General features: G+C 70.5%; 52 protein-coding genes (2 of these 52 running past the window's edge). 26 read left to right on the top strand and 26 right to left on the bottom strand.

Translation table 11 applies throughout. The features are described from left to right. The 12 genes from araD to AQJ27_RS09060 form a co-directional block, all read left to right on the top strand. A protein-coding gene (araD, locus tag AQJ27_RS09005; RefSeq protein ID WP_067364347.1) for an L-arabinonate dehydratase crosses the window boundary here: on the top strand, window positions 1-18 show its final stretch. 1734 nt of this gene lie to the left of the window's left edge; the window shows 18 of its 1752 coding nt (coding positions 1735-1752); its start codon lies off the left edge, out of view; the stop codon is at window positions 16-18. A 182-nt stretch (window positions 19-200) separates the two neighbouring features. Further along, on the top strand, window positions 201-1136 hold the full coding sequence (locus tag AQJ27_RS09010) for a carbohydrate ABC transporter permease (protein ID WP_067364350.1): 936 nt from the start codon (window positions 201-203) through the stop codon (window positions 1134-1136). Next, on the top strand, window positions 1133-2035 hold the full coding sequence (locus tag AQJ27_RS09015; protein ID WP_067364353.1) for a carbohydrate ABC transporter permease: 903 nt from the start codon (window positions 1133-1135) through the stop codon (window positions 2033-2035). Before AQJ27_RS09010 ends, AQJ27_RS09015 begins: the two co-directional genes overlap by 4 nt. Beyond that, window positions 2032-3342, top strand: coding sequence for a Gfo/Idh/MocA family protein (locus tag AQJ27_RS09020; protein WP_079064869.1), 1311 nt, complete (start codon window positions 2032-2034; stop codon window positions 3340-3342). The genes AQJ27_RS09015 and AQJ27_RS09020 overlap by 4 nt, the downstream gene beginning before the upstream one ends. Then, window positions 3339-4193 carry a DUF6807 domain-containing protein gene (locus tag AQJ27_RS09025; protein WP_067364356.1) on the top strand — a complete coding sequence of 285 codons (855 nt, stop codon included), beginning with the start codon at window positions 3339-3341 and terminating at the stop codon, window positions 4191-4193. Before AQJ27_RS09020 ends, AQJ27_RS09025 begins: the two co-directional genes overlap by 4 nt. Next, window positions 4193-5800 carry a glycoside hydrolase family 43 protein gene (locus AQJ27_RS09030; protein WP_067364359.1) on the top strand — a complete coding sequence of 536 codons (1608 nt, stop codon included), beginning with the start codon at window positions 4193-4195 and terminating at the stop codon, window positions 5798-5800. Before AQJ27_RS09025 ends, AQJ27_RS09030 begins: the two co-directional genes overlap by 1 nt. A 45-nt stretch (window positions 5801-5845) precedes the next feature. Next, window positions 5846-7183: an ABC transporter substrate-binding protein gene (locus AQJ27_RS09035; RefSeq protein ID WP_067364362.1), complete on the top strand. Its 1338-nt coding sequence runs from the start codon at window positions 5846-5848 to the stop codon at window positions 7181-7183. Between the two features lie 142 nt (window positions 7184-7325). Continuing rightward, window positions 7326-8120: a rhamnogalacturonan acetylesterase gene (locus AQJ27_RS09040; protein ID WP_067364369.1), complete on the top strand. Its 795-nt coding sequence runs from the start codon at window positions 7326-7328 to the stop codon at window positions 8118-8120. Between the two features lie 40 nt (window positions 8121-8160). Continuing rightward, window positions 8161-9495 (top strand): pectate lyase family protein, encoded by a 1335-nt coding sequence (locus tag AQJ27_RS09045; RefSeq protein WP_067364372.1) that lies wholly within the window; start codon window positions 8161-8163, stop codon window positions 9493-9495. Window positions 9496-9667: 172 nt separating this feature from the next. Then, on the top strand, window positions 9668-10780 hold the full coding sequence (locus tag AQJ27_RS09050) for a pectinesterase family protein (protein WP_067364375.1): 1113 nt from the start codon (window positions 9668-9670) through the stop codon (window positions 10778-10780). Window position 10781: 1 nt separating this feature from the next. Then, window positions 10782-11798: a pectinesterase family protein gene (locus tag AQJ27_RS09055; RefSeq protein ID WP_067364378.1), complete on the top strand. Its 1017-nt coding sequence runs from the start codon at window positions 10782-10784 to the stop codon at window positions 11796-11798. Window positions 11799-11917: 119 nt separating this feature from the next. Continuing rightward, window positions 11918-13030 (top strand): right-handed parallel beta-helix repeat-containing protein, encoded by a 1113-nt coding sequence (locus AQJ27_RS09060; protein ID WP_067364380.1) that lies wholly within the window; start codon window positions 11918-11920, stop codon window positions 13028-13030. Between the two features lie 68 nt (window positions 13031-13098). Here AQJ27_RS09060 and AQJ27_RS09065 read toward each other — a convergent pair whose 3' ends face one another. From AQJ27_RS09065 to AQJ27_RS09080, 4 genes are all read right to left on the bottom strand, one after another. Further along, complete coding sequence (locus AQJ27_RS09065; protein WP_067364383.1) at window positions 13099-13410, bottom strand: hypothetical protein; 312 nt, start codon at window positions 13408-13410, stop codon at window positions 13099-13101. Window positions 13411-13494: 84 nt separating this feature from the next. Then, entirely contained in the window at window positions 13495-14301 is an 807-nt protein-coding gene (locus tag AQJ27_RS09070; RefSeq protein ID WP_079064871.1) for a colicin immunity domain-containing protein, read from the bottom strand. A 7-nt stretch (window positions 14302-14308) separates the two neighbouring features. Further along, entirely contained in the window at window positions 14309-18604 is a 4296-nt protein-coding gene (locus AQJ27_RS09075) for a DUF6531 domain-containing protein (RefSeq protein ID WP_079064872.1), read from the bottom strand. Then, a complete protein-coding gene (locus tag AQJ27_RS09080) occupies window positions 18594-18971 on the bottom strand; it encodes a hypothetical protein (protein ID WP_067364386.1) in 378 nt (125 codons plus the stop codon). The genes AQJ27_RS09075 and AQJ27_RS09080 overlap by 11 nt, the downstream gene beginning before the upstream one ends. Before the next feature lie 232 nt (window positions 18972-19203). Here AQJ27_RS09080 and AQJ27_RS09085 point away from each other — a divergent pair, with 232 nt between their 5' ends. Continuing rightward, window positions 19204-19998: an HAD family acid phosphatase gene (locus AQJ27_RS09085; RefSeq protein WP_067364389.1), complete on the top strand. Its 795-nt coding sequence runs from the start codon at window positions 19204-19206 to the stop codon at window positions 19996-19998. 3 nt (window positions 19999-20001) lie between these two features. On the opposite strand, the gene AQJ27_RS09090 is transcribed toward AQJ27_RS09085, so the two are convergent. After that, window positions 20002-22254, bottom strand: a complete 2253-nt coding sequence (locus AQJ27_RS09090) for a glycoside hydrolase family 43 protein (RefSeq protein WP_067364392.1) — start codon at window positions 22252-22254, stop codon at window positions 20002-20004. A gap of 234 nt (window positions 22255-22488) precedes the next feature. On the opposite strand from AQJ27_RS09090, the gene AQJ27_RS09095 reads away from it, so the two are divergent. Next, window positions 22489-23646 carry a right-handed parallel beta-helix repeat-containing protein gene (locus AQJ27_RS09095; RefSeq protein WP_067364396.1) on the top strand — a complete coding sequence of 386 codons (1158 nt, stop codon included), beginning with the start codon at window positions 22489-22491 and terminating at the stop codon, window positions 23644-23646. Window positions 23647-23753: 107 nt separating this feature from the next. On the opposite strand, the gene AQJ27_RS09100 is transcribed toward AQJ27_RS09095, so the two are convergent. From AQJ27_RS09100 to AQJ27_RS09110, 3 genes are all read right to left on the bottom strand, one after another. Continuing rightward, a complete protein-coding gene (locus AQJ27_RS09100) occupies window positions 23754-24584 on the bottom strand; it encodes a pectate lyase (protein WP_067364400.1) in 831 nt (276 codons plus the stop codon). A 100-nt stretch (window positions 24585-24684) separates the two neighbouring features. Next, window positions 24685-25548, bottom strand: a complete 864-nt coding sequence (locus tag AQJ27_RS09105) for a hypothetical protein (protein ID WP_067364403.1) — start codon at window positions 25546-25548, stop codon at window positions 24685-24687. Then, window positions 25545-26111 (bottom strand): SigE family RNA polymerase sigma factor, encoded by a 567-nt coding sequence (locus AQJ27_RS09110; RefSeq protein WP_067364406.1) that lies wholly within the window; start codon window positions 26109-26111, stop codon window positions 25545-25547. The genes AQJ27_RS09105 and AQJ27_RS09110 overlap by 4 nt, the downstream gene beginning before the upstream one ends. A gap of 260 nt (window positions 26112-26371) precedes the next feature. Between AQJ27_RS09110 and AQJ27_RS09115 the strand changes: the two genes are divergently transcribed. Beyond that, the gene (locus AQJ27_RS09115) at window positions 26372-27823 is read left to right on the top strand and encodes an NCS2 family permease (protein WP_067364409.1); all 1452 of its coding nucleotides are present in this window, start codon (window positions 26372-26374) and stop codon (window positions 27821-27823) included. A 79-nt stretch (window positions 27824-27902) separates the two neighbouring features. On the opposite strand, the gene AQJ27_RS09120 is transcribed toward AQJ27_RS09115, so the two are convergent. From AQJ27_RS09120 to AQJ27_RS09130, 3 genes are all read right to left on the bottom strand, one after another. Further along, on the bottom strand, window positions 27903-29354 hold the full coding sequence (locus AQJ27_RS09120) for a peptidoglycan D,D-transpeptidase FtsI family protein (RefSeq protein ID WP_067364412.1): 1452 nt from the start codon (window positions 29352-29354) through the stop codon (window positions 27903-27905). 96 nt (window positions 29355-29450) lie between these two features. Beyond that, window positions 29451-29921 carry a GNAT family N-acetyltransferase gene (locus AQJ27_RS09125; RefSeq protein ID WP_067364415.1) on the bottom strand — a complete coding sequence of 157 codons (471 nt, stop codon included), beginning with the start codon at window positions 29919-29921 and terminating at the stop codon, window positions 29451-29453. Window positions 29922-29924: 3 nt separating this feature from the next. Then, window positions 29925-30698 (bottom strand): IclR family transcriptional regulator, encoded by a 774-nt coding sequence (locus tag AQJ27_RS09130; RefSeq protein ID WP_028803360.1) that lies wholly within the window; start codon window positions 30696-30698, stop codon window positions 29925-29927. A 131-nt stretch (window positions 30699-30829) separates the two neighbouring features. Here AQJ27_RS09130 and AQJ27_RS09135 point away from each other — a divergent pair, with 131 nt between their 5' ends. From AQJ27_RS09135 to AQJ27_RS09155, 5 genes are all read left to right on the top strand, one after another. Further along, window positions 30830-32359 (top strand): aldehyde dehydrogenase (NADP(+)), encoded by a 1530-nt coding sequence (locus AQJ27_RS09135; RefSeq protein WP_079064874.1) that lies wholly within the window; start codon window positions 30830-30832, stop codon window positions 32357-32359. 121 nt (window positions 32360-32480) lie between these two features. Beyond that, window positions 32481-33089 carry a DUF1349 domain-containing protein gene (locus tag AQJ27_RS09140; protein ID WP_067364422.1) on the top strand — a complete coding sequence of 203 codons (609 nt, stop codon included), beginning with the start codon at window positions 32481-32483 and terminating at the stop codon, window positions 33087-33089. Window positions 33090-33152: 63 nt separating this feature from the next. After that, window positions 33153-33659 carry a GNAT family N-acetyltransferase gene (locus AQJ27_RS09145; RefSeq protein WP_067364425.1) on the top strand — a complete coding sequence of 169 codons (507 nt, stop codon included), beginning with the start codon at window positions 33153-33155 and terminating at the stop codon, window positions 33657-33659. Between the two features lie 60 nt (window positions 33660-33719). Continuing rightward, window positions 33720-34439 carry a DsbA family oxidoreductase gene (locus AQJ27_RS09150; RefSeq protein ID WP_067364428.1) on the top strand — a complete coding sequence of 240 codons (720 nt, stop codon included), beginning with the start codon at window positions 33720-33722 and terminating at the stop codon, window positions 34437-34439. A gap of 125 nt (window positions 34440-34564) precedes the next feature. Further along, window positions 34565-35614, top strand: a complete 1050-nt coding sequence (locus AQJ27_RS09155) for an aminotransferase class V-fold PLP-dependent enzyme (RefSeq protein ID WP_067364431.1) — start codon at window positions 34565-34567, stop codon at window positions 35612-35614. Window positions 35615-35693: 79 nt separating this feature from the next. Here AQJ27_RS09155 and thpD read toward each other — a convergent pair whose 3' ends face one another. The 5 genes from thpD to AQJ27_RS09180 all read right to left on the bottom strand — a co-directional run bounded on the left by thpD (window position 35694) and on the right by AQJ27_RS09180 (window position 40641). Further along, complete coding sequence (gene thpD / locus AQJ27_RS09160; protein ID WP_067364434.1) at window positions 35694-36596, bottom strand: ectoine hydroxylase; 903 nt, start codon at window positions 36594-36596, stop codon at window positions 35694-35696. A 6-nt stretch (window positions 36597-36602) separates the two neighbouring features. After that, window positions 36603-37007 carry an ectoine synthase gene (locus tag AQJ27_RS09165; RefSeq protein ID WP_054232284.1) on the bottom strand — a complete coding sequence of 135 codons (405 nt, stop codon included), beginning with the start codon at window positions 37005-37007 and terminating at the stop codon, window positions 36603-36605. Between the two features lie 20 nt (window positions 37008-37027). Next, window positions 37028-38299, bottom strand: coding sequence for a diaminobutyrate--2-oxoglutarate transaminase (ectB, locus tag AQJ27_RS09170; RefSeq protein ID WP_067364436.1), 1272 nt, complete (start codon window positions 38297-38299; stop codon window positions 37028-37030). A 103-nt stretch (window positions 38300-38402) separates the two neighbouring features. Then, entirely contained in the window at window positions 38403-38942 is a 540-nt protein-coding gene (gene ectA, locus AQJ27_RS09175; protein WP_067364438.1) for a diaminobutyrate acetyltransferase, read from the bottom strand. Window positions 38943-39540: 598 nt separating this feature from the next. After that, the gene (locus AQJ27_RS09180) at window positions 39541-40641 is read right to left on the bottom strand and encodes a pyridoxal-phosphate-dependent aminotransferase family protein (protein WP_067364854.1); all 1101 of its coding nucleotides are present in this window, start codon (window positions 40639-40641) and stop codon (window positions 39541-39543) included. A gap of 236 nt (window positions 40642-40877) precedes the next feature. Between AQJ27_RS09180 and AQJ27_RS09185 the strand changes: the two genes are divergently transcribed. From AQJ27_RS09185 to AQJ27_RS09205, 5 genes are all read left to right on the top strand, one after another. Further along, entirely contained in the window at window positions 40878-41726 is an 849-nt protein-coding gene (locus AQJ27_RS09185) for a transporter substrate-binding domain-containing protein (RefSeq protein ID WP_067364439.1), read from the top strand. Beyond that, a complete protein-coding gene (locus AQJ27_RS09190; RefSeq protein ID WP_067364855.1) occupies window positions 41723-42556 on the top strand; it encodes an amino acid ABC transporter permease in 834 nt (277 codons plus the stop codon). Before AQJ27_RS09185 ends, AQJ27_RS09190 begins: the two co-directional genes overlap by 4 nt. Continuing rightward, window positions 42553-43368: an amino acid ABC transporter ATP-binding protein gene (locus AQJ27_RS09195; protein ID WP_067364442.1), complete on the top strand. Its 816-nt coding sequence runs from the start codon at window positions 42553-42555 to the stop codon at window positions 43366-43368. The genes AQJ27_RS09190 and AQJ27_RS09195 overlap by 4 nt, the downstream gene beginning before the upstream one ends. Before the next feature lie 35 nt (window positions 43369-43403). After that, the gene (locus tag AQJ27_RS09200; RefSeq protein WP_067364445.1) at window positions 43404-44495 is read left to right on the top strand and encodes an amidohydrolase family protein; all 1092 of its coding nucleotides are present in this window, start codon (window positions 43404-43406) and stop codon (window positions 44493-44495) included. A gap of 277 nt (window positions 44496-44772) precedes the next feature. After that, a complete protein-coding gene (locus AQJ27_RS09205; RefSeq protein WP_067364448.1) occupies window positions 44773-45681 on the top strand; it encodes an SCO1860 family LAETG-anchored protein in 909 nt (302 codons plus the stop codon). Between the two features lie 296 nt (window positions 45682-45977). On the opposite strand, the gene cobC is transcribed toward AQJ27_RS09205, so the two are convergent. The 6 genes from cobC to cobM are packed head-to-tail and all read right to left on the bottom strand — an operon-like array spanning window position 45978 to window position 52355. Then, window positions 45978-47072, bottom strand: coding sequence for an Rv2231c family histidinol phosphate aminotransferase CobC (gene cobC / locus AQJ27_RS09210; RefSeq protein WP_425275192.1), 1095 nt, complete (start codon window positions 47070-47072; stop codon window positions 45978-45980). After that, a complete protein-coding gene (locus AQJ27_RS09215) occupies window positions 47047-47967 on the bottom strand; it encodes a sirohydrochlorin chelatase (protein WP_067364451.1) in 921 nt (306 codons plus the stop codon). Before AQJ27_RS09215 ends, cobC begins: the two co-directional genes overlap by 26 nt. After that, a complete protein-coding gene (locus AQJ27_RS09220) occupies window positions 47964-48566 on the bottom strand; it encodes a precorrin-8X methylmutase (protein WP_201264291.1) in 603 nt (200 codons plus the stop codon). Before AQJ27_RS09220 ends, AQJ27_RS09215 begins: the two co-directional genes overlap by 4 nt. A gap of 5 nt (window positions 48567-48571) precedes the next feature. Further along, window positions 48572-50287, bottom strand: a complete 1716-nt coding sequence (gene cobJ / locus AQJ27_RS09225) for a precorrin-3B C(17)-methyltransferase (RefSeq protein WP_067364454.1) — start codon at window positions 50285-50287, stop codon at window positions 48572-48574. Next, on the bottom strand, window positions 50284-51534 hold the full coding sequence (locus AQJ27_RS09230) for a bifunctional cobalt-precorrin-7 (C(5))-methyltransferase/cobalt-precorrin-6B (C(15))-methyltransferase (RefSeq protein WP_067364457.1): 1251 nt from the start codon (window positions 51532-51534) through the stop codon (window positions 50284-50286). Before AQJ27_RS09230 ends, cobJ begins: the two co-directional genes overlap by 4 nt. Then, window positions 51531-52355 (bottom strand): precorrin-4 C(11)-methyltransferase, encoded by an 825-nt coding sequence (cobM, locus tag AQJ27_RS09235; protein WP_067364460.1) that lies wholly within the window; start codon window positions 52353-52355, stop codon window positions 51531-51533. The genes AQJ27_RS09230 and cobM overlap by 4 nt, the downstream gene beginning before the upstream one ends. Window positions 52356-52475: 120 nt before the next feature. Here cobM and AQJ27_RS09240 point away from each other — a divergent pair, with 120 nt between their 5' ends. After that, window positions 52476-53210, top strand: coding sequence for a ZIP family metal transporter (locus tag AQJ27_RS09240; protein ID WP_067364860.1), 735 nt, complete (start codon window positions 52476-52478; stop codon window positions 53208-53210). A gap of 11 nt (window positions 53211-53221) precedes the next feature. Here the strand turns inward: AQJ27_RS09240 and cobI are convergent, their stop codons facing one another. The 4 genes in view from cobI to AQJ27_RS09260 are tightly spaced (each overlapping or abutting the next) and all read right to left on the bottom strand, a layout consistent with a single transcriptional unit that may run on beyond the window. After that, window positions 53222-53971 (bottom strand): precorrin-2 C(20)-methyltransferase, encoded by a 750-nt coding sequence (cobI, locus tag AQJ27_RS09245; protein WP_067364862.1) that lies wholly within the window; start codon window positions 53969-53971, stop codon window positions 53222-53224. After that, window positions 53968-55410: a cobyrinic acid a,c-diamide synthase CobB gene (locus tag AQJ27_RS09250; protein ID WP_067364463.1), complete on the bottom strand. Its 1443-nt coding sequence runs from the start codon at window positions 55408-55410 to the stop codon at window positions 53968-53970. Before AQJ27_RS09250 ends, cobI begins: the two co-directional genes overlap by 4 nt. Next, a complete protein-coding gene (cobO, locus tag AQJ27_RS09255; RefSeq protein WP_067364466.1) occupies window positions 55404-56003 on the bottom strand; it encodes a cob(I)yrinic acid a,c-diamide adenosyltransferase in 600 nt (199 codons plus the stop codon). Before cobO ends, AQJ27_RS09250 begins: the two co-directional genes overlap by 7 nt. Continuing rightward, window positions 56003-57412, bottom strand: the 3' portion of a protein-coding gene (locus AQJ27_RS09260; protein WP_067364469.1) for a putative cobaltochelatase. 630 nt of this gene lie beyond the right edge of the window; the window shows 1410 of its 2040 coding nt (coding positions 631-2040); the start codon falls outside the window, past its right edge; the stop codon is at window positions 56003-56005. Before AQJ27_RS09260 ends, cobO begins: the two co-directional genes overlap by 1 nt.

Below are 57412 nucleotides of genomic sequence, written 5' to 3' on the forward strand. Positions count from 1 at the left end.
GACCCGTACGCGGGCTGAGCGTGCCCGCGAGGGCCACTCTCCCCCGAGCACCAACGACCGACATCCGGACAGCATCTGATCGACCATCTGATCGGCATCTCGAACGGTGGACGGCAAGCGCTTCACCCATGTGTACGTAGCAAGCGCTTCCTGCCAGTACGGCAAGCGTTCCACGGCACCCGCCAGAACGGAGAACAGTCATGGCCCAAGCCGCAGTCGTGGCGAAACAGCCCGCGCCACCCCGGCGGCGCCGTGGCTCGGCGACGCCCCGCAGGCTCCCCTATCTGCTGATCGCCCCGGCGGGTCTGCTGATGCTGGGCTTCATCGCCTACCCGGTCATCAGCGTCTTCTACTACAGCCTGCAGAACTACAACCCCACCAAACCGTGGCGCAACGGCTTCGCGGGCTTCGACAACTTCACCCACGCCTTCACCAGCGACCCCCAGTTCTGGGACACGCTGACCTTCAGCGCCAAGTGGGTCTTCGTCGAGGTCGGCCTGCAACTGCTCTTCGGGCTCGCGCTCGCGCTGATCGTCAACCAGACCTTCGTGGGACGGGCCGTCGGCCGTGCGCTGGTCTTCTCGCCCTGGGCCGTCTCCGGTGTGCTGACCTCCGCGATCTGGGTGCTGCTCTACAACTCCCAGACCGGCATCACCCGTTACCTGGCCGACGCGGGCATCGGCCAGTACGGCACCAGCTGGCTGTCGGACACCTCCACCGTCTTCCCGGCGGCCGTGGTCGCCGACCTGTGGCGCGGTGTTCCCTTCTTCGCGATCCTGATCCTCGCCGACCTCCAGTCCGTCTCCAAGGACCTGTACGAGGCCGCCGAGGTCGACGGCGCCAGCCGCTTCAAGCAGTTCCTGCACATCACGCTGCCGCACCTGAAGGACGCCATCATCCTGTCCACGCTGCTGCGCGCGGTGTGGGAGTTCAACAACGTCGACCTGCTCTACACGCTGACGGGCGGTGGTCCCGCGGGCGAGACGACGACCCTCCCGCTCTACATCGCCAACACCAGCGTCGACGCCCACAACTTCGGCTACGCGTCCGCCCTCACCACGGTCGCGTTCGTGATTCTGCTGTTCTGTTCGGTCGTCTATCTGCGACTGAGCAAGTTCGGAGGCGGGGACAAGTGATCACCAAGGACGCCACGATCAGCGCCCCCGCGGCGCCCGCCCCGCCCGCCGAGGAGCCCCGGCAGCGCCCGGGAAACAAGCGCCGCGCCTGGGACGAGGTCCCGCGCTGGCACATCTACCTCCCGCTCTCCCTCTACCTCCTCTTCACCCTGATCCCCTTCTACTGGATCCTGCTCTTCGCGCTCCGCCCGGCCGGCTCGACCTCGCTCGTGCCGTGGCCCATGACCTTCGACCACTTCGACAAGGTGTGGAACGACCGCAGCTTCGGGACGTACTTCCAGAACAGCGTGCTCATCGCCGTCGCCACGCTGGTGATGACGACCCTCGTCGCCCTCGCCGGCGGCTACGCCCTGGCCCGCTTCGACTTCAGGATCAAGCGCGGCTTCATGCTGGCGCTGCTCTGCTCCCAGTTCGTGCCGGGCGCGCTGCTCCTGGTCCCGCTCTTCCAGATCTTCGCCAAGCTCCAGATGATCAACTCGCTGGGCAGCGTCATCATCGCCGAGACGGTCTTCCAGCTGCCGCTGTCGATGATCCTCATCAGCGGGTTCATCAGGAACGTCCCGTACTCGCTCGAAGAGGCCGCCTGGGTCGACGGCTGCGACCGCTTCACCGCCTTCCGGATCGTCGTCCTGCCCCTGCTGCGGCCCGGGCTGATCGCCGTCGGCTCCTTCGCCTTCGTACACGCCTGGAACCACTTCCTGTTCGCCCTGATGTTCCTCAGCGACCAGAGCAAGCAGACCATCCCCGTCGGGCTCAACACGCTGATGAGCTCCGACAGCGTCGACCTGGGCGCGCTCGCCGCGGGCGGCATCATCGCGGCCGTCCCCGTCGTCATCGTCTTCGCCTTCATCCAGAAGTGGCTGATCACCGGGTTCAGCGCAGGGGCGGTGAAGGGATGAGCACGCCCGCCGAGGAATTCCCGTCGCGCACGCCCGCCGAGTTGCGCACGCCCGCCGGGGAACTGCCGCTGCCCGTCGTTCTCGCGGGTGCGCGCGGCCACGGCCGTTGGCACCTGGAGAACATCCGCCGGCTCCAGGACAAGGGACTCGTACGGCTGGTGGGCGTCTGCGAGCTGACCCCGCTCGACGCGGAGGAACTGAACGGGCAGACCGTCGAGCAGTCGCCCGACTTCGGCGCCCTCCTCGACTCCACCGGCGCCGCGATCGCCGTGATCTGCACGCCCATCCCCACCCACACCGACCTGGCGCTGATCGCCGCGGACAAGGGCGTACACCTGCTCCTGGAGAAGCCGCCCGCGCCGTCGTACGCGGAGTTCCGCCGGATGGCCGACGGCGTCGCCGCGGCCGGGGTCGTCTGCCAGATCGGCTTCCAGTCGCTCGGCTCGCACGCCGTGCCCGCGATCCGGAAGCTGATCGCGCAGGGTGTGATCGGCCAGGTGGCCGGCGTCGGCGGGGCGGGCGCCTGGGCACGCGACGAGGCGTACTACCGGCGGGCACCGTGGGCGGGCAGGCGCCGGCTGAACGGCGTGGACGTGATCGACGGGGCGCTCACCAACCCCCTCGCGCACGCCGTCGCCACCGCCCTCGCGCTCCACGGGTCCACCCGCGCCGAGGACGTCACCGCGATCGAGACCGAGCTGCTGCACGCCAACGACATCGAGTCGGACGACACGTCCTGCGTACGGATCACCACCCCGCGGGGCCGGGTCACCGTCGCCGCCACGCTCTGTGCCGAGCGGCCCGGCGAACCGTACGTCCTGGTGCACGGCGGCAGCGGCCGGATCACCTTCTGGTACAAGCAGGACCGCGTGCTGGTGCAGCGGTCGGGGCACGGCCCCGAGGAGATCGAGTACGGCCGCACGGACCTGCTGGAGAACCTGGTCGCGCATCTGACGGAGGGCGCCGAACTGCTGGTCGTGCCGGAGGCGACGGGTGCCTTCATGAAGGTGGTGGAAGCGATCCGGCAGGCGCCGGACCCGCTCGCGCTGCCCGCCGACGCCTGGGAGCTGCTCCCCGAGGAGAACCGCAGGGTCGTGCCCGGCATCGACGGACTCGTCGCGGCCGCCGCCGACACCCTCGCCCTTTACTCCGAGCTCGGCGCTCCCTGGGCCCGGCCGCACCAGGCCCCGAACGACGTTCGAAGCGACGTCCCGAACAAGTCCGCGAACAAGTCCGCGAACAAGTCCGCGAACCAGGCCGTGAACGAGGCCGCGAACAAGGTGGGAAGCGAGGTGAGCACCCCATGAACCACGCGCAGAGCACCGACTCGCTCGTCCTGCGGGTCGCGGGCCGCCCGGTCGGCCGATACGTCACCCGGCCCGAACTCGCGCCCCGCTTCTCGCCGCGCCCCTACCTCCACCCGGTCACCACCCTGGCCGGCACGGCTGTCACCGAGCTCAGCCCCGTCGACCACACCCACCACCTCGGCGTCGGTGTCGCCGTTCCCGACGTCGAGGGGCACAACTTCTGGGGCGGCCGCACCTACGTACGCGACCAGGGACCCACCGAGCTGGCCAACCACGGCGCCCAGCGGCACGCCGGATTCCAGCTGCGCGACCCCGACGGCTTCGTGGAGGAGCTGCGCTGGGTGGCCGCGGGCGGCGAGCTGCTGCGCGAGCGCCGCACGGTCGCCGTCACCGAACTCACGGACTCCGCCTGGGCGTTGGACTTCACCTTCTCCCTCACCAACACGACCACGCACTCCCTCTCGATCGGCAGCCCGGCCACCAACGGGCGGCCCGGAGCGGCCTACGGCGGCTTCTTCTGGCGGGCCCGCAAGGAAGCGCAGGCGCCGCGCGTCTTCACCGCCGACACCGAGGGCGAGGAGGCGGTCCACGGGGCCCCCGCCGACTGGCTCGCCCTCGTGGGTGCGGGCTGGACCCTCGTCTTCGCCGGGGCCACCGGCACGACCCGCCGCGACCCGTGGTTCGTGCGCACCGCCGAGTACCCGGGCGTCGGCTCCTCCCTCGCGCACACCGAACGGCTGCCGATCCCGCCCGCGGAGACGGTCGTTCGCCGACTCGTCACCGTCGTCGCGGACGGCACCCTCGGCAGAAGCGAGGCCGCGGCGCTGGTACGGAAGGCGGTGAGCCCCTGATGGCGCTGACCTCCGCCGACCTCGGCGACGGCACCTACCGCAACCCCGTCCTCGACGCCGACTGGTCCGACCCCGACCTCCTGTGCGTGGGCGACGACTTCTACCTCACCGCCTCCAGCTTCGGTCGCGTGCCCGGCCTGCCGCTCCTGCACTCCCGCGACCTGGTCAACTGGACGCTCGTCGGACACGCCCTCCAACTCCTCGAGCCCGCCAGGGATTTCAGGAAGCCCAGGCACGACTGCGGGGTGTGGGCGCCGTCCCTGCGGCACCACGACGACCGCTTCTGGATCTTCTGGGGCGACCCCGACCACGGCATCTTCCAGGTCAACGCCCCGGAGATCCGCGGTCCCTGGACCCGGCCGCACCTGGTCAAGGAGGGCAAGGGACTCATCGACGCCTGCCCGCTGTGGGACGAGGAGACCGGCGAGGCGTATCTCGTGCACGCCTGGGCCAAGTCCCGCGCGGGCGTGAAGAACCGGCTCACCGGCCACCGTATGCGCCCCGACGGCACCGGACTGCTCGACGAGGGCAAGGTGATCATCGACGCGGACCGGATCCCGGGCTGGTTCACCCTCGAAGGGCCCAAGGCCTACCGGCACGACGGCTGGTTCTGGATCTTCGCACCCGCTGGAGGAGTGGAGACCGGCTGGCAGGGCGCCTTCCGCTCGCGCGGCTTCTTCGGCCCGTACGAGGAGCGGGTGGTGCTGGAACAGGGGGACACCGAGGTCAACGGCCCCCACCAGGGCGGCTGGGTGCGCACGAGGGCCGGCGAGGACTGGTTCGCGCACTTCCAGCAGCGCGGACCCTACGGGCGGGTCGTCCACCTCCAGCCGATGCGCTGGGGCGATGGGGGTACCTCCCGCTCATGGGGGTCCCCCCGCTCGAGCGAAGCCGAGAGTGGGGGAGAAGCCGAGAGTGGGGAAGGCTGGCCGGTGATCGGTGACGAGGGTGTCCCCGTCGCCGTACACCGGAAGCCGCGACTGCCGCCGCAACCGCCCTCCGTACCCGCCACCGACGACGACTTCCCCGGCGGCCGCTTCGGACGGCAGTGGCAGTGGACCGCGAACCCCCATGACGGCTGGGCCACCCAGCACTCGGGGGACGGGCTGCGGCTGAGCTGCGTACGGACGGTGGACGCGCACGACCTGCGCAGACTGCCGAACGTCCTCACCCAGCGGTTACCCGGCACCCCCGCCACCGTCGAGGTGGAGCTGCGCCTCGACAGCGAGGAGCCGGGGGCGCGGGCGGGGCTCGCGGTGCTCGGGGACGCCTTCAGCTGGATCGGGCTCCAGCGGGAGGCGGACGGGTCGGTGCGGCTCGTGCACCGGTTCGCCGAGTCGGTCGCCGAGCACGAACGCGACGCCGCACATCCGCGAGAGGCGCCCGAGGGGCGGGCCCGGCTGTGGATCGAGAGCGGGGCGGGGGCGCGCTGCCGGTTCTCCTACGACGTCGGGGGCGGCCGGCAGCCCTCCGGCCAGGTCTTCGCCGCCACCCCCTGGCGCTGGGTCGGCGCCCTGCTCGGACTTTTCGCACTCGCGCCCGTCGGCGGGGGACACGCCGGCGCGGCCTCGTTCACGCAGTTCCGCATCACCAGTTCCTTCCGCTGACAAGACCCCACAACCCCGTTGGATCCAGAAGAAGAGAGCCGATCAATGAAGATCAACATCCACAGAACCGGGCGGGCCGCGACGGTCGTCGCCCTGGGCTCCGTGCTCGCGCTCACCGTCACCGCCTGCGGCGACAACGGCAGCGGAGCGGCGGGCGACAAGGGCACCGAGGGCTCCGGCAAGGGCGAGATCACCTTCTGGGACAACAACGGCGGTGTCCGCACCGACATCTGGAAGCAGATCATCGCGGACTTCGAGAAGAAGTACCCGGACATCAAGGTCAAGTACGTCGGCATCCCGGCGGCGAGCGCCCAGTCGAAGTACGACACCGCCATCCAGGGCGGCGGCCTGCCCGACGTCGGCGGCGTGGGCACCGCGATGCTCGCCGAGGTCGCCGTCCAGGGAGCGCTGGAGCCGCTGGACAGCCGGCTCAAGGGGAGCTCGCTGGACGGCAAGCTGAGCCAGAACCTGCTCGACGTCAGCCGGTCCGCGGGCGGCGGTGACGCCCTGTACCAGGTGCCGACCTCCGCCAACAACGGCACGCTGTGGTACCGGACGGACCTGTTCAAGGCGGCGGGACTGGACGCCCCGACCACCTGGTCGAAGTTCTACGACGCCGCCGACAAGCTCACCGACGAGGGCAAGAACAAGTTCGGCTTCACCATCCGGGGTGGCGAGGGCGCCATCGCGCCGGCCCTCGACGCGGTGTACGGCCAGACCGGCATCACCTCGTTCTGGAACGGCGACAAGACCACCGTCAACGACCCGAAGAACGTCGCCGCCCTCGAGAAGTACATCGCCTTGTACAAGAAGGACACCCCGTCCGCCGACGTCAACAACGACTTCACCAAGATGGTCGCCCAGTGGGACAGCGGCACCATCGGCATGCTCAGCCACAACCTCGGCTCCTACCAGGACCACGTGAAGGCGCTGGGCGCGGAGAAGTTCCGCGGCATCCCGAACCCGACGCAGGACGACGGCACACGCGTGCAGGTGTCCAACCCGGTCGACGGGATGAGCCTGTTCAAGTCCAGCAAGAACAAGGCGGCCGCCTGGAAGTTCATCGAGTTCGCCCTCTCGGCCGCGGAGAACTCCAAGTTCAACGAGTCGGCGGGGCAGGTCCCGGCGAACACCGACGCCGCGAAGGACGCGTGGATCCAGAAGGCCGAGCCCACCAAGCTGGCCGCGGAGGCGCTGAACGGGGCCGGCACCAAGATCGTGCAGCTGCCGTACTACCTGCCGGACTGGAACACGATCTCCAAGTCCGACAACGAGCCGAACTTCCAGAAGCTGCTGCTCGGGAAGATGAGCGCGAAGCAGTTCCTGGACACGTTGGCCGATCAGTTGAACAAGGCGCAGGCGGACTGGAAGGCGAATCACTGAGAACTCGGGTGGTTCGGTCGGTTCTTGGCTGCGGGGCCGTTGTGGCTGGTCGCGCCCACGCGGCGGAGCCGCACATTGATACAGCCCCGCGCCCCTGAAAGACGGGGCGCGGGTCCCCCCTCTGCTTGAAAGGCACACGTTCGTGTCCCTTACGCGTAGACAGGTCACCTCGGCGGCTCTTGCCGCCGTTCCCCTCGCCCTGGTGGCGACCGGTACCGCACAGGCCACCCAGCGTCGCCGCACCCTCTACATCGCGGGTGACTCCACCGCTGCCCAGAAGTACGCCGACGCCGCGCCGGAGACCGGCTGGGGCATGGCGCTTCCGTTCTTCCTGCGGGAGCGCCTGGAAGTCGCCAACCATGCCGTGAACGGGCGGAGTTCGAAGAGTTTCGTCGACGAGGGGCGGCTCGAGGTCATTCTCGAGGCGATCCGGCCCGGCGACCTCCTGCTCATCCAGTTCGGGCACAACGACGAGAAGAGCGCCGACCCGACGCGCTACACCGAGCCCTGGACGACGTACCAGGACTACCTGCGGCAGTACGTCGACGGGGCGCGGGCCCGTGGCGCGCGGCCGGTGCTCGCCACCTCCGTGGAGCGCAGAAAGTTCGACGCGGACGGCAACGCCGTGCCGACCCACGGCGACTACCCGGCGGCGATGCGCGCCCTCGCCGAGGAGGAGCGCGTGGCGCTGCTCGACATCCAGGCCCTGTCGATCGCCCTGTGGCAGCGGCTCGGTGTCGAGGAGACCAAGAAGTACTTCAACTGGACCGCGACCGAGCAGGACAACACCCACTTCAACCCGCCGGGTGCGATCGCCGTGGCCCGTCTCGTCGCGGCCGAGCTGCTGCACCGCCGGGTGCTGGCGCACCGGGACGTGCGCCGGCTGGACGAGGAAGTCCCCGAGTCCTGGATCACCTGGCCGGACGCGGCCGCGTAACCCCCTTCCACAGAACCTCCGCCAGAAGGAGAGCCGCACAGTGAACACACAGAGATGGCATGCCCATGCCACAGCATGGCCGGCGACGACGGCCCTGCTGGTCGGTTGCACCGCCCTGGCCCTCGCCGTCACCGGCACCACCGCCCAGGCCCAGGCCCGGTCGGGCGACCTCGGCCGGCAGACCCTCGCCGCCGGTGACGGCTGGGGCTCCGAGGGCACGGGGACCTCCGGTGGCGCGGCGGCCGACGCCGCGCACGTGTACACCGTCACCACCTGGGCCGAGTTCAAGGCCGCGCTGAAGAACGGCGGCACCGCCCCGAAGATCATCCAGGTGAAGGGCACGATCGACGCCAACGCCGAGGGCTGCGACTCCTTCGCCGCGCCGGGCTACGACTTCGACGCCTATCTGCAGAAGTACTCGCCGCAGAACTGGGGATACGGCACCAACCTGGACGCCGAGCCCGACGACAGCCCCGAAGGCCTGCGCCGCGCCTCCGCCGCCGACCAGGACACCGCCATCAAGGCGGAGATCCCCGCGAACACCACCCTCGTCGGCCTCGGCAAGGGCGCGGGGTTCAAGGGCGCCAGCCTCCAGATCAAGGCCGTGGACAACGTCATCGTCCGCAACCTCACCTTCGAGAGCCCGCTCGACTGCTTCCCGCAGTGGGACCCGACCGACACCTCCGTCGGCAACTGGAACTCCGAGTACGACAGCGCGGTGGTGTACGGCTCCACGCACGTCTGGCTGGACCACAACACCTTCACCGACGGGGACCACCCCGACAGCACGCTGCCCACGTACTTCGGCCGGATCTTCGAGCAGCACGACGGCGAGCTGGACATCGTCAAGGGCGCGGACTACGTGACCGCCTCCTGGAACGTCTTCGCCGACCACGACAAGACGATCCTCATCGGCAACAGCGACAGCGCGTCCACCGCGGCGGTCGACCGGGGCCACCTCAAGGTCACCTTCCACCACAACCTGTTCTCGAACCTCGTCGAGCGCGCGCCGCGCGTCCGCTTCGGCCAGGTCGACTCGTACAACAACCACTTCGTCGCGGGCGACGGCTACTCCTACAGCTACGGCATCGGCATGGAGTCCCAACTCGTCGCCGAGCACAACGCGTTCACGCTGCCCGCCGGGGTCAGCGCGGCGACCGTCCTGAAGAAGTGGAAGGAGGCGCCGCTCACCGCCGCGGACAACTACGTCAACGGGGCGGCCACCGACCTGATCGCCGTGCACAACGCGGAGATCCCGGCGGAGACGCTGCAGTCCGGGGCCGGATGGACGCCGACCCTGCGCACGAAGGTCGACTCGCCCAGGGCGGTGCCGCGGATCGTGGACCACGGGGCGGGCGCCGGAAAGATCTGCTGACCCACGTCGGACCTTCGCCGGACCGACGCCTGACCGACCCACCTGCGACCCATCTCCTGGTCAGGCCGGAGCGGCTCCGCACCCGCCCATCACCCAGGGCGCGCCGCTCCGGCCCCTTTCCCCGCGGAGCCCGCGGGGCTCTTGAGCCGTCGCACAGCGAAGGAGCATCGTCATGCTCTCCCGTACCACCCCCAGTCGCAGAACCTTCCTCGCCGCCGGCGCCGGAGCCGCTCTGGCGCTCGGTCTCGCGGCCCCCGCGCGGGCCCAGGGGCGCTCCCCCTTCGGGCGCTACGGCTCACCGTCGGCCCGTCTCACCGAGCGGACCCTGTACGTCCATCCCGGCGGTCTCGGCGACCACACCACTGTCCAGTCCGCCGTCAGCGCGGTGAGCGGGACCGGATACACCCTGGTCGTCGCGCCGGGAACGTACCGCGAGACGGTCGCCGTCGGTGTCGACCGTACGGAGATGACCTGGATCGGCGCCTCCGGGGATCCGCGGGACGTCGTCGTCGTGTACGACAACGCCAACGGCACCCCGAAGCCCGGCGGCGGCACCTACGGGACCACCGGGTCGGCCACCACCACCGTGCAGGCCGACGGGTTCACCGCCCGCTCGATCACCTTCGCCAACGACTTCCTGCGCGCCGACCACCCCGAGATCACCGGCACCCAGGCGGTCGCCGTCAAGGTGCAGGGCGACCGCTCGGCCTTCGTGGGGTGCCGGTTCCTGGGCCACCAGGACACGCTGTACGCCGACTCGATCGCGCTCGGCACCTTCGCCCGCCAGTACTACCGCGACTGTTACGTCGAAGGTGACGTGGACTTCGTCTTCGGCCGGGCGACCGCCGTCTTCGAGCGCTGCCACTTCCGCACCCTGAACCGCACGGACCTGGCGACCGCACCGTACGGCTTCGTCTTCGCCCCCTCCACCGCGCTCGCCAACCCGCGCGGCTACCTGGTCACCCACGGCCGGGTCAGCGGCGAGGCCCCGGACGCGTACTACAAGCTCGCCCGCCCCTGGGTGCCCGGTTCGGACACCACCGCCCGGCCCATGCTGACCGTTCGCGACACCCGCCTCGCCGCCGGGATCGACGCGGTCGCGCCCTACACCAACATGGCGGACGCCTACCCGTGGCAGAGCCAGCGCTTCGCCGAGTACCGGAACACGGGGCCGGGCGCGGTCATCAGCGTCCCGGAGAACCGTCCCCAACTGAGTCACGGGGAGGCCGAGTCGGCGACGCGGGAGGTCTACCTCGGCGACTGGACACCGTGGGAGGGGTGCTGAGATGCGCCGACGCGCCTTTCTCGCCGCGGCCGGTGCGCTCGGCGTCCTCGGTGCGACTCCCGCGTTCGCGGGCGGGCGCCGGGTGCTGCACGTCCGCCCCGGTGACTCCGTCCAGGCCGCCGTCGACGCGGTGACGGGCGCCGGCCGGACGATCGTCGTGCACCCGGGCACGTACCGCGAGGTCGTGAACATCCCCGCCGACAAGCCCGGTCTGACGCTGCTCGGCGCCACCCGCGACCCGCGCGACGCCGTCATCGTCTTCGACCGCGCCAACGGCACGCGGAAGCCGGACGGCTCGGGGACGTACGGCACCGCGGGCTCCGCCACCTTCACCTCGGCGGCGCCGGGGCTCACCGTGCACGGGCTGACGCTCGCCAACGACTGGCTGCGCGCGGACCACCCGGACATCACCGGGACGCAGGCGGTGGCGGCGTACGTCACCGGGGACCGCTCGTCCTTCACCCACGTCCGCCTGCTGGCACACCAGGACACCCTGTTCGCGGACACGACGGACCTGACCGCCTTCGACCGCCAGTACTACCGCGACTGCTACATCGAGGGCGACGTCGACTTCGTCTTCGGGCGGGCCACCGCCGTCTTCGAGCGCTGCCACTTCCACACCCTCGACCGGGACGTCGCCTTCAAGCCCGAGGGGATGGTCTTCGCGCCCTCCACGGCCCGCGCCAACCCGCACGGTTTCCTGGCCCTGCGCGGCCGGGTCACCTCGGGCGCGCAGGACGGTGCGTACAAGATCGCGCGGCCGTGGGTGCCGTCGTACGAGACGACGGCCTGGCCGTCCCTGGTCGTACGGGAGACGGAACTCGGCCCCGGCATCGACGCGGTGGCGCCCTACGTCGACATGCGCGAGGCCTACCCCTGGCAGTCCATGCGCTTTCGCGAGTACCGCAACACCGGCCCCGGCGCGGAGATCACCGTGCCGGAGAACCGCCCCCAGCTCACGGACACGGAAGCCGTGTCGCACACGCGTGCGGCGTATCTGGGCGACTGGTGCCCGTGATGTCCCCGCACAGCGCACCGAAGAAAGCACCCAGCAGCGAACCGAAGAAAGCACCCAACAGCGCACCGAAGAAGGCACCGAAGTAGTCCCCCACCGTATCGACGAAAGGACCGCACTCCATGTCTCGTCGAACCGCTCTCGCCCTCGGCGCCACCCTGGCGCTCGGCGCCGGACTCGCCGTCCTGCCCACCCAGGCCCAGGCGGCGACCGTCGTCGTCAGCACCACGGCCGATCTCACCAGCGCCATCAAGAACGCCACCGCCGGCACCGTCATCCAGGTGCGCGCCGGCACGTACTACCCGACGGCCACCCTCCAGTCGACGGCCAACGGCACCTCGTCGAGCCCTGTCACCCTCCAGGCGTACGGCTCGGAGACGGTGAAGATCGACGGCTCGTCGCTGCCCGCCGGGGACTGGATCTTCAAGCTGACCGCCGACTACTGGAACGTCTCCGACCTCACCTTCCAGAACTCCCCGGACAGCGCGGTCGTCTGCCAGTCCTGCACCGGCACGAACTGGAACAACATCAAGACCATCAACGGCGGCGACTCCGGCTTCACGCTCACGGGTGACGGCACCGTCAACAACACGGTCAAGAACATCGACTCGTACGGCAACTACGACGCCGCCACCCATGGCGAGAACGCGGACGGCGTCGCCGTGAAGTTCGGCTCCGGCACCGGCAACCTGATCACCGGCGCCCGCCTGTACAACAACTCGGACGACGGCATCGACTTCTGGTCCTTCTCGTCGCCCGTCACCGTCGAGCACAGCTGGTCCTTCGGCAACGGCAAGAACCGCTGGGGCGACTCGGCCTTCGCGGGCGACGGCAACGGCTACAAGCTGGGCGGCGACGGCGAGGTCGTCGCGCACGTCGTCAACAACTCCGCCGCGTGGGACGACGCGGGCAGCGGCTTCACCGAGAACTCCAACACCGGCTCGATCGTCATCAACCGCACCACCGCCTACGCCAACGGCAAGTACGGCTACTACTTCGCGACCAGCTCCGCGAAGCTCGGCAAGAACCTGGCGGTGAGCAACGGCAGCGCGGCGGTCTCCAAGGGGTCCTCGGTCACGTCCGTCGGCAACAACTGGGACTCGGGCGTCTCCACCCCGTCCTTCGTCTCGACGGACGCGGCGACGACGTACAACTCCCGCAAGTCCGACGGCTCGCTGCCCGCGACGACGTTCCTGACGACGGGCAGTACGACGATCGGCGCCACGATGAACTAGTCCTCAGCAGGCGCTCCGTGCGGGAAGCGGCACGACCGACCGCTTCCCGCACATACGTCGGCGCACACTCAGCCCAAGTGCCACAGGGCGTACGCCACCACGCACAGGATCACACCGGCGAACCCCATCAGCGCACCCAGGAACCGGAGATAGCCAGGGGTCGCGAAAAGGGTGGGCGACCCGCCCAGACGCCCCATCGCCGCCCAGCTCTCCTCATTCTTGCGGCGCATCCGCTCGGAGCGCCGGGTGGTGATCCCCCGCACGTCGAACGCCCAGCTCACCCCGCACCAGAGGGCGACCAGGCCACCCAGCAGGAACACGGCGAGGACGACCGGCGAGGGGCCGTGCGATCCCGCGGCGAGGTTGAATCCGTCGGTCAATTCTTCAGATCCTTTCAAAGGAACCATTTCGCGTCATCCCTGCCGGATCCCTGCCGGATCCCTGCCGGATCCCTCCGGGCTCCTTCACTCCAGCCGCGCCAGGGCGTCGGCCACCCGCTCGCGCAACTCCTCGTCCGTCAGGTCGTCCTCGTCCCGAAGGGAGGGGTCGATGCTGTAGTCCTCCAGTGCGTAAAAGACCTCGTCCAGCGCCGTGATGAGAGCGTTCCCGACCCGCTCACCCGCGTCCATCGAGCGCCGTCGCGCCTCCAGCCACTGCCTGGCGAAGAGGGGGCCGTCGATCGCGCCGGTCACCAGTTGTCGCATGAGCTCCAACTGGTGACCGTATTGGCTGGTGGGGGGGACATCCCGGGGGGTCTTCCACGTCCTGGTGAGCGGAGGGAATTCGGCTGCCACGGCGGCAATGTCCGGAGCCTTGGCCCCGGACCGGACTTTGCGCGCATACCTCTGGAATTCCGTCTTGGCCTGGTCCGCGCCTTCGGGCATGGCACCCCTCATGAACTCCTCCGTCCCAGCCACCAGCGCGTATCCGGGCCGCAGAAGCAACGCCCCACACAGGTTGTCGGCGACCAGCAGCAGCCCGGAACGATCGTCCTGGCCGGTGACGAGAGCGAGCAGCGCCTCCGTGCTGAGGGGTGCCTCGGCAGCGGTCATGTCGCCGAGTGCGGGGTCGAGCGGGATCACGAGGACCCCCCGCGCGCCGGACTCCCGGGCGCCGGCCACCATGCGCAGGGCGGTGCTGCCACTGAGACCCGCGTGGGAGGGGACGGGGACCGTGTACTTCTCGCCGGCCGCCCCCGACCAGTCGCTTCTGAAGTCCCCGGAGGGAGTCAGGACGGCGGCGGTCACATCATGATTCTTCTTGCTCACCATCGCGCCCTTATGTCAGGAAGCCCTTGTCGATAATGCTCTGGAACTGTTTGTCGCCCAGTTTCCAGGCGGACCAGAACTTACCGTCGCTGTGCAGCATGACCATTTTCTTCGTCGCGGGATCGATGAACCCGACGGCCGGTCCCTGACCCCGGTAGTCGAACCGGTACATCTTGGTATCGGGGGCGAGCATGTGGTTTCTCATGTTCTGCTGGAACTGGGCCATCGTCTGCTTGTTCCGGTTTCCGGTGACACCGAAGTCACCCGCGTGGCTGTCGTACTTCTTGCTCATCACCTTCTGGCTGCTGAAGTCGGCCCTCTGTTCCCATTGTGCCTTGGCGCACGGCGCGAGCCCCATGGGGTCAGTCCAGGCGAGCGGGTTGACGACATAGGTATCGGGATTGGGGGCCGGTTCCAGGCCGAGGGGATCGGATGTCAGGTAGCGGGCTGTTTCTGGGTCGTAGTAGCGGAAGTAGTTGTAGTGCAGACCCGTTTCGACGTCCGCGTACTGGCCCGGGAAGCGCAGCGGGCAATCCACGGTGGTCGTGTCGTCCACCGGGGACGGGAACGGGGTGCCCCATACGGTCGTGCGGTACTGCCACGCCAAGTTCCCTGACGGGCCCACCAGTTCGGTGGGAGTGCCCACCGCGTCGGTGATGATCGCGTGGAAGCGGGTGGTGTGGTCGGGCGCCGTGGTCTCGGCCAGCTCGGCGAGGAACGACCTGTCCGGCGCGCGGGTCACCGCTCTGTGGTCCGTCTGCGTGAGCGGACAGTGGGTGCCGGGGGCGTAGTCCCAGGTGGTGACCCTGCCGTCGGGCCCGGACTGTTCGGCCAGTCGGGTGTCGTCCCAGACGAAGTCCGTACGGGCGGCCGCTGAACCGTCCTCGGCCGAGCGGTACTTGGAAATACGGCGGCCGAGGGGATCGTATGTGTATCGCCAGTGGTCGCCGTCCGGTGTGACCACCTCCGTCAGCCGGTCCTCCGCGTTCCAGGTGTACGTCCAGGTGTGCTGCTTGCCGTTGAGGAGCTTGCGGCTCCTGCGGATGAGGCGGCCCGCCGAGTCGTGCTCGTGCGTGGTGCGGCCGACGCGGCGGAGAAGGTTGCCGTCGAACTCGCGGTCACCCGGGGCCTCATGGGCGGGTGCGGCGACGTGGGTGAGGTTGCCCGCCGCGTCATAGGCGTAGGCCTCGCTCCAGCCATGGGCGCGAACCCCGGTGACCCGGCCCGGATCGTCCAGGTCGAAGCGACGGGTTCCCGAGGTGAGTTCGCGGATTTCGGTGATGTAGCCGTCGGCGCGATAGGCATAGGCACGGTGCTGGAGGAGCCGGTCTTCCTGCGGCGTCAGGGCCGTTGCCGTCAGAGACTGGACGGTGAGGCGGTCCGCCGCGTCCCAGTTCTGGGTGAGAGCGACCCGGTCGCCCACGCGGCGATGTGTCTCACGGCCTGCCGCGTCGTGAGAGAACTCCAACACGCCTGCGTCGGACCGGAGTTCGATGGCGCGCCCCGCCGGGTCGTACGTCCACCGCGATGTCAGGCCGGACGGGGCGGTACGTCGGACGCACCGGCCGAGCACGTCGTACGCGTAGGTGGTCGTTCGGCCGTTGACGCTCTCTGCGATGGTGCGTCCCAACGCATCACGTTCCACGGAGAGTTCGGCGTCCATGCTGGTCGCGTGCGCCAGTCGGCCATCCGCGCCGTACTCGTACGTCGTGACATCGCCTGTGTCGCTTCGTTGCTCGACGACCTGACCGAGTGTGTCCCGCGTGAAGTGCAGCGTCTCGCCGGCGCCGTTGGTGCGGGACAGCAGGCCGCCCGCGGCGTCGTGCGTGTACGTGATGGTCCGGCCGTTGAAGTCGGTCTCCGCGGTCAGGCGGCCCGCCGCGTCGTAGCTGTACGACCAGGTCAGCCCCTGCGGGTTGGTGACGCCCGTCAGCCGCAGTTCGGTGTCGTAGGCGAAGGCATAGGTCGAGCCGTCCGGGTCGGTGCGGGCGGCGGTGACGTCGAAGGGGGCGGCGGTGTGGTGTGTGGTGCTGCCCGCGGCGTTGGTGTGGGTGAGGAGGTTGCCCTCGGCATCCCAGGTCCACAACTCCCGCGTACCGTCGGCCTGTTCGCGCCAGGCCGGCTTGCCGTCGGTTGTCCAGCCCATGCGGGTGGTGTGGCCCAGCGGGTCGGTCACGTCGACGATCCGGCCGAAGGAATCGCGGCGTACCGATGTCGTGTGGCCCAGTTCGTCGGTGAGCGCGACGGGCAGCCCGGCGGCGTCGTACGCCGTGGTGCGCGTGTGGCCGAGCGCGTCTGTGACGGCTGTCGGACGGCCTGACTCGTCGTACGCGTATCGGGTCTCGGCGCCGGCCGGGTCGACGGTCGTCAGCACGTTACCGCGCTCGTCGTAGGTGTGCCGCCAGGTCGCTCCGGCCGGTTCGAGGATCTCCGTCGGCAGGGCCAGCTCGTTGTAGGCCGCCCGAGCCACCGAGCCGTCGGGAAGCGTGAGTTCGGTCAGGTTCCCGGAGCCGTCGTAGCCGTACCGGGTCGTCCGGCCCAGCGGATCGGTGACCGAGCGGGGCTTGGCGCCCCACTCGTCCCACTCCGTGCGCGTGACATGCCCGAGCGGGTCCGTCTCCTCGACGACCAGACCCTCGGAGTTGTAGCGATGGCTGGATATGCGACCCAGCGAATCGGTGTACGTCGTCGTGGACGCGGTCTCGTCGTATGTCAGCGTGCCCGACAGGATGCCGTCGACGCCCTCGGTGCGCACGACCCGGCCCCGCTCGTCGTACACGTACGAGAACCAGGTGCCGTTGCGGTCGGTCCAGCGCGTCATCCGGCCCTGGTCGTCGTAGGTGAACCGCAGTGGCTCACCGCTGGAGTTGACGACCTCGGTGAGGTTGCCGGAGGTGTCATAGCCGTAGCGCATGACGACGGTGCCGTCCCCGGCCGGGCCGTCGGGGCCGTAGCGGGACGGGGTCTCGTCGAGCAGGCGCAGGGCCGCGATGCGGGGGCCCTGGGTGTCGACGGCCAGGTAGTAGCCACCCGAGTGGCGGATCCCGAACGGCACGCCCTCGTCGTCGCGTTCGACGTCGATGCGCGCGCCATTGCGGTCGCTCCAGGAGTCCAGCGGGAGGTGTACGACGCCGAACGAGCCCGAGGAGAAGGGGGTGCTGAAGGTGCGGACGACTCCGGAGCCGGGGTCGGTGATGGTCATGACACCGTCGGGCTTGCCGTCCCAGAGCAGCGGCCAGCGGGCGCCCTTCAGGGGGAGGGTCGGTACATCCGGCTCCGGTACGGGATACACGAGCCGCATGCCGTCCGCCGCCGCGAAGACGACACCCTCGCCGTCGATCTGCACGCACTCGTCGAGGGTGGAGATCCAGGTCGGGCCGAAGCAGACGCCGCCGCGGTAGGAGGAGAGGTGGGTGCGCTGGAAGAGGAGGGGCAGGGAGGCCGGCAGCGTCACGTCGGTCTGGGTCATCAACATGGCGCCGGTCGCCACGTCGATCGGCTCGCCCACGCACGGGACGCGGTCGGCCTGGCGGGCCGACGGCCCCAGCTCGACCAGGTCGGGCCGGAGGGACGGTGGGCGCAGCAGGAGGGGAGTGGTGTCGCTGAACGCGCCCTCCACACCCGCCTTCAGTACGCCGCTGCCCGCGCCCAGCGCGCCGCCGAAGATCATGCCGTCCTTGGCGGCCTGGTTGACCTCGTCCAGGCTGAAGCCCTGCTGCAGACCGGTGACCATCTTCAGGGGCTGGGCCACGGCCAGGTCGACGGTGACCGACTCGATCCCGCCGAAGGCCGCCGCGACCAGGGTGCCCGCCGCTATCTCCGCGACAGTGGTGGAGACGGCGATGCCCATGGTGGCGCCGAACTCGATGATGGCGTCGGCCGCCGCGACGGCGGCTCCGGAGGCGAGGCCCGCCGTGAAGAAGGCCAGCGCCACCCCGCCCGCGATCACGGCGGCGTCGATGCCGATCTGCGTCCAGAGTTTGTTGATGGCGTCGTCGATGGCGTCCGCGAACTTGTCCAGGGCTTTCGCCATCGCCCGGGAGGACTCCGCCAGGTCGCTGAGCCAGCCGGCGTCCTTGCCCTTGGCGTAGCGGTTCCAGAACTTCTCGAACGCGTCGATCGACTCGCCGGTGTTGTGGTGGATGAGGGAGGACGCACTCGTGTGCACCGGTCCCCGTACGTCGTCGACCGCGTCGGCGAAGGTGCGCCAGGCGGTCGCCGCGGCCCGCAGCGAACCGGAGTTGGCGTCCGGCCACCACAGGCCGAGCTTCAGCAGGATCTTCTTGGCCTCGTCCTCAACGCTCACCGGAACCGTCACTCCCCGCCTTGTCGGTCCCGCCGGCCTTCACCTCGGTGAACATTCCCGCGATCAGCTGGTCGTTGTCGACGGTGCCGTCCGCCAGGTCGTTCATGGCCTCGTGGATGCTCACCAGGCCGAGTACGAGGGTGCCCGCCGCGCTCTCTATCTTCTTCTGCATCGGCGAGTAGGCGTCCCCGAACTCCTTGCCCTGTTTGTCGTCGCCCCAGGGTTTTCCCAGGCTGTCCAGGGTGGTGACGAGGGTGGTGAGTGCCTTGCTGAGGTTCTTGGCCCCTTCGTGGAAGTCCGGCGCCGCGCGTTTCAGATCGGCGGTGTGGATGTGCAGAACCATGCCGTCGCCGTTGCCATCACCCATGCGGCTCTCCCCGTCTGACGCATCGTTCGCATGTGCGTTCCGACCCTAGGAGAACCGGTTCAAGGGAAGGTCAAGCGGACGTCACCTGCGGGCAATGCATCAAGAGGGGCGCCGCCCGCGGGTGAGGTCTCGATCGGATAAAGCCTCCCGCATGACGTGCGTGATGCGCGTAGACAGTCCCTGACCTGGTGCGGAATGACCTGGTCACCCATCACCCAGATCCGGAGAATCCATGCGGAAGTCCCTCAGAGCGGCAGCCATCGTTGCCGCTTGTGCCATCGCCGGCGGAGCCCTCTACGGCACGGGCGTCGCCACCGCCGGTCAGTCGACGGCCAACTCGACCCACGAGCCCTACAACATCGGGCTCCTGGTCAAGGACATCGACACCTACTACGGCACCACGCCCGACAGCAACGGCGTGTACCAGGCGTCCAAGGACAGCCAGTACGCCAAGGACCTGTCGCGCCTGGAGTCGGACGCCAAGCGCTACATCGACAGGGCGGCGCACAAGGCGAAGCACCGGGGCGAGAAGCCCGCGGTCGTCTTCGACATCGACGACACGCTGCTGCTCTCCCTCGACTACGAGAAGAAGACCAACTACACGTACAACTCGGCCTCCTGGGCCGCGTACGTGGCCCAGGCCGACCGTCCGGCCGTCTTCGGCACCCCCGAACTCGTCGCGTACGCCAAGTCCAGGGGCGTAGAGGTCTTCTACAACTCGGGCCTGAAGGAGTCGCAGCGCGTCGACGCGGTCACGAACCTGAAGAAGGTCGGCGCCGACATCAACCTCGACGCCGCCCACATGTTCCTCAAGGACGCGGCCAACCCCCCGGCCTACCTGAGCGCCTGCGCCACGGCCGCCGCCTGGAACTGCACCACCGTGCAGTACAAGTCCGGCACCCGTAAGCACATCGAGTCCCTCGGGTACGACATCGTCGCCAACTTCGGCGACCAGTACTCCGACCTCGACGGGGGCTACGCCGACAAGACGTTCAAGCTCCCGAACCCGACGTACTTCGTCAGCTAGTACTCAGGACTCGGTCCGTACGGGGCGGATCGACTCCAGGGTCGGCACCACCGGTTCGATCGTCCCGTCGGCCGCGAACTCCATGCGGTCGATGGTGGTCTCCCGGTGCGTGCCGTCCCCGCCCGCCTTCCCGGGGCCGTTCAGGGCGAACCGGTGGTAGACGATGTACCAGTCGTCGGTGCCGGGGACGTTCACCACGGAGTGGTGTCCGGTGCCCTTGATGCCGTACTCCGGGCGCTTGGACAGGATCGTGCCCCGCTTGGTCCACGGACCGAGCGGGGACGGTCCGGTCGCGTAGGCGACGTGGTAGTCCTCGCTGCGGGTGTCGTCCTCGGACCACATGAAGTAGTACGTGCCCCGTCGCTTGACGACGAAGGATCCCTCACGGAAGTCGGGCTGCGTGATGTCCCGCACCTGCGAGGCGTCGAACGACACCATGTCGGCGTTCAGCGGCACCACGTATCCGTGGCCGTTGCCCCAGTACAGATACGACTGACCGTCGTCGTCCGTGAACACCGCCGGGTCGATCATCTGGCCCGTCAACCCGCCCTTGGCCACCAGGGGCTTGCCCAGCGCGTCCTTGAAGGGACCGGCCGGGGAGTCGGCCACCGCCACGCCGATCTGCTGCTCCGCACAGAAGTAGAAGTAGTACTTGCCGTCGCGTTCGGCGATCGCCGGGGCCCAGGCGTTCTTGTCCGCCCAGGACACATCGGGACCCAGGTCCAGGATCACACCATGGTCCTTCCAGTGGACCAGGTCCTTCGACGAGTACGCTTTGAAGCTCGTCCCGCTCCAGCCCGCGTAGCCGTCCGTCGTCGGATAGATCCAGTACTGGCCGTCCAGGTAGTGGACGTCCGGGTCGGCGTTGAGGCCGGGGAGGACCGGGCTGCGGTCGGGTACCGCCTCGACCGTCCAGGTCCGGCTCGTCCCGTCCGGGGCCGTCACGGTGTAGGTGCGCGGGGTGCGGAAGTCCCGGGGTGTGCCCGAGGCCGGGCTGACCCGCGCGCCCGCGCCGACCGCGAGGGTGGGGGCGAGGTGCCTGAGGTCCGTGTCCGGCTTCATCGGCAGGACGACCTTCGAGGCCGACTCGGTGACGAGCGCATACCCGCTCTGGCCCTTCGCGGTCGCGTCCACGACCGAGGTGCCGGTCACCGGGTAGGCGGCCAGCAGCCGGTCGTACTCCGCCTGCGTCACCGGCATCACCGTGCCGTGCCGGGGGCTCGCGGGCAGCTGGTAGTTCGTCGACATCGTCCACTTGCCCGAGTCGAGGTCGGTCGTCTCGAAGGGGACGTAACCGCGGCTGCCGTACTCGTCGATGAACAGGTACCACTTGTTCTCGGTGTTGGACTTGAAGACCGTCGGGCCCTCGCCGCGGTCGATCGAGCCGCTGCCGATGCAGTCCGAGACGAAGTCGTACGCGGTGCTCGTCAGGGAGGTCGACTTCTCGCCGGTGATGAACTTCGAGCAGGGGCTGGAGGAGCTGGGGTCGCGCTCGTCCTTGGTGTAGCGGTAGTAGCTGCCCTTGTTCTTGATGACCGTCGAGTCGATCACCGAGTAGCCCGGGTCGTCCCAGACCTTCGGCTCGCTGAAGGCGCGGAAGTCCTTCGTGGTGGCGTACAGCATCTTGTTGTACGTCGATCCGGTGTGGTCCGGGTCGTCGTCGGCGTACAGCTTGGACGCCCAGAAGACGACGTACTCACCGAGCGAGTCGTCCCAATAGGCCTCCGGCGCCCAGGTGTTGCCCGCGTTGTCGGGGGCCACCTTCACCAGGCGCTGGTCGGTCCAGTGCACCAGGTCGGTGGACTCCCAGATCATGATGGACCTGCTGCCGTGCCGCTGCACGTAGTCCCAGCTGCCGCTGGAGTTCTGGTACATCTTCAGGTCGGTGGCGATGAGGAAGAACTTGTCGCCCTTGGGGGAGCGGATCACGAACGGGTCGCGCAGCCCCTTCTCGCCGATGGTGGAGGTCAGGACGGGACTGCCCGCGTTCAACTCCCGCCAGTGCAACGGGTCGTTGCCGCGGCTCAGGGCGTAGCGGATCTGCTCGCCGTCGGCCGTGCCCTCGCCGGTGAAGTAGGCGAAGAGATAGCCGGCGTACTTCGACCTGCTCGCGTTCTTCCGTGCGGTCGAGTGATTCTGTTCGCTCACGTGCGGTGCTCCCGACGATGACTGTGCCGGACTCGGTGGGGCGGCCAACAGGCCCAGAAGAAGGGCGAGGAGGGGGATCAGGAGCGTGCGGGCGGTGCGGCGTCGCATGACACATCCTGTCGGAGTCTGGTGGATTCTGTGGGGGAGGCGCTCTCGGAGTGTTGCCAGTGGGGGACAGCACGTCAATTGATGAAGGCGGCACGACGGCCGGCGAAAGTTTCGACCTTTTTCGTGAGCCCTCGGCAACCTTTCCCGCCACCGCGGCGACCTGGGAGCAGAAGCGGGCCGGGGCGGCCCCTCCGGCCCGCTTCGTCTCCCGTCCCCCTAGGAAAGGAACGCCCCGTGCTTCTGAGCACCGGACGCCACCGCAGGACCCGTACGCTCTCGATCGCCGCGGCGGTGGCCGTCGCCGCGGGGGCGGGTGGCGTCTACCTCGGCCTCGCGAACAACGGCTCGGCGCAGGCCGCCACCACCACGGTCACCGTCTCCACCACCGCGCAGCTCCAGACGGCCGTCGCCGATGCCGCCGCGGGTACGACCATCCAGGTGCGTGGCGGCACGTACTACCCGACGGCCACGCTGAAGTCGACGGCGAACGGCACCGGTTCCGCGCGGATCACGCTCGCCGCGTACGGCAGCGAGAAGGTGAAGATCGACGGTTCCAAGCTGGCCGCCGGTTCCTGGCTGGCAGGGATCTACGGCGACTACTGGACCGTCCAGAACATCACCTGGCAGAACTCGCCCGCCCAGGGCTTCGTCGTCACCTCCTCCGTCGGCGGCGTCTTCAAGAACCTCGTCACCGCGGACAACGGCGACTCGGGCTTCACGCTGCGCGGCGACGGCACGACCGGCAACCTCGTGCAGAACCTGGACAGTTACGGCAACTACGACGCCGCGAACCACGGGCAGAACGCCGACGGCATCGCCATCAAGTTCGGCTCCGGCACCGGCAACAAGGTCACCGGCGCGCGCCTCTACAACAACGCGGACGACGGCCTCGACCTCTGGCAGTTCTCCTCGCCGATCACCATCGAGCACTCGTGGTCGTACGGGAACGGCAAGAACCGCTGGAACGACTCCGCCTTCGAGGGCAACGGCAACGGCTTCAAGCTCGGCGGCGGCGGGGCCTCGGTCGCGCACGTCGTGAACAACGACGCGGCCTGGGACAACGCGGGCAACGGCTTCACCGAGAACTCCAACACCGGTGCCATCGTCCTCAACCGCAACACCGCCTACGCCAACACCGACGCGGGCTTCTTCTTCGCGACGGGCAAGGCGCGGCTCGCCAGGAACCTCGCCGTGGGCAACAAGGGCGGCCTGGACAAGCTCGGTTCCGCCACGGTCTCCGCGGCCAACAACTGGGACAGCGGCACCTCGACGCCGTCCTTCAGGTCGACGGACGCGACCACGGCGTACGGTGCCCGCTCGTCGAGCGGTTCGCTGCCGGCGACCACGTTCCTGACGACGGGCTCGACGACCATCGGCTCGACCATGAACTGACGTACCCGCGTACCGACGTACGAGGGAAAGTGAACGCCCCCGCCGGTCGTCACCGGCGGGGGCGTTCCTCTGACTGGCTCCGAGGGGGGCTCAGGCCAGCAGATCCCTTACTTGTACGTGATGTCAGATGACGTGAACCTGCAAAAGGTTCCGTCGGCGCCGGTGCCGATCTCGGTGGGCTCCTTGCCGCTGCTGTTGCCCTTGAAGCGCACGCAGGTCTTGAGCTTCTTCTTGGTGTCGCCGGTGACACGGATCTTCGACAGCGTCGCCGTGTCACCGAAGTTGGAGTTGATGCCGACCAGCGCCTTGCCCGGGGCGGTCGCGTCGATGTCGCTGAGCACGATCGTGCGCTTGACCTGCGTCTTGCAGTTGCCGCAGGAGCGCGCCAGCTTGCCGAAGTTCTCCACGTGGAAGCCGGTGATGGAGAGCTTGCCGGCGCCGTTGAACTGGAACACCTTGTCGGAGGCCTGCCGCGCGCCACCGCCGATCACGTCGTACTTCGCGGACGACGCCTTGCCCTTGAAGGTGGCCGCGTCCTCGCCGACGTCCAGCCACCACACGTTTTGCAGCGTGCAGCTGCCCAGGCAGTGCACGCCGTCGGCGGCCGGGGTCCCGATGATGACGTTCTTGAGGACCGCGCCGTCCTTGAGCTCGAAGATCGCGCCCTGGTTCTCCGACTGGCCGGAGGTGCCGAGGGAACCACTGCCGAAGAACTTCGTCAGCTTGCCGTCGTAGGTGCCCGAGACCGAGATCGTCTTCGAGACGGCCTTGCTGCCCTTGGCCGTCGGCCAGACGGAGCTCGCGCCCGCGGTGCTCAGCATCGACGTCGTGACGAGCGCGGCCCCGGTGATGCCGAGTGCGGTGACCCCACCGATCACGGACCGCCGCCCGGTGAGGCGGCGACGGTGCCGGACGCGCTGTGCAACTCGTGCAGTCATGAAGCGGATTTCCTTGCGGGGAGGGGACGTGTTCGTCTCCTGGTCGCCGCAGGTGAGGAAAGGGTTGCCGCCGTCCGCGGGTTTTTTTCGAGGGAATTTTCTACGAGTCGCCGTCGGTGCCGCTCGCGGCGGCGAAGTCGCCCGCCACCGACAGCGTCCGGTCCGCGCCCTTCGCGTCCGCCGAGTAGCGGTCGTCCTTGGCGTCCCGGCCGCCGCGGGTGTGGTTGTACTGGCCCGCGAAGACCCACTGGCCGGCCGCGAGCGTGTGGCCGTCCTTGAGCACCCAGGTGTAGACGAGGAAGCCGTCCTTCTCGGTGACCGTCGTCGTGAAGTCGCTCTCGGGTGCCGAGCGCCAGGAGCCCGCATCGCCGACCCCGCCGGTCTGCTTGATCCTCAACTCGACGGTGAGCGAGGTGAGTTTGTCGGCGTTCTTCAGGGTCACATTGCTCTGTGCCCAGAAGTCGTTGCTGTGCGGATCGACCGAGCCGTCGGACCACAGCGAGCCGTCCTGGCTGCCCGCGGCGGGCGCCTTGGGCGCGACGGGCGAGGACTTCGCGGCCGAGGGGGTGTCCGAGGGGGAGGCGCTCGCCTTCCCGGACGGCTTCGAGGCGCCCGAGGTGTGCGAGGGGTGCGGCACGACGGGCGCGCGGCTCGTCGCGTCCGGGGAGACGTCCGGGGTCGGCGAGACCGCGACCGTCTGCTGCGGCGGGTGGTTCTCCTGCACCGCCGCGGCCACCCAGTAACCGCCGACCGCGAGGACGCCCGCCACCGCGGCCGTGGCGCCGACGATCCGTCCCCAGCCGAGCACCGGCGGACGCGCCGCGCGCCGGGGACGACGCTCGGCGGCGCCGGACATCCCGCGCTCGACCCGGGCCAGGATGCGCGCGCGGTCGGGCTCATGCGCCTCGGCCGCCTCGTGCAGCCTGGCGCGCAGCTCGTCGTGCACGTCCTGCGCCTTCCTCATCGGTCCCTTCCTCCGGCTCCACCCGTGGGCAGCACACCTGCGTGCACCCGCATCGGGGCCTCGTCGGTGCCGAGGAGCCGCTTCAGTTCGGCCATGCCCTTCGACGTCTGGGACTTAACCGTACCCACGGAAACACCGAGGGCGAGCGCCGTGTCCTTCTCCGAGAGGTCGAAAGCGTGCCGAAGCACGACACACGCGCGCTTACGGAACGGCAGCCGGCGCAGCGCTTCCTGGACGTCGATCTTCCCCGCTATGTCGGGGTTCTCGGTCTTGTCCTCGCGCTGCGACCAGAACAGTGTGATCCGTCTGCGCTCGCGCACCGCGCTGCGGATCCGGGTGCGGGCCAGGTTCGCGACGACACCGCGGGCGTACGCCACCGGGTGGTCGGCCGCGCGCACCCGGTCCCAGCGGTGCCACAGCGCGAGCAGCGCGTCGGCCGCCAGATCGTCGGCGGCGTCCGCCTCGCCGGTCAACAGACGGGCGAAGCGGGCGAGTTCGGCATGGTGCCGCTCGAAGAAGGCGTGGAACTCCACGGAGGCTGCGTCGTCGACGACAGTGCCCACGGCTACCTCTCCTTGCTGCGGCTTTTGAGCAACCGGTGCGGGTGCGTGCGTATACGGCCCCCGTGCGCCACCCGTGAAGGAATGGTGCCCCTGTGGGGCGAGATGCGTGAGCGTACCAGCGATGTGTACAGGGCTTCGAACAGCGTATGGCGGGCCGAACTCGATTCCGTAACACGGCGAAAACCTGAAAGCGGTTCAACGCGGGAACAATCCAGCCAGCATCCGCACACCCAGCACGCAGGCCTCAAGGAGTATCAGCCATGTCCGAAACACAGAAGGTGGCCGACCGGCCAAGTGCCGCGCCACCAGCGGCGAACAGCGTCGACCGGTTCTTCAGGATCTCCGAACGGGGCTCCACCTTCGGCCGGGAGATACGCGGCGGATTCGCCACGTTCTTCACCATGGCCTACATCCTTGTCCTGAACCCGATCATCCTCGGCAGCGCCAAGGACAAGTTCGGCCACCAGCTCGACAGCGGCCAACTCGTCACGGCCACCGCCCTGGTGGCCGCGGTGATGACCGTCATCATGGGCGTGGGCGGCAATCTGCCCCTCGCGATCGCCGCGGGCCTCGGCCTGAACGCCGTCGTCGCCTTCCAGATCGCCCCGCTGATGAGCTGGCCCGACGCGATGGGCCTGGTGGTCATCGAAGGCGTGATCATCTGCGTACTGGTCCTCACCGGACTGCGCGAAGCCGTCATGAACGCCATCCCGCAACCGCTGAAGCACGCCATCGGTGTGGGCATCGGACTCTTCATCGCCTTCATCGGCTTCGTGGACGCCGGTTTCGCCAGCCGCATCCCGGACGTCGCGAACACCACCGTGCCGGTGCAGTTGGGCGCGACCGGCTCGCTGACCGGCTGGCCCGTACTGGTCTTCTGTCTCGGCGTGCTGCTCACCATCGGACTGATGGCACGCAAGGTCAAGGGCGCCATCCTGATCAGCATCGTGACGATGACCGTGGTCGCCGTGATCATCAACTCGGCCGCCGACATCAAGAGTTGGGGCCTGACCACGCCGAAGATCCCCTCCGACGTGGTGGCCACCCCGGACTTCGGTCTCGTCGGACACTTCAGTCTGTTCGGCGGCTTCGGCGAGACCGGCGCCCTGACCGTCGTCCTGCTGATCTTCACCCTGATCCTGTCGGACTTCTTCGACGCCATGGGCACGATCGTCGGCATCAGCGCCGAGGCCGGACTGCTCGACGAGGAGGGCAAGGTGCCCGGCATCGGCCGGGTGCTGTTCATCGACGGCGCCGCGGCCGTCGCGGGCGGCGCGGCCTCCGCCTCCTCCAACACCGCCTACATCGAGTCCGCGGCCGGCGTCGGCGAGGGCTCGCGCACCGGCTTCTCGAACCTGATCACCGGCGGCATGTTCGCCCTCGCCCTGTTCCTGACCCCGCTGCTCACCATCGTCCCGCTCCAGGCGGCGGCCCCCGCTCTGGTCGCGGTCGGCTTCCTGATGATGACGCAGGTCAAGCACATCGAATGGGACAGCTACGAGATCGCGATCCCCGCGTTCCTGACCATCGCGGCGATGCCGTTCACCTACTCGATCACCAACGGCATCGGGGCCGGCTTCGTCGCCTACGTCGTGATCAAGGCGGTGCTCGGCAAGATCCGTGAGGTCCACTGGCTGCTGTGGGCCGTGTCGGCGCTGTTCCTGGTGTACTTCGCGATCGATCCGGTGAGGCAGCTGTTCGGCGTGAAGTGACCGTACGGGCGTGAAGCGACCGTACGAAGGAAGGGCCGCCCCCAGGGGTGCGGGGCGGCCCTTCGTCGTGCGCGGTGCGTCAGTTCTTCAGCGCCGCCCGCATCATGGCCTTGGCCACCGGCGCCGCCAGACCGTTGCCGCTGACCTCGGACCTCGCCGCGTCGGACTGCTCGACGATGACCGCCACGGCGACCTCCTTGCCGTTCGAGTCGGACTTCGCGTACGACGTGAACCAGGCGTACGGCGTCTTGCTGTTCTTCTCGCCGTGCTGGGCCGTACCCGTCTTGCCGCCCACGGTCGCGCCGGAGATCTTCGCGTTCGTGCCCGTGCCCTCGGTGACGACCGTCTGCATCGCGGACTGGAGCTGCTCGGCGGTGGTCGAGCTGACGATCTCCTTGGTCTCGGTGCTGTCGTCGTAGTTCTTCACCACATTGCCGCTCGCGTCACTGGTCTGCGACACCATGTGCGGCGAGACCAGCTTGCCGCCGTTGGCGATGGCGGCCGACACCATGGCCATCTGCAGCGGGGTCGCCGTGACGTCGTACTGGCCGATGCCGGTCAGCGCCGTGGACGACTCGTCCATGTTCGAGGGGTAGACGCTCGGGTACGCCCGCACCGGCACGTCCTGCGAGCTGTCGTTGAAGCCGAACTTCTCCGCCATCGCCTTGACCTTGTCCTGCCCGAGGTCGACGGCCATCTTCGCGAAGACGTTGTTGCACGAGTACTGGAGCGCCACCCGGATCGAGGCGTTCTTGCAGGGCGCGGAGGCGCTCTCGTTCGACAGGTCGGTCCTCGTGTTCGGCAGCGTGTACGGGTTGGGGCTGTCCGTGCCGGTGTCCACGTTCTTGTACAGCCCGTCCTCCAGCGCCGCCGCCGCGACCACCAGCTTGAACGTCGACCCGGGGGGTAGCGGCTGGCGCAGCGCCCGGTTGGTCATCGGCTTGTCCGCGTCCTTCGTCAGCTTCGTCCAGGCGGCGGAGTCGCCGGCGGTGAGCCGCGAGGGGTCGTACGACGGGGTGGAGACCACCGCGAGGATCTTGCCGTTCGTCGGGTCGATCGCGACGGCCGCGCCCTTCTTGGCGCCGAGTGCCGCGTAAGCCGCCTTCTGCACGTCCGGGTCGATGGTCGTGACCACGTCACCAGGGCTGGCGCGTTTGTTGGTGATCGTGTCGAGGGGGCTCTTCAGCTGGTTGTCCGTACCGTCGAGCAGGCCCTGGAAGACGCCCTCCAGCTGGGTCGCCCCGAACACCTGGGAGCTGTAGCCCGTGACCGCCGCGTACAGGCTGCCGTCCGTGTACGTCCGCTTGTACTTGAGATCGCTGCCCTTCGTCTGCGCGGAGCCGGTGATCGCCCGGCCGGCCACGATGATGTTCCCGAGCGGGTTCGCGTACTGCTCGATCGCGTTCCGTCGGTTGCTCTTGTTGTCCGCGAGTGCCTTGCCGTCGTAGAACTGCACCCAGGTCGCCCTGACCAGCAGGGAGAGCACGAGCAGCAGAGTGAAGACGGCGGCACGCCTGATCGTCTTGTTCATCCCGCTCAGGAGGACGAGCGGAAGGGAGCGAATCGTTCCCTTCCGCCCGCATTTCTCATGCGTTGTTCATGAAGTCCGGCTCACATGAGGTCCGGCTCAGCCCTCCAGGGTGAGCACGACCTCGTCCGTGTCCTCGCCGCGCGCGTGCGCGTATCCCCGGTCGTTCGCGGTGACCCGGAACCCGCACTTCTCCAGGACCCGCCGCGACCCGGCGTTGTCGGCCGCCGCCCGCGCGTGCAGCGGGCGTTCGGGCACCTCGGCCAGCAGGTCCCGCAGCGCGGCCGTCGCGATGCCCCGGCCCCAGTACGCCCGGTCGATCCAGTAGGTGACCTCGCGCTCGCCGGGATCCCCGTACACCGCGGCGCTGCCCACGACATCGCCGTCCGCGAGGATCGTGCGCAGCACGGCGGACGAGGCACGGACACGCTCCCAGTGGGCGTCGAAGGCGTCACGGTCGGCGGGGTCCCTGGGGGTGAACGCGGCCATCCGGAGGGACTCGGGGTCGTTCATCTGACGGTAGAAGACCGGCAGATCGCTGTCGTGGACCGGGCGGAGTGCGACCTCCATGGTTCAGAGCCTCCGGGTGGCCAGCGTCAGCCGGTCGCGGGCGTCGAACAGGGCGTCCTTGACCATCTGCTCGTGCGCGGGGGTGAGCCGGGCCACCGGGACCGAGCAGCTGATCGCGTCCCGGGCGGGGGTGCGGTAGGGGATCGCGACGCCGAAGCAGCGCAGCCCCAGCGTGTTCTCCTCACGGTCCACGGCGAAGCCCTGCTCCCGGACCTGGTGCAGCTCCTCGATGAGCTTCTCCCGGTCGGTGATCGTGTGTTCGGTCAGCGCGGGGAGCGTCTCGGGCAGCATCTTGCGGACCTGCTCGTCGGTGTGGGTGGCGAGCAGCGCCTTGCCGAGCGAGGTCGAGTGCGCGGGGAGCCGGCGGCCCACCCGGGTGAAGGGGCGCAGGTAGTGCTGCGACTGGCGGGTGGCCAGGTACACGACGTTCGTGCCGTCCAGGCGCGCCAGGTGGATGGTCTCCGTGGTGTCGTCGGAGAGCCGGTCCAGGGTCGGGCGGGCCGCGGCGACCACCTCGTCGCCGTCGATGTACGAGGTGCCGACCAGCAGTGCCCGTACGCCGATGCCGTACCGCGTGCCCGTCGCGTCCGTCTCGACCCAGCCGAGCTCCACGAGGGTGCGCAGCAGCATGTAGAGGCTGGATTTCGGATAACCGACGGCCTCCTGGACCGCGGCCAGGGAGTGCATACCGGGCCGGCCCGCGAAGTACTCGAGCAATTCCACGGTCCGTACCGCGGACTTGACCTGCGCTCCGCCGCCTGTCTCGCCTGCCGACATCGCCCTTGACCCCCTCGTTCGACGGGAAATAGTCTCCGCATCATATTCACCATCAGAGACAGCGTTCAGTATATCGAACACCGCTGGTGAGTGAGACAAGAACTGCGGCATTACATCTGGAGGGACCCGCGGTGGCAGCAGCACCAGTCTGGAGTGTCGACCCCCGTACCGGGAAGCAGCGCGAGCAGGTTGCGGTGGAGGCCACGGTCCAGGAGGTCGACGAGGCCGTCCGCGCCGCGCACGCCGCCCGGGGAGCCCTCGTCGACCGCACCGTGCGCGCGGCCTTCCTGAGGACCGCCGCGGACCTGCTCGAAGCGGCCAAGGAGCAGCTCGTCGAGGCCGCCGACGCGGAGACCGCGCTCGGCCCGGTCCGGCTCACCGGCGAACTCGCCCGCACCTGCTACCAGCTGCGGGCCTTCGGCGGCATCGTCGACGAGGGCGCGTTCCTCGACGTCGTCATCAACCACCCCGACGACACGGCGACCCCGCCGATCCCGGACCTGCGCCGCTACAAGGTGCCGCTGGGCGTCGTCGCCGTCTACTCCGCCTCCAACTTCCCCTTCGCCTTCTCCGTCGCCGGCGGGGACACCGCGAGCGCGCTGGCGGCCGGCTGCCCGGTCGTGGTCAAGGCCCACCCCGACCACCCGGCGCTCTCCGAGCTGGTCGCGGCCGTCCTGCGCCGGGCCGCCGCCCGGCACGACATCCCGGCCGGTGTCGTCGGCCTCGTGCACGGCTTCGAGGCGGGCGTCGAACTCGTCAAGCACCCGCTGGTCGCGGCGGCCGGGTTCACCGGCTCCGTGCGCGGCGGCCGTGCCCTGTTCGACGCGGCGGCCGCGCGCCCCGTGCCGATCCCCTTCCACGGTGAGCTGGGCTCCCTCAACCCCGTCGTGATCACCGAGGCCGCGGCGGCCGAGCGCGCCGAGGCGATCGGCGCCGGGCTCGCGGGCTCGATGACGCTGGGCGTCGGCCAGTTCTGCGTGAAGCCGGGCCTGGTCCTGGCGCCCGCGGGCGCGGCGGGCGACCGCCTGGTGAAGTCCCTGACCGACGCCGTCAGCGACACCGACGCGGGCGTCCTCCTGGACCACCGCATGCGCGACAACTTCATCGCGGGTGTCGCCGAGCGCGCCGGGCTCCCCGGCGTCGAGACCCCGGTGACCCCGGGCTCGGGCGGCGAGCACACGGTGAGCCCCGGCTTCCTGACCGTGCCCGCGCACAAGCTCGCCACCGAGGGCGAGCACGACCTGCTCCTGGAGGAGTGCTTCGGCCCGCTCACGGTCGTCGCCCGCTACGAGGACGAGTCCGAGGCCAGCGCGGTCCTCTCGCGCCTTCCCGGCAACCTCACCGCGACCGTGCAGTTGTCGACGGAGGAGGCGGCGGGCGAAGGCCGCGGCGCGGAGATCCTCGCCGAGCTGACGCCGCTCGCCGGACGCGTCCTGGTCAACGGCTGGCCCACCGGTGTCGCCGTCGCCCCCGCCCAGCACCACGGCGGTCCCTACCCGGCGACGACGTCGACCTCGACGTCGGTCGGCGGTACGGCGATCGAGCGCTGGCTGCGGCCGGTGGCGTACCAGAACGCGCCGGAGGCGCTGCTGCCGCCGGAGCTGCGGGACGACAACCCGCTGGGGTTGCCGCGACGGTACGACGGTCACCTGGAGCGGTAGCGCTCCGCGGGTAGCGCCGTCGGGGGTGTGGTCGTTCGCGGGCCGCGGGGCCGTTGTGGCTGGTCGCGCAGTTCCTCGCGCCCCTTTCGGGGCACGGTACTTGGCCTGAGAGGATTGGTGAATGGACGTCGAACTTCCCGAACTTCCCTTCCCCCTCCGTACCTACGGGCCTGACGGGCACTGGTCGCACGAGGACGGGATCCTCACCGGCTGGGCCGGCCCCCGCCAGGACCGTTTCGTACCGCCCACCGACGAGGCACTGGACCCCGCCTCCGACGCGCCCCGCCTCCTCGGGGCGCCGGAGGGGGACTTCCAGCTGATCGCCCGCGTCACGGTCGGCTTCGGCGCGGCCTTCGACGCGGGGGTCCTCTACGTCCATGTGGGGGAGCGGGCCTGGGCGAAGCTCTGCCTGGAGTACTCCCCGGACGTGCCCACCGTCTGCACGGTGGTCACCCGGGGGCACTCCGACGACGCCAACTCCTTCACCGTGGACGGCAGTTCCGTCTGGCTGCGGATCAGCCGCACGGGTCGGGCCTTCGCCTTCCACGCCTCCCGCGACGGCAAGCGCTGGACCTTCATCCGGCTCTTCACCCTGGGCGAGGAGAAGGAGACGTCCGCCGCGCTCGTCGGCTTCATGACGCAGTCGCCGATGGGGGAGGGGTGCGTGGTGACCTACGACGGCATCGAGTTCCGCCCGAACTGGCCCAAGGACCTGAGAGACGGCAACTGACCGTGGGTGGGGGGCCGGCCGCGCAGTGGGAACCGTGGCCCCCTCCATCACGTCCTCCGCTGCATGATCGGCACACCCCGCACCACAGGCCCCCTCGTCATCAGAACCGCGCTGCCCAGCGAGGCCGCCGCCATCACCGAGCTGCACGTCCGCGCCCGGTCCACGTACTACCCGGACGGCCTGCCCTTCGGTGACGTCGACTGGGTCGCCGCGTGGCGGGGCAGCATCGAGCGCCGCGAGGCCCACGTCCTCTGCGCGGTGCGTGACGGACACCTGGTGGGCATCGCCTCCTTCCGGACGGCCGACGACGCACCCACCGACACCGTGAAGCTCTTCCAGTTCCATGTCGATCCCGACCGCTGGCGGACGGGCATCGGCACCGCGCTGCACGCGGCCTGCGTCGAGCAGTGGCGGGCCGACGGCAAGCGGACGGCGAGCCTCGGCGTACACGTCGACAACGAACGCGCCCAGGCCTTCTACGCCCGCCAGGGCTGGGTCCCGGCCCCGGAGATCCCGTCGGTGGAGGGCGACCACCACCTCCTCCTGCGCTACACCGTCACCGGGGAATGAACCCAGCCGCTTGAACGTTCACGTTTCGACTTATCCGCACGACCTGGAGAGAGCCGAGACATGCGCGTCGAGATCTGGAGCGACATCGCCTGCCCCTGGTGCTACGTGGGCAAGGCCCGCTTCGAGAAGGCGCTGGACGCCTTCCCGCACCGTGGCGAGGTCGAGGTCGTGCACCGCTCCTTCGAGCTGGACCCCGGTCGCGCCAAGGGCGACGTCCAGCCCGTGCTCAAGATGCTGACCAAGAAGTACGGCATGAGCGAGGCACAGGCGCAGGCCGGCGAGGAGAACCTGGGCACGCAGGCCGCCGCCGAGGGCCTGGCGTACCGCACCCGGGACCGCGACCACGGCAACACCTTCGACATGCACCGCCTCCTCCACTTCGCCAAGGAGCGGGGCCGCCAGGACGAGCTGATCGGTCTGCTGTACAAGGCGAACTTCGCCGAGGAGCGGACCGTCTTCAACGACGACGAGCGGCTCGTCGAGCTGGCCGTCGCCGCCGGGCTCGACGCCGACGCGTCCCGCGAGGTGCTGGCCGACCCGAAGGCGTACGCCGACGAGGTGCGCGCCGACGAGCGCGAGGCCGCCGAGCTCGGCGCGAACGGCGTGCCGTTCTTCGTCCTGGACCGCAAGTACGGCGTCTCCGGCGCCCAGCCCGCCGAGGTCTTCGCGCAGGCCCTGACCCAGGCATGGGGCGAGCGCCCGCCGCTGAAGCTGATCCAGGACGGCGCCGCCGACGCGGAGGCCTGCGGCCCGGACGGATGCGCCGTACCGCAGCCGTAAGCCCGTCCAGCCCGTCCGGCACGGCGGTGAAAGCGCAGGTCGGGGCGGACGTATAAGCAGTCCTTACCGGAACCACGCAGAACTCCGTAATGGACGAGAGGTGCTCGGGGCCGCACAGTGGTCCCATGGAGACCTTCGAGAGCCTCGTACGAGCCGAGTTCGCCCCGAAGAACACCTATCTGAACACCGCGAGCTGCGGACTTCTGCCGGCGCGCACGGTCGAGGCCATGCGCGCCGCCGTCGAGTCCGTCGCCGACGGACGGCCGTCCGACATGTTCGACGACGTGGAGGCCGCCCGCGCCGCCTTCGCCCGGCTGGCCGGGGTCCCCGCGGGCCGGGTGGCGGCCGGGGCCTCGGTCGCCGTCTACAGCGGACTGATCGCCGCCTCGCTGCCGCCGGGCGCCGAAGTCCTCACCGCGGAGGACGACTTCAGCTCCGTCGTGAACCCCTTCCACGTCCGTGGCGACCTCAAGCTGCGCGCCGTACCGCTGGAGCGGCTCGCCGAGTCCGTACGTCCGGGCACCGCGCTCGTCGCGGTCAGCGCCGCGCAGTCCGCGGACGGGCGGATCGCCGATCTGGCGGGCATCGCCGGGGCCGCGCGCGAGCACGGAGCACGTACGTACGTCGACGTCTCCCAGGCCGCCGGCTGGCTGCCGATCGAGGCCGACGCGTACGACTTCGTCTCCTCGGTCGCCTTCAAGTGGCTCGTCTGCCCTCGGGGCGTGGCCTTCCTGGTCGTTCCGGAGGACCTCGGCGGGCTCACTCCGGTGTTCGCCGGCTGGGTCGCGGGTGAGGCGCCCTGGGACAGCTGCTACGGCCCGGTGGCGGAACTCGCCCACTCGGCGCGGCGGTTCGACGAGAGCCCCAGCCTCTTCTCGTACGCGGGCGCCCGGCACTCGCTGGAGCTCTTCGAGGAGCTGGGCGTGGCGAACGTACGCGCCCATGACCTCGCCCTCGCCGACCGTTTCCGCGCCGGGCTCCAGGGGCTCGGCCACGCACCGGTGTCCGCCCCCGCCTCGCCGATCGTGTCCGTGCCCGGACTCGGCCGCCGGCAGCGGGAGCTGAGCGAGGCCGGGGTCGAGGTCTCCGACCGGGCGGGCAACCTGCGCGCGGCCTTCCACCTGTACAACTCCCCCACCGACGTCGACCGGCTGCTGGACGTCCTGTCCGGCTGACCCCGGCGGGGGCTCCTTCACGCTCGCGGCTACGTCGCGGCGCGGCTACGTCATGCTCGCGGTCACCGCACGCTCGCGGTCACGTCACAGGTGTGAAATCACGGGCGCCGATGAACTCGGGCCTGCGGACCGGCGCCGCGAACGGCTCGACCGCCGCGTTCTCCACGCTGTTGAACACGATGAAGACGTTGCTGCGCGGGAACGGCGTGATGTTGTCCCCGGAGCCGTGCATGCAGTTGCAGTCGAACCAGGTCGCCGAACCGGCCCGGCCCGTGAAGAGCTTGATGCCGTGCCGGTCGGCGAAGCGGGTCAGCGCCTCGTCGGACGGGGTGCCCGCGTCCTGCATCTGGAGCGACTTCTTGTAGTTGTCCCGCGGGGTGGCCCCCGCACAGCCGAGGAACGTCTTGTGCGACCCCGGCATGATCATGAGGCCGCCGTTGGTGTCGTGGTTCTCGGTCAGCGCGATCGACACGGACACGGTCCGCATGTTCGCAAGGCCGTCCTCGGCGTGCCAGGTCTCGAAGTCCGAGTGCCAGTAGAACCCGCCGGCCCCGAAGCCCGGTTTGACGTTGATCCGCGACTGGTGGACGTAGACGTCCGAGCCGAGGAGCTGCCGGGCCCGCCCGACGACCCGCTCGTCGCGTACGAGCGCGGCGAAGACCTCGCTGATCCGGTGCACCTCGAAGACGGACCGGATCTCCTGCGTGGCCGGCTCGACGATCGAGCGCTCGTCGGCGCGGATCGCCGGATCGGTCACCAGCCGCTCCAACTCGGCCCGGTAGAGGGCGACGTCGTCCTCGCCGATCAGCTCCTCGATCGCGAGGAAGCCGTCACGCTCGTACGCCTGGAGGTCGGGCACGGAGAACGGCCCCGGCGTACCGGGCGCGCCCCAGACGACCGGGTCCTGGCGGGGGAGGGACACCTCGGTGGCGCCGCGGCTGGGGTAGAGATCGGTGACGTTGGCCGTGGTGGTCGTGGTCATGGGGCTTCAGACCTCCTCGGGTTCGGTGAGCAGCGGGTAGACGCCGTTCTCGTCGTGGTCCTCCCGTCCGGTGACGGGCGGATTGAAGACGCAGACGCACCGGAAGTCGGTCTTGGGGCGCATGGTGTGGCGCTCGTGGCCGTCGAGCAGGTACATCGTGCCCGGCGTGATCCAGTGCGTCTCACCGGTCTCGTCGTTGGTCAGCTCGGCCTCGCCCGCCACACAGAGCACGGCCTCGATGTGGTTCGCGTACCACATCGACGTCTCCGTACCCGCGTACAGGACCGTCTCGTGGAGGGAGAAGCCCACCTTCTCCTTGGCGAGGACGATGCGCTTGCTCTCCCAGGTACCCGTCGCGGCCTTCACATGCCGGTCGGTGCCTTCGATGTCCTTGAACGAACGGACTATCACGGTGGTGCCGTGCCTTTCTGTCAGACGGATTCGCGTACGGCGCGGGCGAGGGTGCGCAGGCCCTCGTCGAGCTCGTCGGGGGTGATGGTGAGCGCGGGGAGGAGTTTCACGACCTCGCTCTCCGGCCCCGAGGTCTCGATGAGCAGCCCGAGTTCGAAGGCGCGCTGCGCGACGCGCCCCGCACGCTCCTTCTCGTGGAACTCGAGGCCCCAGACGAGACCGCGCCCCCGGTACTCCTTCACGTCGGCGAGGTTCTCCTCGGTGACGGAGATCAGCGCCTGCTCGATCTGCTCGCCGCGGGCACGGGTCTGCTTCTCCATGGCGGACCCGTCGGCCCAGTACGTCTCCAGGGCCGCGGCGGCGGTGACGAACGCCGGGTTGTTGCCGCGGAACGTGCCGTTGTGCTCGCCCGGCTCCCAGATGTCCAGCTCGGGCTTGAACAGGCACAGCGACATGGGCAGCCCGTACCCGCTGATGGACTTGGACACGGTCACGATGTCGGGCACGATCCCCGCCTCCTCGAAGGAGAAGAACGCTCCCGTCCGCCCGCAGCCCATCTGGATGTCGTCGACGATGAGCAACATGTCGCGCCGCCGGCACAGGTCGGCGAGGGCGCGCAGCCACTCGGGCCTGGCGACGTTGATGCCGCCCTCGCCCTGCACGGTCTCGACGATGACCGCGGCGGGCCGGTTGAGCCCCGACCCCTGGTCCTCGAGCAGCCGCTCGAACCAGAGGAAGTCCGGTACCTGGCCGTCGAAGTAGTTGTCGAACGGCATCGGGGTCCCGTGCACGAGCGGAATCCCGGCACCGGCCCGCTTGAAGGCGTTCCCGGTCACGGCCAGCGAACCCAGCGACATCCCGTGGAAGGCGTTGGTGAAGGACACGATCGCCTCGCGCCCCTTCACCTTGCGCGCCAGCTTCAGCGCGGACTCGACGGCGTTGGTGCCCGTCGGCCCCGGGAACATGACCTTGTAGGGCAGGTCGCGCGGCCGTAGGACGAGATTCTGGAAGGCCTCCAGGAAGGCGCGTTTGGCGGTCGTCGACATGTCGAGGCCGTGGGTGACGCCGTCGCGCTCCAGGTAGTCGATGAGGGCCCGTTTGAGTACGGGGTTGTTGTGCCCGTAGTTCAGGGACCCCGCACCGGCGAAGAAGTCGAGGTACTCGTGCCCGTCCTCGTCGAACATCCGGCTGCCCCGGGCCCGGTCGAAGACGGTGGGCCAGTTGCGGCAGTAGCTGCGCACCTCCGACTCCAGGGTCTCGAAGACGCTCAGGTCGGGCTGGATGATGGTCACGGCGAATCGCTCCTCGGTGCGTGGGGGGAGGAAGTCAGGGGGAAGTCAGGGGAAGCCAGGGGGTGTCCGGGTCGGCCGGGGGGATGTCAGGGCCGGGCCGGGGTCAGCCGGAGAGCGGACCGATCCGGTAGAGCACTTCGGGGTCGTGCGGGCCGTCCGGGAACTGCCCGGCCTCGAACAGCACTTCGCGCTCGAGGCGCGCGCCGTGGCGTCGCGCGTACGAGGTGAACAGGCGCTCGGAGGCGGTGTTGCCGGGCGTGATCGTGGTCTCGACGGCGGTGATCGTCCGCTGCTCCGCGACCCGCGCGGTCAGCCCGTCGAGCAGGGCCGCGGCCAGTCCGCGTCCGCGGTGGGCGGCGTCGACGGCCACCTGCCACACGAGCAGGGTGCCCGGACGCTCGGGCCGGACGTACCCGGTGACGAAGCCGACGGGCACGCCGTCCGCGTCGCGCGCCACCGCCGAGGTGCCGGCGAAGTCACGGCACCACAGCAGATAGCTGTACGAGGAGTTCAGGTCGAGGGTTCCGGAGTCCTTGGCGATATGCCAGAGCGCGGCTCCGTCCGCCACCTTCGGACGGTCGATCCGAAGGCCCTCCGGCATTTCCAGGAATTCCGCTTGCAGGTCTGCTTGTGCGGCGGTCATGCGGATTGAATTTACCGATGGAAATCTCAAATTGCATCGTCGTACGGGGTTACGCACGACGCCTCGTTGTGTTATCACGCGCCCGTGAGAGTGCGGTGCTGCGGGTGGTGTAATGGGACGGTTTGCCAGGAAAATAAGGGAGGAAGTGGACGTGCTGTGGAGTGCGTCACAGACACGTAATCGCCACGAGATGTGCCCGAATTACGTTGGTTGGCGTTCGCGAAATCTTTGCGTTTAGGGGCCGGGAAAGCGGGCAGGAGAATACGGGAAGCTCATCTTCGAGTTAATGCAAGAATAAGCATGGTGAGTGCCTCGTCAATTGATGCGCGATTAAGCTCCGGTAAGTCCGTGGAAGAACACGCCGGGGCTCCGCCCTGGACCCCGGTGTGTTCTTCGGGTGCGGGTGGGTGGGGGCTTGGCGCGCAGTTCCCCGCGCCCCTGGGGCGCGGGGCTGCGCCCCGGTGCCCCATCGGCCTCGTCCTCGCGCGCCGGACGAGCTGGAGGGCTTTTAGGGGCGCGGGGAACTGCGCGACCAGCCCCCACTCACCCGCAGCCGATACACCCACCCGGGGTCTGGGGCGGAGCCCCAGGTTCGGGGCTAGGACCACGCCTTCGTCGTCGCGCGGCGTGCCGCTTCCAGGTCGATCGTGAGGCCGGACTCGGCCATCGCCGCCCCCAACGCCGCGAGGCAGGAATGCACGACCCCCGGCGTCGCATCGGGGCCGTAGTGGTTCACCCGGATCATCTCCTTCGCCAGCGCACCCCCACCCGCGACCAACGGCAACACCGGATCCGCGGCCAACGCCTTCGCGACCAGCACCCCCGCATCGACCCCGGACGGCGCCCGCAACGTCGTGGCGACCGGCGCCGCGTCCCCCGCCTCGTACACATACGGCTCCAGCCCGCCCCCGAGAGCGACCGCCCCCGCCCGCGTCGCCGCCGCCGCCAGGGCGTGGCGGCGCATCACCGCGTCGAGCCCCTCCGCCTCGATCCGCTCGACACACGCCTCCAGCGCCAGCATCTCCAGCTGCGCCGGCGCGTGCAGCAGCGCCTTGCGCCCGCGGTCGACCCACCGCTCCTTCCAGTCCAGCAGGGAGAGGTAGGACCGACGCGGCGCCCCGGGATTGGCGGCCATCCGCGCCCATGCCCGCTCGCTCACGGACACGGCCGACACCCCGGCCGGCCCGCCCATCGCCTTCTGCGCCCCGATCACGCACAGGTCGACTCCCCACGCGTCCGGCAGCACCGGCTCCGCGCCGATCGAGGCGACGGCGTCCAGGTAGAACAGCGCGCCGTGCGCACGCACCACCTCGCCGATCTCCGCGACGGGGTTCGTGTTGCCCGTCGCCGCCTCCGCGTGCACCAGCGAGACGAAGTCGATCGCCGGATGCTCGGCGAAGGCGTCACGCACCTGCGCGGCCGTCACCGCCGTGTGGAACGGCACCGCGAGATCGATCACCGTCGCCCCGCAGTCCCGCAGCCAGTCCCCGAAGGTCTGCCCGTAGGGCCCGGTGATCACGTTGAGCGCGGTGGTGCCCGGCCCGGCCGTGGCGCGAATGGCGCCCTCCAGGGGCAACAGCGCCTCGCCCTGCATGATCACGACGTCCTGCTCGGTCGAGAGCAGCCGCACCACGCGGTCCTCGATCGCCGCGAAGTGTGCGGCGCTCAGCGGGGCGAGGTCCAGGAAGGGGTGGGTCACGGCGGTGCTCTCTTCGCTCACGGGTTCCAATGCGCAGCCCCGAGCGTATCCGGCGTCCTTGTCGCGTCCGCGGCGATCCTCGGTCGTACGAGCGGGTACCCCCAGTTCGTAGGGCCGGACGGCCCCACAAGGCATGACTTCTGAGGCCGAACGGCGCAACAGCCATCGGATTGATTTGAGTGAGTCAAACCTTTCCTTATAATCGGAATCCTCCATTCCCCCCACAGGAGGTCTCCGTGAACTCGGTCCTCGGACGCCGGACGCGCATTCTGGCCGCCACCACCGCCACGGCCGGGCTGCTGCTCGTGGCCGGCTGTTCCTCGGGCGGCGGAGGGGGCCAGAGCAGTGCCAAGGGCGTTCCCCTGGTCAAGGCGGGCCAGGTCACGACCTGCACCCACCTCCCGTACCCGCCGTTCCAGTCGGAGATCGACGGCAAGGTGCAGGGCTTCGACGTCGCGCTGATCGACCTGGTCGCGGGGGACCTCGGCGTGAAGCAGGCCATCGTCGACACGCCCTTCGAGAACTTCAAGACGGGCGCGTTCCTCAACTCCGGCCAGTGCGACCTCGCCGCCGCCGGCATGACGATCACCCCGGAGCGCAAGAAGAACGTCGACTTCTCCGACCCGTACTTCGACGCCACCCAGGCTGTCCTGGTCGACAAGAAGAGCGGCGTCAACTCCCTCGCCGACGTGAAGGCCAAGGGCAAGAAGCTCGGCGCCCAGGCGCAGACCACGGGCGAGGAGTACGCGGCGAAGCAGGGCTTCGACTCGGTCTCCTTCGAGTCCTCCGACGCGGTCCTGAGCGGCCTGCGCACCGGCCAGGTCCAGGCCGTGATCATCGACTACCCGGTCGTCCAGGGCTGGCTGAAGGACAAGGCCAACGCCGACGCCTTCAAGGTGGTCGACCACCTCAACACCGGTGAGCAGTACGGCTTCACGGTCAAGAAGGGCAACACCAAGCTCCTCGCCGAGATCAACAAGACGATCAAGCAGGCAAAGGCCGACGGCACGTACAAGAAGCTCTACGAGAAGTGGATCGGCCCGTACCCGGCGTCCGCGGCCACCGCCTCCCCGTCCGCCTCATGAGCGATGCCGACGCAACCCTCCAGCCCCGGAAGTCCGGCCTGACCCGGCGCCAGAAGCGCGCCCTCTCGCGCGGCGCGCAGTACGTCGTCTTCGTCGCCGCCGTGATCGCCTTCGCGGTCGCGGCGGACTGGGGACGTCTGAAGAACCAGTTCGCGCAGTGGGACCTGGTCAAGCAGATGTTCCCGGACGTCATCACACTGGCGCTGAAGAACACCGTGCTCTACACGATGTCCGGCTTCGTCGTCGGTCTCGTGCTCGGCCTGGTCATCGCCTTGATGCGACTGTCCCCGGTGGGCCCCTACCGCTGGCTCGCCGGCATCTACATCGAGATCTTCCGCGGCCTGCCCGCCCTGCTGATCTTCGTCTTCGTGGGTGTCGCCGTCCCCTTGGCGTTCCCGGGCACGGAGATCCCCGGCGGTACCTACGGCAAGGTGGCGCTCGCGCTCGGCCTGGTCTCGGCCGCGTACATGGCCGAGACGATCCGCGCGGGCATCCAGGCGGTGCCCAAGGGACAGATGGAGGCGGCCCGTTCGCTGGGCTTCTCGCACGCGCGGGCCATGGTCTCGATCATCATCCCGCAGGCGTTCCGCATCGTGATCCCGCCGCTCACCAACGAGCTCGTGCTCCTCTTCAAGGACTCCTCGCTGGTGCTGTTCCTCGGGGTCACCCTGGAGGAGCGCGAACTCACCAAGTTCGGGCGCGACCTGGCGAGCCAGACCGCCAACTCCACACCGATCCTGGTCGCGGGCCTGTGCTACCTGCTCGTCACCGTGCCGCTCGGATTCGTCGTACGCCGCCTGGAGGCCAAGGCCGGGGAGGCCACCAAGTGACCAACACCAGCAGTAGTTCCGGCACCAGCACTCCGGAGATCCACGTCCGGGACCTCCACAAGTCCTTCGGCGACAACGACGTCCTGCGCGGTATCGACCTGGAGATCGGACAGGGCGAGGTCGTCTGTGTCATCGGCCCCTCCGGCTCAGGCAAGTCCACCCTGCTGCGCTGCGTGAACCTCCTGGAGGAACCCACCCAGGGGCAGGTCTTCGTCGGCGGTACCGAGGTCACGCACCCCGACGTCGACATCGACGCCGTACGCCGCCGGATCGGCATGGTCTTCCAGCAGTTCAACCTCTTCCCGCACCTGTCGGTGACCGAGAACCTCACGCTCCCGCAGCGCCGGGTGCTGAAGCGGGGCAAGGAGGAGGCGGCCGAGGTCGCCGCCGAGAACCTGGAGCGGGTGGGCCTGTCCGAGAAGGCCGACGCCTACCCCTCCTCCCTCTCCGGCGGCCAGCAGCAGCGCGTCGCGATCGCCCGCGCGCTCGCCATGGGGCCCGAGGTGATGCTCTTCGACGAGCCGACCTCGGCGCTCGACCCGGAGCTCGTCGGCGACGTGCTCGCCGTCATGCGCAGGCTCGCCCACGAGGGCATGACGATGATGGTCGTCACCCACGAGATGAGCTTCGCGCGCGAGGTCGCCGACCGGGTCGTCTTCATGGACGGCGGCGTGATCGTCGAGGACGGCGCCCCCGCGCAGGTCATCGGCAACCCGAGCCACGAGCGCACCCGCCACTTCCTGTCCCGGCTGCTGGACCCGGCGATGGCGGACGTCGAGGACGACGTGGAGGAGGGGGAAAAGGGGCTGTAGCACCTCGCCGTGCGGCACGAATTAGGGTGCGGTGCATGAGCGATCGCGCGGTGCTGCACGTGAAGGGGCGGGTGCTCGTCGGGCCCGACGACGTCCGGGACGAGCTGTGGGTCGTCGGCGGGAGGATCTCCTACGAGCGTCCCACCGGCGCCCGTGACATCCGTACCGTCGAGGGCTGGGCCCTCCCCGGTCTCGTCGACGCGCACTGCCACGTCGGCCTCGACGCGCACGGGCCCGTCCCCGACGACGTCTCCGAGAAGCAGGCGCTCACCGACCGCGAGGCCGGCACCCTGCTCATCCGGGACGCGGGCTCGCCCTCCGACACCCGCTGGATCGACGACCGCGCCGACCTCCCGAAGATCATCCGCGCGGGCCGGCACATCGCCCGCACCCGCCGCTACATCCGCAACTACGCGCACGAGATCGAGCCGGAGGACCTGGTCGCGTACGTCGCCCAGGAGGCCCGGCGCGGCGACGGCTGGGTGAAACTGGTCGGCGACTGGATCGACCGCGAGACGGGCGACCTCGGCGCCTGCTGGCCGCGCGAGGCCGCCGCGGCGGCGATCGCCGAGGCGCACCGCCTCGGCGCACGGGTGACCGCGCACTGCTTCGCGGAGGACTCGCTCAGGGACCTGGTCGAGGCGGGCATCGACTGCGTCGAGCACGCGACCGGCCTGACCGAGGAGACGATCCCCCTCTTCGCCTCCCGAGGGGTCGCGATCGTCCCCACGCTCGTCAACATCGCCACCTTCCCGCAGCTCGCCGCCGGGGGAGAGGCGAAGTTCCCGCGCTGGTCGGCGCACATGCGGGCACTGCACGAACGCCGCTACGACACCGTGCGCGCCGCCTACGACGCCGGAGTCCCGGTCTACGTCGGCACCGACGCGGGCGGTTCGCTGGCCCACGGTCTGGTGGCCGGCGAGGTCGCCGAACTCGTCACCGCGGGCATCCCGCCGGTCGAGGCGCTGTCCGCGACGGCCTGGGGCGCCCGGCGGTGGCTCGGGCGGCCGGGGCTCGACGAGGGCGCGCCCGCCGACCTCGTGGTGTACGAGGGGGATCCGCGCGCGGACGTACGGGTGCTGGCGGCTCCGCGCCGGGTGGTGCTCGACGGGCGGGTCGTGGGCTAGCGGCGCAGGGGTCGTCCGGTTGACGGAGCGTTACGCGTCCGCCGGTCGCCTCGTTACGCACCACCGTGCGCGCTCCGGAGCGTCGACCGGCGTGTTCGGGGCGGGGCTGGTGAGCGGGCGACGGTGGGGAACATCCGTGCCCGGCGATGCCGGGGAGATTCGAACGAACTCCCGGAAACCCCACGTTGGAGTGAAGTCACGTCAGGTTGCTGACTGTTCACTCTCGGTGCGTAATTCTTGCCGGGTCCCAAGCTGTTCTCTCCTGGGGGTCCCACCCTTGAACGCCAACACCCACTTCCGCATGCCCGCACGCCGTTTCACCGCCACCGCGGCGGCCACCGTCCTCGCCGCCGGTCCGATGGTGCTGGCCGGTGCGGGTTCGGCGCACGCCACCGCCGACCACGGTCGCGCGAGCGCCGTCGTGCTGCGCACCGGGCTCGACGTGTCCCTGCTCAACAAGACCGTGAACGTCCCGCTCGCGGTCTCCCTCAACGAGGTGCGGGCGCCGCAGAGCGCCGAGCGGACCGCGCTGACGGCGCGGCTGGACGGGGTCGACGGCGGGCAGCCGTTCAGTGTGCTGCGGGCGGATGTCGCCTCCGCGAAGGCGACGGTGTCCGCGTCGGGGGCCGAGGCGTCCACGAACCTCACCCATGCGCGGATCCATGTTCCCGGGCTGCCGTTGCTGTCTCTCATCGAGGTCGGGCAGGTGACCTCGAAGGCGACCTGTGAGGCGGGTCGCAAGCCCGTGGCTTCCGCCACCCTCCTGGGCGGGGTGACCGTCCTCGGCAAGAAGGTGACGTTGACGGTGGGCGGTCCGACGGAGGTGAAGGTGCCGGGGGTCGGTGAGGTCCGGATCGACTTCTCCAGGACGCGGACCACGTCCCGTACGGCGGCCGCGTCCGCGCTCGAACTCAAGGTCTCCGTCAACCCGTTGAAGCTGAACGTGGCGGATGTGGAAGGCGCCCTGACCCTCGGGTCCGTCACCTGTGAGTCCCCGGCCGCGGCCCCTGTCTCTGCCCCCGCCTCAGTTTCTGCCCCCGACATCAAGCCCCAGGGGGCACCGGCGGAGTCGGGCCTCGCGGAGACCGGCGGCGCGTCGACGACTCCGTTCGTGGTGGGTGGGGCGGTCGTGCTCCTGGCGGCGGGCGGGGCGGCCGTCGCCCTGGGGCGCCGCCGCCACGGCTGACCGCCCGGCGGGTGCGTGCTTCGGCTGCGGGTGAGCGGGGGCTGGTCGCGCAGTTCCCCGCGCCCCTAAAACGGGGCTACGCCCCGCACCCGAATTCGTTTGGCTGCGGGCCCGGTGGGGGTCGTTCGCGCAGTTCCCCGCGCCCCTCAGAAGCGCTGGCGCGCGTCTTTCAGCCCGTCCGGCGTTTGAGGACGAGGCCGTTCAGGCCGGGCGGGGGTTTGGGGGCGGAGCCCCCAAGTAGGGATGGGACGGGTAGGGGCGGCGGGGGCGAGATGGGTCCTTGCCGCACCCGTCCCTCAGCGCCCGGCCACCACCATCGCCCGATCCAACGCCTGGAGGAATCCATTGACGGTGGCCCGGTCGCGTACGGCCAGGCGGAGCCAGTCGTCCCCCAGCCCCGGAAACGTGTCCCCACGCCGCACCGCGAACCCGAGCCCCCGCAACTGACGCCGCACCGCCGCCGCGCGAGGCAGCCGAATCAGCACGAACGGACCCTCGGCGGGTTCGACGACCCGCAACCCGTCGGGCTCGAACTCCCGGAGCCCCGCGACGAGATGGGCCCGGTCGGAGGCGCCCCGCCGAGCCGCGTGGGCGGCCTCGGCGAGCGCCCGGGGCGACACACACACCTCGGCCGCCGCGAGGGCGGGCGTGGAGACGGGCCAGAGCGGCTGCGCACGGGACAGCTCGAGGACCGTGTCGGGCGCGGCCAGGACGTACCCGATCCGCAACCCCGCCAGCCCCCACGTCTTCGTGAGGCTGCGCAGTACGACAAGCCCGGGGATGTCCGTCCGCCCGGCCAGCGCCTCCCGCTCACCCGGTACCGCGTCCATGAACGCCTCGTCGACCACCAACGTCCGCCCGGGCCGCGCGAGCGCGGCGATCGAGGCCGCCGGGTGCAGCACGGACGTCGGATTGGTCGGGTTGCCGATCACGACGAGGTCCGCGTCCTCGGGTACGGCCGCGGGGTCCAGCCGGAAGCCGTCCGACTCACGCAACAGCACCCGGTCGACCGTGTGGCCGGCATCCCGCAGCGCCGCCTCCGGTTCGGTGAACTGCGGGTGGACCACGACCGGCTGACGGACCTTCAGGGCGCGGGCCAGAAGTACGAACGCCTCCGCCGCGCCCGCCGTCAGGAGTACCCGCTCCACCGGCACCCCGTGCCGCGCCGCCACCGCCGCCCGCGCGGCCCGCCCGTCCGGGTAGGCCGCGAGGCCGTCCAGCGACGCGGCGACGTGCTCGCGCAACCACGCCGGAGGCGTGTCCGCACGGACGTTCACGGCGAGATCGGTGAGTGCCGAGCCGTCGTCCCGCACCTCCGCGTCCCCGTGGTGCCGCAGATCGTGCGCGTCGCTCCCGTACGCACCCTCAGTGCGCATGCGCGTGCCCGCCATGGTGGTGCCCGTGGTGGTGCCCGTCGTCGTCCGGGTGGAAGTGCGGCTGCTGGGGGAGGCCCACCTTGTCCTCGAAGCCGGGCAGCGCGATGCGGTAGACGCAGGAGTCGCAGTTCATCCGCAGGTCGCCCTTGACGGCCTCCCGGTACCGCTCCATGACCAGGTCGAGCAGCTCCGGCTCGGGGCCGATGACCTCGGCCGACCGCACCTCGACTTCCGGGTGCGCGGCGGCCCAGCCCTCGGTCTGCTGCCGCACCCGGTCCGGGAGGATGCCCGTGAAGAGGAAGTAGGGGAGTACGACGATCCTGCGCGCGCCCAGCTTCACACAGCGGTCCAGGCCCGACGGGACGTCCGGCGCCGCCAGCGACACGAACGCCGTCTCGACGCCCGCGTACCCACGTCCCTCCCACAGCAGCCGCGCCGCCTTGTGCACCTCGGCGTTGGCGTCCGGGTCGGTGGAGCCGCGCCCGACGAGCAGCACGGTGACGTCGGACCGGTCCTGCGGCGTACGGACAGTGCCGCCGAGCGCCTCGTCCAGCCGCCGTTCGAGCACGGCGAGCAGCGAGGGGTGCGGGCCCAGCGGACGCCCGTAGGTGTACGAGATCCCGGGGTGCCGCTCCTTCTCACGGGCCAGCGCCGCCGGGATGTCCCCCTTGGCGTGCCCGGCGGACACCAGCATCAGCGGGACCGCGGCGAACCGGCGTACCCCCTGCTCGACCAGTTCGGTCACGGCGTCACCCAGCGGCGGCGGCGACAGTTCGATGAACCCTCCGGCGACGGGCAGTTCGGGGTGACGGTGCCCCAACTGCCGTACGAAGTCGCGGAAGGCCTCGGCTCCGGCCGCGTCCCGGGTGCCGTGTCCGGCGATGAGCAGGGCGGGGGGCGGGGTGGTCACGAAAACTCCTTGGTTGCGGGGTGGTACAGCAGGGCGTTGAGCGCGGCGGCGGCGACCGCCGAGCCGCCCTTCTCGGACACGTTGCTGACGGCGGGCAGCCCGCTCTCGCGCAGCGCGGCCTTGGACTCGGCAGCGCCGACGAAACCGACGGGCAGACCGATGACGAGCGCCGGGTCGGCGTCGAGGGTCAGCAGCTCCTCCAGGGCGGTCGGCGCACAGCCGATCACCCAGAGCGCGCCGGGCCCCACGTCCTCGTACGCGAGCCGGATCGCGTGGGCCGAACGGGTCAGCCCCGGGCCCGACTTGGCGTCCTTGAGGCGGCAGACGGTGTCACGGCGCGTGATGCCCGCCGCGACCATCTCCACGTCCACCACGACCGGCGCCCCGGCGTGCAGTGCCGCGTGCGCCTTCGCCAGGGCGCCCTCGTCGGTGACGAGGTCGGCCGCGTAGTTGAGGTCGGCCGCGGAGTGGATGACCCGCTCCACGACCGCCCGCGTCAGCGGCGGGAAGTGCGAGGTGTCCAGGCGGGCACGCAGCCGCCGGAAGGACTCCTGCTCGATGGGGTGCACGACCCGGTTCCCCGGGAACACCTGGCTCACTCGGCTCACTTGGGCTCCTCCTGCCAGCGGTAGCCGCGCGGTGTCACCATGCGCCCGGCGATCTCACGCGTCGCCGTGTTGCCCACGGTCACGACGGTCATCATGTCGACGATCGCCGGATCCAGGGACCCCAGCGACGTCACCCGGCTCGACTCGTCCGGCCGGGAGGCGTTGCGGACGACCCCGACCGGCGTCGTCGGCTCCCGGTGCTCGGCGAGGATCGCGAGCGCCTTCGGGAGCTGCCAGTCGCGGCCCCGGCTGCGCGGGTTGTAGAAGGTCACGACGATGTCCGCCTCCGCGGCGGCCCGCACCCGGCGCTCGATGACCTCCCACGGTGTGTGCAGGTCCGAGAGGCTGATCGACACATGGTCGTGGCCCAGCGGCGCGCCCAGGATCGCCCCGGCCGCGAGCGCGGCGGTCACGCCCGGCACCCCGACCACGTCGATGTCGTCGGACGCCTCGGCCAGCGCCGGTGACGCCATCGCGTACACGCCCGCGTCCCCGCTGCCGATCAGCGCGACGGCCTGCCCGCGCCGTGCCTCGGCGACCGCCGTGCGCGCCCGCTCCTCCTCGGCGCCGAGCCCGGACTCCAGGATCCGGGTGCCGGGTCGCAGCAGATCGCGGATCTGGTCGACGTACTGGTCGAGCCCGACGAGCACGGACGCCCGCCGCAGCTCCTCCTTCGCCCGCGGGGTGAGCAGGTCACGGGCGCCGGGCCCGAGCCCGACCACCGCGAGCCGCCCGCGCGCCACGCGCCGCACGACGGCACAGGTGGCCATCGCGGGCCGCCCGTCCGCACGCGTCGACTTCCGCTTGGGTACGAGGAGTTCACCGCCGCGTACGAGGGCGGCGGCCTCCGCCACGGACGGGGTACCGACGGCGGTGAGCGGCGCGTCCGAGGGGTTCGGCACGTCCACCGTCGCCAACTCCTCGGCGGTGTACGTCACCACGGGCACCCCGAGCCGTCCGGCGGCCTCGACGATGCCGGGCTCCTCGGCCTTGGCGTCGACGGTGGCCAGCTCCCCGACGGACCTCGGGGACAGCCCGGCGTCACGGAGCGCGTCCTCGACGAGGGCGAGGATCTCCGCCGCCGGGGCGCCCTTGGACGCGCCGACCCCCACCACGAGGGAGGGCGGCCGCAGCAGCACCTCGCGCTCGCCGGGCGCCACGGCCCGGTCGGTGACACGAATGCCGTACGCGCCCTCCGCCGCGACCGGCAGCGGTGGCAACGGCCACGCCAACTCGGCCCGCAGGGCGACGGGTTCGCCGTCCAGCAGCGCCCGGGTGACCGCGGCGACCTCCCCCTCCACGGGGAAGCCGAGTGTGTCGAGCCCCGGCACCCCGACCGCGTCCGTCGCCGTCGTCACCACCGGCTCGGCGCCGAGCAACTCGCCCACCTCGCGGGCGAGTTCATTGGCGCCGCCGCCGTGACCGCCGACCAGCGACACGGCGAACCGGCCGCCCTCGTCCACGCACACGACCCCCGGGTCCGAGGTCTTGTCGCCCAGCAGCGGCGCGATCAGCCGCACCACCGCGCCCGTGGCCAGGAAGCACACCAACTGGTCGCACTCCGCGAAGGCCCGCCGCACGGCGTCCCCGACGGACTCGGTGGACGCGGCCCCGATGGACCCGTCGTACACCCGCGTACGGGTGGGCCAGGCCGCGGCCAGCCGGTCACGGGCCGCCGCGCCCGCCGCCGTGGCGGAAATCAGGCCGATCACTGGAGGACTCCTTCGGTACGCGCCGGAGGCCGGACGCCCCACAGCAGAAAAACGGGGTTGGTGGCCGCGAGCCGGGTGACGTTCCCCGGCAGCGGCGCGAGCCGGGAGGACTGCAGCATGACGCCGTCGCAGTCGAACCCGGCGGCGGTGAGCGCCTCCCGGGTCGCCGGCACCCGGTCGAGCGCGGCCATGGCGACGACGACGGCCCGCCGGGCCCGCCGTGCGCAGACGGTCACGATGGCGGGCAGCTCGCGCCCCCCGCCGCCGATGAACACGGCGTCCGGATCGTCCAGGTCGGACAGCACGGTGGCCGCGGCCCCGTGCACCACCCGGACGTCGACGCCGTGCGCCTCGGCGTTGGCGAGGATCCGGTCGCAGCCGTCCCGTGTCTTCTCGATCGCGGTGACGGCGGCCCCGAACCGCGCGCACTCGACGGCGACGGACCCGGAGCCCGCGCCGACGTCCCAGACCAGCTCGCCGAGGCGCGGCCCGAGCCGGGCCAGCGCCAGCGCCCGCACCTCGAACTTGCTGATCATCGAGTCGCGGTGGGCGAACTCGCGTTCGTCCAGGGCCCACCGGTCGGGTCCGGCCGGGGGACCGGCGACCGTCCGCACGGGAGCGAGGGCCCGCGACTCGTCGAGGCACAGGACGACACTCACCGCCGTACCCCAGTCGCGGCCCGCGGCCTGTGCCGGGGTGACCCGCTCGACCCGCTCGTGTCCGGGGTCGCCGAGGGCGCTCGCCACGACGAGGACGCGCCCGGCGCAGTGGTGGGCGAGGGCGGCGCCCAGTTCGGCGGGCCCGGAGCCGGGGCCGGTCAGCACCGCCACCTTCGGGTGGGAGCGGCAGACCTGGACGGCCGTGCGCAGCGCGCGCCCGTGGGCGCTCACCACCACCGCGTCGTCCCAGGGCAGCCCGAGCCGTGCGAAGGCGGTCGCGACGGACGAGACACCGGGGCGCACGTCCAGCCGCTCGGCCCCGAACCGCTCGGCCAGCGCCCGCACGATCCCGAAGAACCCGGGGTCACCGGAGGCGAGCACGACGACGCGCCGCTCCTTTTCCAGGCATTCCTCGATCGCGTCGAGGGCGGGCGCGAGCGGCCCGAGGACGATCCGCTCCACCGCGTCCGGCAGCCGCGCGGCCGCCAGATGGCGTCGGGCGCCCACGACGAGCCCGGCCTCGGCCAGCGCGTCCGAGGCGTCCGTGGACAGCGGTGCCCCCGTCCCCGTACCGAAGACGGTGATCACGAAGGACTGCCCTTGCGGGCCGCGCGCAGCTCCGCGCGCGCCTGCGGATCGGCCCTGCGGAAGCCGTGGAAGTGACCGGGGTGGTAGAGGTGCGAGCGGGTGCCGGTCGCGTCGAGGGCGGGGCCGACCAGGAAGAGGGTGTGCTTCCAGAGCTTGTGCTCCTTGACGGTCTCCTCCAGCGTCTCGATCGTGCACTTCACGATCAGCTCCTCCGGCCAGGTCGCCTGGTAGGCGACCACGACCGGTGTGGACGTCGGATAGCCGCCCTCCAGCAGCTCCCGTACGAGCTGTCCGCTGCGGGCGGCCGACAGGAACAGCGCCATGGTCGTGCCGTGCCGCGCGAACTCCCGCACCTCCTCGCCGGGCGGCATGGGCGTCTTGCCGCCGCCGAGCCGGGTGAGGATCACGGACTGCGCGACCTCGGGGATCGTCAGCTCGCGCTGGGCGAGCGCGGCCACGGCGGAGAAGGAGGAGACGCCGGGAATGATCTCGGTCTCGACGCCGATGTCCGCACACCGGTCCAGCTGCTCCTGCGTACCGCCCCACAGGGCCGGGTCGCCGGAGTGGATGCGGGCCACCTTCAGCCCGTCCGCCGCCGCTCGCTCGTACACGGCCACGACGTCCTCCAGGGACATCGTCGCCGAGTCCAGGATCTCCGCCCCCTCGCGCGCGTGCTCGAGGACCTCGGCCTGCACCAGGCTGGCCGCCCAGATCACGACGTCGGCCTCGGCGATGGCGCGCGCGGCGCGGAACGTCAGCAGGTCGGCGGCGCCGGGCCCTGCCCCGACGATGGTCACCTTGCCGGTGGGGGCATCGGCCATGGGAATCGGTCCTCTCCTACGGATGAGTCGGGTGCTGCGAGAAGTCGGTGGGGCGCGTCAGTGGGCGCGAGGTCGTCGCCGGATGTGCGCGAACGGGGTGCGATCGGATACGAAGGGTTCATGGCGGTCTTCGTCGCGCTCGGCGCGTTCCTGATGACGCTGGCCGGCGGCTGGACGGCACAGCGGGTCACCGACCGCCGCCACCTGGTGCTGGGCCTGGCGGGCGGGCTGATGCTCGGCGTGGTCGGCCTGGATCTGCTCCCGGAGGCGCTGAACGCGGCGGGCGAGGAGGTGTTCGGCGTACCGGCGGCCCTGCTGTTGTTCGTCGCCGGGTTCCTGTTGGCCCATTTGGTGGAACGTCTGCTGGCCGCCCGGCAGGCCGCGCACGGCGGCGAGGAGCACGGCGGACGGGCGCCCGAGGTGGGCCTGACGGCCGCCGCGGCGATGGTCGGGCACAGCGCCATGGACGGCGTCGCGATCGGCGCCGCCTTCCAGGTCGGCGGCGGTATGGGCCTGGCGGTCGCGCTCGCGGTGATCGCCCACGACTTCGCGGACGGCTTCAACACGTACACGATCACGAGCCTGTACGGGAACGCGCGCCGCAAGGCGATCACGATGCTGTGCGCGGACGCGGTGGCCCCGGTGATCGGCGCCGCCTCGACCCTGTTCTTCACCATCCCGGAGAAAGCGCTCGGCTGCTATCTCGGCCTCTTCGGCGGCGTACTCCTGTACCTGGCCGCCGCCGAGATCCTCCCCGAGGCGCACCACGAGCACCCCGCCCGTTCGACCCTGCTGTGCACGATCGCGGGCGCGGGGTTCATCTGGCTGGTGGTGGGGCTCGCCGGTAGCGGGTGATCTTCCGGGGCTCACAGTTTCCCGCCGCGCTTGCCGTCCCGCCGGGCGGGCGCGATGAGGGTGGAGAGGTACGGCAGCGGCTCGCCGTCGAGGTCTGCGGCGGGCCGGATGGACTCGCCCTCCAGCCCGAGCGCGGACCCCCACACGGCGTCCTCGAGCCGCCCGGTCACCCGCAGCGCCTCCGCGACCTCGTGCGCCTGCCGCCCGAACTTGTACGCGACGACGGTCCCGGGCCCGTTGAGGGCGTCCTTGAGCACGGCGGCCCCGGCGGTCACCGGCACGAGAGTCAGCGGCTCGGTGCCTTCGGTGAGCACGGCCCCGGACCGCGCCGCCAGATCCTGCATGGCGGTGATACCGGGCACGGTCTCGACGACCGTGCCGGGCACCAGCTCCCCGATGGTCTGCGCGAGATAGGTGAAGGTCGAGTACACGTTCGGATCGCCGATGGTCGCGAAGGCGACGGACGCGTGCCGCCGGAGCAGCTCCGCGACCCGCGTGCCCGCGGCGTCCCAGGCGGCCTCGCGCCGCCCCCGGTCGGTCCGCTCGTTGAGCGCGAACACGACGCGGACGACCTTCTCCTCGGGCACGTAGTGCAGGACGGTGGCCTCCGCGCGTCCCGGTTCTCCGCCGTCCTTTCCATCGGGCGCGGCCATCACCGGTACGACCACGACCTCGGCGGCACGCAGCGCGTTGACGCCCTTGACGGTCACCAGCTCGGGGTCACCGGGACCGACCCCGATTCCGGTCAGCTTGCTGCTCATGACGTCCGGCACCTCTCCACGAACCGACGGGCGACACCGGGCTGTGACGCCCAGTGCGTGTGCAGATAACTCGCGTGCACACCTTGTTGTACGAAACCTTCGACGCGCCGCTCAGGGGCGCGCACCCCCCAGGCGGGAGCCGCCCCGGCGCCCGGCTCGACGACGGTCCGGTGGAACTCGTGCCCCCGCATCCGCGTCCCGGCGACGGCGAGCGCGCTGTCACTCACGGCCACGGCGTCCCGATAGCCCAGGGTGAGCCGCTCACTCATCCGGGCCGAGACGTCGAGCACGCCGCACATGGGCTGTCCGTCGAGCTCGCGCGAGAGATACAGCAGCCCGGCGCACTCGGCGGCGACGGGCGCCCCGCCGAACGCCAGCTCGGCCACGGCCTTGCGCAACGGCTCGTTGGCGGACAGCTCGGGCGCGTACACCTCGGGAAACCCCCCACCGATGACCAACCCGCCGGTACCGTCCGGCAGTTGTTCGTCCCGCAGAGGGTCGAAGGTGACGACTTCGGCTCCCGCGGCGGTCAGCAACTCGGCATGCTCGGCGTAGGAGAAGGTGAAGGCGGCCCCGCCTGCGACAGCGACCACCCTCAGCCCGTCCGGCGTTTGAGGACGAGGCCGTTCAGGCCGATGAGGGGGGTCTGGGGGCGCAGCCCCCAGGGTGGGGACGGGAAGGGGCGGCGGGGGCGAAGAAGCAACCACCTCAGCCGCGTCCCAAGCCGCACCCGACAACTCACCCGCAGCGCGCGCCAACGCGTACAACGCGTCCAGATCACACCCGCGCCGCACCTGCTCGGCCATCGCCCCCACGGCGTCCACGGCATCCGAGCGCCGCTCGGCGACAGGAACCAGCCCCAGATGCCGAGCGGGCGTGTCCACCTGCGCGGCCCGCCGCAGGCACCCCAGCACCGGCACCCCGGACGCGTCCAGAGCCTCCCGCAGCATCTCCTCGTGCCGCGACGAACCCACCTTGTTGAGGATCACCCCCGCGACCCGCACCTCGGGATCCCAGGAAGCGAACCCGTGCACCAGCGCGGCCACGGACCGGGACTGCGACGACGCGTCGACGACCAGCACCACCGGCGCCCGCAGCAACTTCGCCACCTGCGCCGTGGACGCGAGCTCACCCTCCCCGGCGGCCCCGTCGTACAGCCCCATCACACCTTCGACGACCGCGAGATCGCAGCCGCGCGCCCCGTGCGCGAACAGCGGCGCGATCAACTCCGTACCGCACAGATACGCGTCGAGATTCCGCCCCACGCGCCCGGTGGCGAGCGCGTGGTACCCGGGGTCGATGTAGTCGGGCCCCACCTTGTGCGGGGACACGGCGAGCCCCCGTGAGGCGAAGGCCGCCATCAACCCCGTGGCAACGGTGGTCTTGCCGCTCCCGGACGAGGGCGCGGCGATGACCAGCCGAGGGACGGAAATCACCACTCGATGCCCCTCTGGCCCTTCTGGCCGGCGTCCATCGGATGCTTGACCTTGGACATGTCCGTCACGAGATCCGCGAACTCGACGAGCTTCTCGGGAGCGTTGCGCCCGGTGATCACGACATGCTGGGTCCCGGGCCGGTCCCGCAGCACGGCGACGACCTCGTCGACGTCCACCCAGCCCCAGTGCATGGGGTAGGCGAACTCGTCCAGCACATACAGCTTGTACGTCTCGGCGGCGAGGTCCCGCTTGACCTGTTCCCAGCCTTCGCGGGCCTTCTCCTCGTTGTCCAGCTGCTCATCGCGCTGAACCCAGGACCATCCCTCGCCCATCTTGTGCCAGTCGACGGACCCGCCCTCGCCACAGGCGCCGAGCACGCGCAGCGCGTTCTCCTCCCCGACCTTCCACTTCGCCGACTTGACGAACTGGAACACCCCGATGGGCCACCCCTGGTTCCAGGCGCGCAGCGCCAGCCCGAAGGCCGCGGTGGACTTGCCCTTCCCGATCCCCGTGTGCACCACGACCAGCGGCCGGTTGCGGCGCTGACGTGTCGTCAGCCCGTCCTCCGGTACGACACTCGGCTGCCCCTGCGGCATTACGCGGCCCTCCTCGAAGTCCCCTGCACATCGCGCACGAGCCCGGCGATCGCGTCGGCGCGCAACTCGTCCAACGTCACCGCCGTGCCGCCCAGTTCACCCGCGAGCCGCCCCGCGAGTCCGAGCCGCACGGGCCCCGCCTCGCAGTCGACGACCACGGAGGCGACCGAGTCGGCCGCGAACAGCCGCGCCGCCCGTTCGGCGAGCGCGACGGGCTCGAGGCCGCCGGTGGCCCGTCCGTCGGTCACCACGACGACCAACGGCCGCCGGGCGGCGTCCCGCAGCCGCTCGACCCGCAGCACGTCGTGCGCGCGCAGCAGCCCGGCCGCGAGCGGTGTCCGCCCGCCCGTGGGCAGCGACTCGAGGCGGGCGGCGGCCGCGTCCACGGATGAGGTGGGCGGCAACGCCACGTCGGCCGAGGATCCCCGGAAGGTCACGAGCCCCACCTTGTCCCGCCGCTGGTACGCGTCGAGCAGCAGCGACAGCACCGCGCCCTTGACGGCACTCATCCGCTGCCGCGCCGCCATCGACCCGGAGGCGTCCACCACGAACAGCACGAGGTTGCCCTCACGCCCCTCCCGGGTGGCCTGGCGCAGATCGTCCCGCCGTACGACGAGACCGCGCCCCGACCGCCCCCGCGCCCGCTGGTGGGGCGCCGCCGCCTGCACGGTCGCCGCCAGGTGCAGCTTGGTGAGCGCGCCTCGGGGCCGCCGCGATCCGGTGGTCCGCCCGTGCTCGGTCCGAGCCCGCGAACGCCGCCCGGCCGCGCCCTCGCCGAGCCCCGGCACGCTCAGCACCTTCGTGCGAAAGGGTTCGGCGGCCCGTACGGGGGACTGCTCACCGGCGCCCTGTGCGGCCGGCGCCCGCCCGTCGTCCGAGGGCTCGCCCTGCGCCGGCACGTCACCGGCGGGGGAGTCGCCGTCCGGCCCGTCCTGAGGTGGCTGCCCACCCCCACCGGGCCCGTCCGGATCCGGGTCCCCGTCCGGATCGTCGTCGGAAGGACCCTCCTCGGAAGAACCCTCGTCCGATCCCCCGAACTCCTCCAGCGTCTCGTCGAGCTTGTCCTCGTCGAGCCCCGGCGCGTCGAAGGGGTTGCGCCGCCGCCGGTGCGGCAGCGCGAGCAGCGCGGCCTGACGTACGTCCTCCGCCAGCACTTCGGTCCGTCCCGCCCACGCGGCGAGCGCGGTCGCGGTCCGTGCCATGACGATGTCGGCCCGCATGCCGTCCACCTCGAAGGCCGCGCAGGTCGCCGCGATCTGCCGCAGCGCCGGGTCCCCGAGCCGCACCGACGGCAACAGCTGCCGCGCCGCCACGATCCGGGCCCGTACGGCGGACTCCTCGTCGGCCCAGCGCGCCGCGAAGCCCGTCGGATCGTCGTCGTAGGCGAGCCTGCGCCGCACGACCTCGAC

Source organism: Streptomyces olivochromogenes, assembly GCF_001514115.1.
Taxonomy (GTDB): Bacteria; Actinomycetota; Actinomycetes; order Streptomycetales; family Streptomycetaceae; genus Streptomyces; species Streptomyces olivochromogenes.

Excerpts from the sequence above, each read along its gene's own strand:
- AQJ27_RS09125 (WP_067364415.1), bottom strand. The coding sequence starts at position 29,921 with ATGGAGGTCGCACTCCGCCCGGTCCACGACAGCGATCTGCCGGTCTTC.
- AQJ27_RS09050 (WP_067364375.1), top strand. The coding sequence starts at position 9,668 with ATGCTCTCCCGTACCACCCCCAGTCGCAGAACCTTCCTCGCCGCCGGC.
- AQJ27_RS09025 (WP_067364356.1), top strand. The coding sequence starts at position 3,339 with ATGAACCACGCGCAGAGCACCGACTCGCTCGTCCTGCGGGTCGCGGGC.
- AQJ27_RS09085 (WP_067364389.1), top strand. The coding sequence starts at position 19,204 with ATGCGGAAGTCCCTCAGAGCGGCAGCCATCGTTGCCGCTTGTGCCATC.
- thpD (WP_067364434.1), bottom strand. The coding sequence starts at position 36,596 with ATGACCACGACCACCACGGCCAACGTCACCGATCTCTACCCCAGCCGC.
- AQJ27_RS09200 (WP_067364445.1), top strand. The coding sequence starts at position 43,404 with ATGAGCGATCGCGCGGTGCTGCACGTGAAGGGGCGGGTGCTCGTCGGG.
- AQJ27_RS09115 (WP_067364409.1), top strand. The coding sequence starts at position 26,372 with ATGTCCGAAACACAGAAGGTGGCCGACCGGCCAAGTGCCGCGCCACCA.
- AQJ27_RS09240 (WP_067364860.1), top strand. The coding sequence starts at position 52,476 with ATGGCGGTCTTCGTCGCGCTCGGCGCGTTCCTGATGACGCTGGCCGGC.
- AQJ27_RS09055 (WP_067364378.1), top strand. The coding sequence starts at position 10,782 with ATGCGCCGACGCGCCTTTCTCGCCGCGGCCGGTGCGCTCGGCGTCCTC.
- AQJ27_RS09140 (WP_067364422.1), top strand. The coding sequence starts at position 32,481 with ATGGACGTCGAACTTCCCGAACTTCCCTTCCCCCTCCGTACCTACGGG.
- AQJ27_RS09035 (WP_067364362.1), top strand. The coding sequence starts at position 5,846 with ATGAAGATCAACATCCACAGAACCGGGCGGGCCGCGACGGTCGTCGCC.
- AQJ27_RS09190 (WP_067364855.1), top strand. The coding sequence starts at position 41,723 with ATGAGCGATGCCGACGCAACCCTCCAGCCCCGGAAGTCCGGCCTGACC.
- AQJ27_RS09105 (WP_067364403.1), bottom strand. The coding sequence starts at position 25,548 with ATGAGGAAGGCGCAGGACGTGCACGACGAGCTGCGCGCCAGGCTGCAC.
- ectA (WP_067364438.1), bottom strand. The coding sequence starts at position 38,942 with ATGACCGCCGCACAAGCAGACCTGCAAGCGGAATTCCTGGAAATGCCG.
- AQJ27_RS09145 (WP_067364425.1), top strand. The coding sequence starts at position 33,153 with ATGATCGGCACACCCCGCACCACAGGCCCCCTCGTCATCAGAACCGCG.
- AQJ27_RS09030 (WP_067364359.1), top strand. The coding sequence starts at position 4,193 with ATGGCGCTGACCTCCGCCGACCTCGGCGACGGCACCTACCGCAACCCC.
- cobO (WP_067364466.1), bottom strand. The coding sequence starts at position 56,003 with ATGCCGCAGGGGCAGCCGAGTGTCGTACCGGAGGACGGGCTGACGACA.
- AQJ27_RS09080 (WP_067364386.1), bottom strand. The coding sequence starts at position 18,971 with ATGGGTGATGGCAACGGCGACGGCATGGTTCTGCACATCCACACCGCC.
- AQJ27_RS09130 (WP_028803360.1), bottom strand. The coding sequence starts at position 30,698 with ATGTCGGCAGGCGAGACAGGCGGCGGAGCGCAGGTCAAGTCCGCGGTA.
- AQJ27_RS09155 (WP_067364431.1), top strand. The coding sequence starts at position 34,565 with ATGGAGACCTTCGAGAGCCTCGTACGAGCCGAGTTCGCCCCGAAGAAC.
- AQJ27_RS09120 (WP_067364412.1), bottom strand. The coding sequence starts at position 29,354 with ATGAACAAGACGATCAGGCGTGCCGCCGTCTTCACTCTGCTGCTCGTG.
- AQJ27_RS09100 (WP_067364400.1), bottom strand. The coding sequence starts at position 24,584 with ATGACTGCACGAGTTGCACAGCGCGTCCGGCACCGTCGCCGCCTCACC.
- cobC (WP_425275192.1), bottom strand. The coding sequence starts at position 47,072 with ATGGCGGGCACGCGCATGCGCACTGAGGGTGCGTACGGGAGCGACGCG.
- AQJ27_RS09150 (WP_067364428.1), top strand. The coding sequence starts at position 33,720 with ATGCGCGTCGAGATCTGGAGCGACATCGCCTGCCCCTGGTGCTACGTG.
- AQJ27_RS09010 (WP_067364350.1), top strand. The coding sequence starts at position 201 with ATGGCCCAAGCCGCAGTCGTGGCGAAACAGCCCGCGCCACCCCGGCGG.
- AQJ27_RS09090 (WP_067364392.1), bottom strand. The coding sequence starts at position 22,254 with ATGCGACGCCGCACCGCCCGCACGCTCCTGATCCCCCTCCTCGCCCTT.
- cobM (WP_067364460.1), bottom strand. The coding sequence starts at position 52,355 with ATGGCCGATGCCCCCACCGGCAAGGTGACCATCGTCGGGGCAGGGCCC.
- AQJ27_RS09060 (WP_067364380.1), top strand. The coding sequence starts at position 11,918 with ATGTCTCGTCGAACCGCTCTCGCCCTCGGCGCCACCCTGGCGCTCGGC.
- AQJ27_RS09070 (WP_079064871.1), bottom strand. The coding sequence starts at position 14,301 with ATGGTGAGCAAGAAGAATCATGATGTGACCGCCGCCGTCCTGACTCCC.
- AQJ27_RS09020 (WP_079064869.1), top strand. The coding sequence starts at position 2,032 with ATGAGCACGCCCGCCGAGGAATTCCCGTCGCGCACGCCCGCCGAGTTG.
- cobI (WP_067364862.1), bottom strand. The coding sequence starts at position 53,971 with ATGAGCAGCAAGCTGACCGGAATCGGGGTCGGTCCCGGTGACCCCGAG.